Origin of the sequence: Oscillibacter sp. 1-3, assembly GCF_000403435.2 — a bacterium.
Classification (GTDB): Bacteria; Bacillota; Clostridia; order Oscillospirales; family Oscillospiraceae; genus Oscillibacter.
Genome location: NZ_KE159703.1, coordinates 1,072,698 through 1,130,368 on the forward strand (window position 1 = coordinate 1,072,698; position 57,671 = coordinate 1,130,368).

At 56.6% G+C, this 57,671-nt stretch carries 56 protein-coding genes and 1 pseudogene (1 of these 57 only partly in view); 46 read left to right on the top strand and 11 right to left on the bottom strand.

The window, feature by feature from the left end:
• The first annotated feature begins 354 nt into the window (after nucleotides 1-354).
• From C816_RS05160 to C816_RS05240, 18 genes and pseudogenes are all read left to right on the top strand, one after another.
• Entirely contained in the window at nucleotides 355-753 is a 399-nt protein-coding gene (locus C816_RS05160; protein ID WP_016321365.1) for an RNA polymerase sigma factor, read from the top strand.
• 114 nt (nucleotides 754-867) lie between these two features.
• A complete protein-coding gene (locus tag C816_RS05165) occupies nucleotides 868-1,320 on the top strand; it encodes a hypothetical protein (protein ID WP_016321366.1) in 453 nt (150 codons plus the stop codon).
• Entirely contained in the window at nucleotides 1,268-1,789 is a 522-nt protein-coding gene (locus C816_RS05170) for a sigma-70 family RNA polymerase sigma factor (protein ID WP_242832113.1), read from the top strand. The genes C816_RS05165 and C816_RS05170 overlap by 53 nt, the downstream gene beginning before the upstream one ends.
• 5 nt (nucleotides 1,790-1,794) lie before the next feature.
• On the top strand, nucleotides 1,795-2,064 hold the full coding sequence (locus tag C816_RS05175) for a DUF3847 domain-containing protein (RefSeq protein WP_016321368.1): 270 nt from the start codon (nucleotides 1,795-1,797) through the stop codon (nucleotides 2,062-2,064).
• Nucleotides 2,065-2,312: 248 nt separating this feature from the next.
• A complete protein-coding gene (gene mobQ / locus C816_RS05180; RefSeq protein WP_016321369.1) occupies nucleotides 2,313-3,686 on the top strand; it encodes a MobQ family relaxase in 1,374 nt (457 codons plus the stop codon).
• Nucleotides 3,683-4,048, top strand: a complete 366-nt coding sequence (locus C816_RS05185; RefSeq protein WP_016321370.1) for a cysteine-rich VLP domain-containing protein — start codon at nucleotides 3,683-3,685, stop codon at nucleotides 4,046-4,048. The genes mobQ and C816_RS05185 overlap by 4 nt, the downstream gene beginning before the upstream one ends.
• Before the next feature lie 159 nt (nucleotides 4,049-4,207).
• Nucleotides 4,208-4,906, top strand: coding sequence for a replication initiator protein A (locus C816_RS05190; protein WP_016321371.1), 699 nt, complete (start codon nucleotides 4,208-4,210; stop codon nucleotides 4,904-4,906).
• Nucleotides 4,903-5,730, top strand: coding sequence for an ATP-binding protein (locus C816_RS05195; protein WP_016321372.1), 828 nt, complete (start codon nucleotides 4,903-4,905; stop codon nucleotides 5,728-5,730). Before C816_RS05190 ends, C816_RS05195 begins: the two co-directional genes overlap by 4 nt.
• A gap of 12 nt (nucleotides 5,731-5,742) precedes the next feature.
• Nucleotides 5,743-5,952 (top strand): hypothetical protein, encoded by a 210-nt coding sequence (locus C816_RS05200; RefSeq protein ID WP_016321373.1) that lies wholly within the window; start codon nucleotides 5,743-5,745, stop codon nucleotides 5,950-5,952.
• A complete protein-coding gene (locus C816_RS05205) occupies nucleotides 5,942-7,597 on the top strand; it encodes a recombinase family protein (protein WP_016321374.1) in 1,656 nt (551 codons plus the stop codon). Before C816_RS05200 ends, C816_RS05205 begins: the two co-directional genes overlap by 11 nt.
• A gap of 94 nt (nucleotides 7,598-7,691) precedes the next feature.
• Nucleotides 7,692-7,775, top strand: a pseudogene (locus C816_RS22430) (Maff2 family mobile element protein); the annotation flags it as partial.
• 70 nt (nucleotides 7,776-7,845) lie between these two features.
• Nucleotides 7,846-8,709: a VirB6/TrbL-like conjugal transfer protein, CD1112 family gene (locus C816_RS05210; protein ID WP_016321375.1), complete on the top strand. Its 864-nt coding sequence runs from the start codon at nucleotides 7,846-7,848 to the stop codon at nucleotides 8,707-8,709.
• Nucleotides 8,710-8,745: 36 nt separating this feature from the next.
• On the top strand, nucleotides 8,746-9,192 hold the full coding sequence (locus C816_RS05215) for a hypothetical protein (RefSeq protein WP_040654644.1): 447 nt from the start codon (nucleotides 8,746-8,748) through the stop codon (nucleotides 9,190-9,192).
• A 167-nt stretch (nucleotides 9,193-9,359) separates the two neighbouring features.
• The gene (locus C816_RS24195) at nucleotides 9,360-9,797 is read left to right on the top strand and encodes a PrgI family protein (RefSeq protein WP_040654646.1); all 438 of its coding nucleotides are present in this window, start codon (nucleotides 9,360-9,362) and stop codon (nucleotides 9,795-9,797) included.
• Complete coding sequence (locus tag C816_RS05225) at nucleotides 9,712-12,111, top strand: VirB4-like conjugal transfer ATPase, CD1110 family (protein WP_016321377.1); 2,400 nt, start codon at nucleotides 9,712-9,714, stop codon at nucleotides 12,109-12,111. Before C816_RS24195 ends, C816_RS05225 begins: the two co-directional genes overlap by 86 nt.
• 41 nt (nucleotides 12,112-12,152) lie before the next feature.
• Nucleotides 12,153-14,135: a CHAP domain-containing protein gene (locus C816_RS05230; RefSeq protein WP_040654939.1), complete on the top strand. Its 1,983-nt coding sequence runs from the start codon at nucleotides 12,153-12,155 to the stop codon at nucleotides 14,133-14,135.
• A 22-nt stretch (nucleotides 14,136-14,157) separates the two neighbouring features.
• A complete protein-coding gene (locus tag C816_RS05235; RefSeq protein WP_016321379.1) occupies nucleotides 14,158-14,409 on the top strand; it encodes a DUF4315 family protein in 252 nt (83 codons plus the stop codon).
• A complete protein-coding gene (locus C816_RS05240; protein ID WP_016321380.1) occupies nucleotides 14,399-15,106 on the top strand; it encodes a DUF4366 domain-containing protein in 708 nt (235 codons plus the stop codon). The genes C816_RS05235 and C816_RS05240 overlap by 11 nt, the downstream gene beginning before the upstream one ends.
• A 39-nt stretch (nucleotides 15,107-15,145) precedes the next feature.
• On the opposite strand, the gene C816_RS22435 is transcribed toward C816_RS05240, so the two are convergent.
• A complete protein-coding gene (locus C816_RS22435; RefSeq protein WP_016321381.1) occupies nucleotides 15,146-16,150 on the bottom strand; it encodes an RES family NAD+ phosphorylase in 1,005 nt (334 codons plus the stop codon).
• Between the two features lie 65 nt (nucleotides 16,151-16,215).
• On the opposite strand from C816_RS22435, the gene C816_RS05245 reads away from it, so the two are divergent.
• From C816_RS05245 to C816_RS05260, 4 genes are all read left to right on the top strand, one after another.
• The gene (locus tag C816_RS05245; RefSeq protein ID WP_040654648.1) at nucleotides 16,216-18,297 is read left to right on the top strand and encodes a DNA topoisomerase 3; all 2,082 of its coding nucleotides are present in this window, start codon (nucleotides 16,216-16,218) and stop codon (nucleotides 18,295-18,297) included.
• A gap of 71 nt (nucleotides 18,298-18,368) precedes the next feature.
• Nucleotides 18,369-23,507, top strand: a complete 5,139-nt coding sequence (locus tag C816_RS24750; protein ID WP_016321383.1) for an LPD25 domain-containing protein — start codon at nucleotides 18,369-18,371, stop codon at nucleotides 23,505-23,507.
• 3 nt (nucleotides 23,508-23,510) lie between these two features.
• Complete coding sequence (locus C816_RS05255) at nucleotides 23,511-24,200, top strand: hypothetical protein (RefSeq protein ID WP_016321384.1); 690 nt, start codon at nucleotides 23,511-23,513, stop codon at nucleotides 24,198-24,200.
• Entirely contained in the window at nucleotides 24,200-24,403 is a 204-nt protein-coding gene (locus C816_RS05260) for a transposon-transfer assisting family protein (RefSeq protein ID WP_016321385.1), read from the top strand. The genes C816_RS05255 and C816_RS05260 overlap by 1 nt, the downstream gene beginning before the upstream one ends.
• A gap of 403 nt (nucleotides 24,404-24,806) precedes the next feature.
• Here the strand turns inward: C816_RS05260 and C816_RS05265 are convergent, their stop codons facing one another.
• From C816_RS05265 to C816_RS05285, 5 genes are all read right to left on the bottom strand, one after another.
• Complete coding sequence (locus tag C816_RS05265; RefSeq protein ID WP_016321386.1) at nucleotides 24,807-26,276, bottom strand: caspase family protein; 1,470 nt, start codon at nucleotides 26,274-26,276, stop codon at nucleotides 24,807-24,809.
• A 112-nt stretch (nucleotides 26,277-26,388) separates the two neighbouring features.
• Nucleotides 26,389-26,757 (bottom strand): cysteine-rich VLP domain-containing protein, encoded by a 369-nt coding sequence (locus C816_RS05270; RefSeq protein WP_016321387.1) that lies wholly within the window; start codon nucleotides 26,755-26,757, stop codon nucleotides 26,389-26,391.
• Complete coding sequence (locus C816_RS05275) at nucleotides 26,754-28,088, bottom strand: relaxase/mobilization nuclease domain-containing protein (RefSeq protein ID WP_016321388.1); 1,335 nt, start codon at nucleotides 28,086-28,088, stop codon at nucleotides 26,754-26,756. The genes C816_RS05270 and C816_RS05275 overlap by 4 nt, the downstream gene beginning before the upstream one ends.
• Nucleotides 28,049-28,378 carry a plasmid mobilization protein gene (gene mobC, locus C816_RS05280; protein ID WP_016321389.1) on the bottom strand — a complete coding sequence of 110 codons (330 nt, stop codon included), beginning with the start codon at nucleotides 28,376-28,378 and terminating at the stop codon, nucleotides 28,049-28,051. The genes C816_RS05275 and mobC overlap by 40 nt, the downstream gene beginning before the upstream one ends.
• Nucleotides 28,379-28,640: 262 nt before the next feature.
• Complete coding sequence (locus C816_RS05285) at nucleotides 28,641-28,985, bottom strand: helix-turn-helix domain-containing protein (RefSeq protein ID WP_016321390.1); 345 nt, start codon at nucleotides 28,983-28,985, stop codon at nucleotides 28,641-28,643.
• 167 nt (nucleotides 28,986-29,152) lie between these two features.
• Between C816_RS05285 and C816_RS05290 the strand changes: the two genes are divergently transcribed.
• From C816_RS05290 to C816_RS05335, 11 genes are all read left to right on the top strand, one after another.
• Nucleotides 29,153-29,860, top strand: coding sequence for a lantibiotic protection ABC transporter ATP-binding protein (locus tag C816_RS05290; protein WP_016321391.1), 708 nt, complete (start codon nucleotides 29,153-29,155; stop codon nucleotides 29,858-29,860).
• Nucleotides 29,860-30,591 (top strand): lantibiotic immunity ABC transporter MutE/EpiE family permease subunit, encoded by a 732-nt coding sequence (locus C816_RS05295; RefSeq protein WP_016321392.1) that lies wholly within the window; start codon nucleotides 29,860-29,862, stop codon nucleotides 30,589-30,591. The genes C816_RS05290 and C816_RS05295 overlap by 1 nt, the downstream gene beginning before the upstream one ends.
• A complete protein-coding gene (locus C816_RS05300; RefSeq protein WP_016321393.1) occupies nucleotides 30,584-31,336 on the top strand; it encodes a lantibiotic immunity ABC transporter MutG family permease subunit in 753 nt (250 codons plus the stop codon). Before C816_RS05295 ends, C816_RS05300 begins: the two co-directional genes overlap by 8 nt.
• 17 nt (nucleotides 31,337-31,353) lie before the next feature.
• A complete protein-coding gene (locus C816_RS05305; RefSeq protein ID WP_016321394.1) occupies nucleotides 31,354-31,713 on the top strand; it encodes a YccF domain-containing protein in 360 nt (119 codons plus the stop codon).
• A 47-nt stretch (nucleotides 31,714-31,760) separates the two neighbouring features.
• Complete coding sequence (locus C816_RS05310) at nucleotides 31,761-32,420, top strand: response regulator transcription factor (RefSeq protein WP_040654651.1); 660 nt, start codon at nucleotides 31,761-31,763, stop codon at nucleotides 32,418-32,420.
• Nucleotides 32,411-33,766, top strand: coding sequence for a sensor histidine kinase (locus tag C816_RS05315; protein WP_016321395.1), 1,356 nt, complete (start codon nucleotides 32,411-32,413; stop codon nucleotides 33,764-33,766). Before C816_RS05310 ends, C816_RS05315 begins: the two co-directional genes overlap by 10 nt.
• Before the next feature lie 4 nt (nucleotides 33,767-33,770).
• A complete protein-coding gene (locus tag C816_RS24460) occupies nucleotides 33,771-33,980 on the top strand; it encodes a hypothetical protein (protein WP_207636887.1) in 210 nt (69 codons plus the stop codon).
• Nucleotides 33,981-34,335: 355 nt separating this feature from the next.
• Nucleotides 34,336-34,764, top strand: coding sequence for a sigma-70 family RNA polymerase sigma factor (locus tag C816_RS05320; protein WP_016321396.1), 429 nt, complete (start codon nucleotides 34,336-34,338; stop codon nucleotides 34,762-34,764).
• Nucleotides 34,765-34,770: 6 nt separating this feature from the next.
• The gene (locus tag C816_RS05325; protein ID WP_016321397.1) at nucleotides 34,771-35,007 is read left to right on the top strand and encodes a helix-turn-helix domain-containing protein; all 237 of its coding nucleotides are present in this window, start codon (nucleotides 34,771-34,773) and stop codon (nucleotides 35,005-35,007) included.
• 403 nt (nucleotides 35,008-35,410) lie between these two features.
• The gene (locus C816_RS05330) at nucleotides 35,411-35,698 is read left to right on the top strand and encodes a DUF6870 family protein (RefSeq protein WP_242832115.1); all 288 of its coding nucleotides are present in this window, start codon (nucleotides 35,411-35,413) and stop codon (nucleotides 35,696-35,698) included.
• A gap of 98 nt (nucleotides 35,699-35,796) precedes the next feature.
• Nucleotides 35,797-37,482, top strand: a complete 1,686-nt coding sequence (locus tag C816_RS05335; RefSeq protein ID WP_016321398.1) for a recombinase family protein — start codon at nucleotides 35,797-35,799, stop codon at nucleotides 37,480-37,482.
• Between the two features lie 30 nt (nucleotides 37,483-37,512).
• Here C816_RS05335 and C816_RS05340 read toward each other — a convergent pair whose 3' ends face one another.
• The gene (locus C816_RS05340) at nucleotides 37,513-38,091 is read right to left on the bottom strand and encodes an alpha-helical endospore appendage domain-containing protein (protein WP_016321399.1); all 579 of its coding nucleotides are present in this window, start codon (nucleotides 38,089-38,091) and stop codon (nucleotides 37,513-37,515) included.
• A 196-nt stretch (nucleotides 38,092-38,287) separates the two neighbouring features.
• Here C816_RS05340 and C816_RS05345 point away from each other — a divergent pair, with 196 nt between their 5' ends.
• From C816_RS05345 to C816_RS05380, 8 genes are all read left to right on the top strand, one after another.
• Nucleotides 38,288-39,106 carry an alpha-helical endospore appendage domain-containing protein gene (locus C816_RS05345; protein WP_016321400.1) on the top strand — a complete coding sequence of 273 codons (819 nt, stop codon included), beginning with the start codon at nucleotides 38,288-38,290 and terminating at the stop codon, nucleotides 39,104-39,106.
• A 410-nt stretch (nucleotides 39,107-39,516) separates the two neighbouring features.
• Nucleotides 39,517-41,025, top strand: a complete 1,509-nt coding sequence (locus tag C816_RS05350; RefSeq protein WP_016321401.1) for an ABC transporter ATP-binding protein — start codon at nucleotides 39,517-39,519, stop codon at nucleotides 41,023-41,025.
• A gap of 12 nt (nucleotides 41,026-41,037) precedes the next feature.
• A complete protein-coding gene (locus C816_RS05355; RefSeq protein ID WP_016321402.1) occupies nucleotides 41,038-42,087 on the top strand; it encodes an ABC transporter permease in 1,050 nt (349 codons plus the stop codon).
• A gap of 1 nt (nucleotide 42,088) precedes the next feature.
• The gene (locus C816_RS05360; RefSeq protein WP_016321403.1) at nucleotides 42,089-43,021 is read left to right on the top strand and encodes an ABC transporter permease; all 933 of its coding nucleotides are present in this window, start codon (nucleotides 42,089-42,091) and stop codon (nucleotides 43,019-43,021) included.
• A gap of 73 nt (nucleotides 43,022-43,094) precedes the next feature.
• The gene (locus C816_RS05365; protein ID WP_016321404.1) at nucleotides 43,095-44,156 is read left to right on the top strand and encodes a BMP family protein; all 1,062 of its coding nucleotides are present in this window, start codon (nucleotides 43,095-43,097) and stop codon (nucleotides 44,154-44,156) included.
• 423 nt (nucleotides 44,157-44,579) lie between these two features.
• Nucleotides 44,580-45,581 carry a sugar ABC transporter substrate-binding protein gene (locus C816_RS05370; protein ID WP_016321405.1) on the top strand — a complete coding sequence of 334 codons (1,002 nt, stop codon included), beginning with the start codon at nucleotides 44,580-44,582 and terminating at the stop codon, nucleotides 45,579-45,581.
• 177 nt (nucleotides 45,582-45,758) lie between these two features.
• Nucleotides 45,759-47,261, top strand: a complete 1,503-nt coding sequence (locus tag C816_RS05375) for a sugar ABC transporter ATP-binding protein (protein ID WP_016321406.1) — start codon at nucleotides 45,759-45,761, stop codon at nucleotides 47,259-47,261.
• A gap of 1 nt (nucleotide 47,262) precedes the next feature.
• Nucleotides 47,263-48,273, top strand: a complete 1,011-nt coding sequence (locus C816_RS05380; RefSeq protein WP_016321407.1) for an ABC transporter permease — start codon at nucleotides 47,263-47,265, stop codon at nucleotides 48,271-48,273.
• Between the two features lie 104 nt (nucleotides 48,274-48,377).
• On the opposite strand, the gene C816_RS05385 is transcribed toward C816_RS05380, so the two are convergent.
• Nucleotides 48,378-49,241: a helix-turn-helix transcriptional regulator gene (locus C816_RS05385; RefSeq protein ID WP_016321408.1), complete on the bottom strand. Its 864-nt coding sequence runs from the start codon at nucleotides 49,239-49,241 to the stop codon at nucleotides 48,378-48,380.
• A gap of 357 nt (nucleotides 49,242-49,598) precedes the next feature.
• Here C816_RS05385 and C816_RS05390 point away from each other — a divergent pair, with 357 nt between their 5' ends.
• The 5 genes from C816_RS05390 (at nucleotide 49,599) to gnpA (ending at nucleotide 55,292) form a co-directional block, all read left to right on the top strand.
• Nucleotides 49,599-50,969 carry a carbohydrate ABC transporter substrate-binding protein gene (locus C816_RS05390; RefSeq protein ID WP_016321409.1) on the top strand — a complete coding sequence of 457 codons (1,371 nt, stop codon included), beginning with the start codon at nucleotides 49,599-49,601 and terminating at the stop codon, nucleotides 50,967-50,969.
• 111 nt (nucleotides 50,970-51,080) lie between these two features.
• Nucleotides 51,081-51,956: a carbohydrate ABC transporter permease gene (locus tag C816_RS05395; protein WP_016321410.1), complete on the top strand. Its 876-nt coding sequence runs from the start codon at nucleotides 51,081-51,083 to the stop codon at nucleotides 51,954-51,956.
• A gap of 12 nt (nucleotides 51,957-51,968) precedes the next feature.
• The gene (locus C816_RS05400) at nucleotides 51,969-52,859 is read left to right on the top strand and encodes a carbohydrate ABC transporter permease (RefSeq protein ID WP_016321411.1); all 891 of its coding nucleotides are present in this window, start codon (nucleotides 51,969-51,971) and stop codon (nucleotides 52,857-52,859) included.
• Between the two features lie 47 nt (nucleotides 52,860-52,906).
• Nucleotides 52,907-53,113, top strand: a complete 207-nt coding sequence (locus C816_RS05405) for a DUF6903 family protein (protein ID WP_016321412.1) — start codon at nucleotides 52,907-52,909, stop codon at nucleotides 53,111-53,113.
• 13 nt (nucleotides 53,114-53,126) lie between these two features.
• Complete coding sequence (gene gnpA / locus C816_RS05410; RefSeq protein ID WP_016321413.1) at nucleotides 53,127-55,292, top strand: 1,3-beta-galactosyl-N-acetylhexosamine phosphorylase; 2,166 nt, start codon at nucleotides 53,127-53,129, stop codon at nucleotides 55,290-55,292.
• Between the two features lie 248 nt (nucleotides 55,293-55,540).
• Here the strand turns inward: gnpA and C816_RS05415 are convergent, their stop codons facing one another.
• The 3 genes in view from C816_RS05415 to C816_RS05425 are tightly spaced (at most 51 nt apart) and all read right to left on the bottom strand, a layout consistent with a single transcriptional unit that may run on beyond the window.
• Nucleotides 55,541-56,392, bottom strand: a complete 852-nt coding sequence (locus tag C816_RS05415) for a hypothetical protein (RefSeq protein ID WP_016321414.1) — start codon at nucleotides 56,390-56,392, stop codon at nucleotides 55,541-55,543.
• A gap of 51 nt (nucleotides 56,393-56,443) precedes the next feature.
• Complete coding sequence (locus C816_RS05420) at nucleotides 56,444-57,160, bottom strand: DUF6709 family protein (RefSeq protein WP_016321415.1); 717 nt, start codon at nucleotides 57,158-57,160, stop codon at nucleotides 56,444-56,446.
• Between the two features lie 16 nt (nucleotides 57,161-57,176).
• On the bottom strand, nucleotides 57,177-57,671 hold the 3' portion of the coding sequence (locus tag C816_RS05425) for a hypothetical protein (RefSeq protein ID WP_016321416.1). Its footprint extends 483 nt past the window's final position; 495 of the gene's 978 nt are visible here — the last part of the coding sequence; its start codon lies beyond the right edge, outside the window; the stop codon is at nucleotides 57,177-57,179.

Here is a 57,671-nt window from a genome sequence, read left to right on the forward strand (position 1 = left end):
CGGCAAAAGAAAAAAAGCCGTCGTACAGCACAACTTGTCACGCTCTGAAATGACGGCTTTTGAGAAATCGAAAGCCGTCATTTTTGTATTCAAAGGCGGTATATAGGAGGATGCCGCTATGCAGATAAAGGTGGATAGGCACTTGTCAAAAAAAGCCTGCCTCCCGTAGCGGCATCCCCTACCCATGTTTGCGAAAATAGTCGTTTTCTGACGGCTCATACTGTTATGTCCCGCGCCCGAATGGTCTTGCACCATGCGGGCGCTTTTCTGTTTCTGGGCCAGCGATGCCAGCCTCGCTGCCGCTCTCCGCCCCCCTCCGTTCAGACCTCAAAAATCTGAACGGAGGAAAGGACGATGGAAATTACCATCAAAATCAACGGGCGGTTCATGTCCGTTGAGGTCAGCGCCGAGGTTGCTGACTATCTGGAACAGGCCAAGCGGAACAATCGGAAACTCTACCGGGAGCGTCAACGGTATTGGGATGGGCGCGAGTGTGACGAGTACATAATCGCTACCGAGGGCCGCTTGCCCTATTGCGCCACCCCGGAAGAATTGGTCTGCCAGCGGGAAACGCTGGATGAAATTCTGGCAGTGCTGGCACTTTGCACCGATACCCAGCGGGAGCGGTTCTTGCTCTATGCGCTGTACGATTTTAATTGTGCCGAGATTGGGGAAATGTGCGGATGCTCGAAACAGGCTGTGCAGTTGAGCATTGAGGCCGTCCGCAAAAAGTTTTTCAAAATCTTTCGGTAAACACCTTGTCGGTAGACCTCCTAAGTGGGCTATAAGGTGAGGGGCATTTGCTCCATCACCGGGAGGGACAAGCAGTTTCGGCTGCTTGTCCCTCCCGTCATTTAGGAGGTCAAAATGAAAGTCATCAATTTGCGGCTCTACTACCCCCACTATGAGCAGGACAAGCTGGTGGAGGTCAGCGAGGAAGTCTTTGACGTGCTGTGCCAGTCTGTCCGGGAGATGCGGAACTATGAGCGCCGCAAACGGTATCACCGGGCCTATTACTCGCTGGACGCTTTCGACTGGATGGAGAACTATGCGCTGGAACACAGCCCCTCCCCGGAGCAGCTTGTCATGCTGGCCGAGGAACGGGCCGAGCATGACCGGCTGGCCGCTGCTTTGCGGGAGGCTCTGGCCTACGCCACCCCCACCCAGGCCCGCCGTCTCTGTGCCTACTACCTGGGCGGGCTGACCCAGCAGCAGATCGCAGACCGGGAGCGCGTCCACAATAGCAACGTGTGTCTGTCTATCCGCCGTGGCCTGTGCAACCTCCGCCGCTACTACGCAGACCACCTCCAAGGAAAGTGAGGGCGGCATGGCAATCATCAATTTACGCAAGCACTACTACCCGCTCTACACAAAGGACACGTTTGTGGAAGTGCCGGACGAGGTTGCCGCCGTTATGGAGGAATGTCGGCTCTACGAGAACCGGCAGGAGGGCCGGAAAAGTTACTATCACGTTTATTCCATAGATTGCAGCCCCGGCATCGAGAACCACGCCATGTTTTTGGTACAGTCCCCGGAGGATTTGATTATTCGGGAAATCGACGAGGCCGCTGAAGAACTGCTGTTGGAGCATTTAGCGGAGGCTATCACTCACCTGTCCCCCACCCAGGCGCGGCGGCTCTATGCCCGGTATGCCTTGAAGAAAAAGTTTCGAGAGATTGCGGCGGACGAGGGCATCAGCGGAAGCTGTGCCTGTGACAGCGTGACCGGCGCACTCAAAAAATTACAGAAGATTTTTGCCAAAAATGGCTGGCTGGAAAAGGAGGATTGACAGCTATGGGCAAGCCCCAGGAGGAACAGGAGGTCGAAAAGAAAATCGGCCAGTTGCGGAACCGACAGAAGATTTTGCTGAACCGAAAACGGAGTGAGGAACACCGGGCGAGGACGCACCGGCTGATTGGCCGAGGCGCTATTTTGGAGGCCGTCTTTCCCGCTGTCGTTGATATGGAGGGTGAGGAAGTCAAGGCATTTTTGATTGCCCTGTCCCGTCTGCCGGGAGCGAGGGAACTTGCAGAAAAACCACCGGAAACTGGGGGTGAGAAGTAATCCCCAGTCCGAATGGCGCACTTATACACCGTCCCGGTGTCGTGCGCCCTGCCGGGGGCTGTTGCGTCCTTCGGACGCGATGGGGGTTGACACCCCCAAACCCCCGCACCCCCGCCAGAAAGTGACACCCGCTGCGCGTCTGTCACTTTCCGGCGGGGCCAATATCCAGCACTGAAAGGAGGTGCGTTTTTACGGCAATTTTTCATTGTCCTATCCAGATAATTCAACGGAGCCAGGGCAAGTCCGCCGTGGCCGCTGCCGCCTACCGGAGCGGTGAAAAGCTGGTGAACGAGTGGGACGGCATGACCCACGACTACACCCGCAAGGGCGGCGTTGTCCATACAGAAATCATGTTGCCCTCTCACGCCCCGCCGGAGTTTGCAGACCGCTCCACTCTCTGGAACAGCGTCGAGCAAATCGAGAAATCCAGCACCGCCCAGCTTGCCAGGGAAATTGAAGTGGCCTTGCCTATTGAACTGTCCAGGGCGGAGCAGCTTGCCCTTGTCCGCTCCTTCGTGAAAGACAATTTTGTTGATGCCGGGATGTGCGCTGACTTCGCCATCCATGACAAGGGAACCGGCAACCCTCACGCTCATATCATGCTCACCATCCGTCCGCTGAAAGAAGATGGGACGTGGGGCGCAAAGTGCCGCAAGGTTTACGATCTGGACGGCCAGGGCCAGCGCATCCCGGACGGCAAAGGCGGCTGGAAAAGCCATCGGGAGGACACCACTGACTGGAACCGGCGGGAGAACGCCGAGAAGTGGAGGGCGGCGTGGGCGGCTTACACCAACCGGGCTTTAGAGGCCGCAGGCAGGCCGGAGCGCATCGACCACCGCAGCTATAAGCGCCAGGGCGTTGATAAAATCCCAAGCGTTCACATGGGGCCTGCCGCCAGCCAGATGGAACATCGGGGCATCCAGACGGAGAAAGGCAATATCAACCGGGAAATCGCCGCTGACAACAAACTGCTGAAAGAAATCAAAGCCCGCATCACCCGCCTTTACAACTGGAGCAAAGAGCAGTCGGCCCAGCCCCATGGCCGGGAGAGTATCATGGATTTTCTTTTTCAGGCGAGGCAGGACACCGCTCCGACTTCCCGCTATGGCAAGGTTAAAGCACTCAAATCGGACGCAAAACTTTTCAATTTTCTGATGGAGAACGGCATCAAATCCATGCCGGAATTGTTTGACAAGGTTGCTGCTATGAACGGCGATTATTACGACTTGCGCGGCAAAATCGTAAAGGCGGAGCGGCGCATTTCCGTCCTGACCGAACGACTGGAAATGTGGGCACAGTATCAGAAATACAAGCCCGTCCGCCAAAAACTGGACAAGGTTGCCCCTGCCAAGCGGGAGCAATTCAAGCAACGGCACAGCGCCGACCTTGCCCTGTTCGATGCCGCCGTTCGCTATCTGGACACGCTGAAAGCCTCTGGCGAGGCCATCACCCCCAAGGCGTGGAGGGCCGAGTCACAAAAGCTGACCGCCGAGAAGGAGGCTGACTATCTGAAAATGCGGGCCATGCGGGAGGACATCAAGGCGGTTGAGACTTTGAAAAAGACCGCCGACCGGCTTGCCAAGGAGGGCCAGGCCCAGCGCAGGGAGGAACAGGAGCGATGAGCGACCGCATACCCCACATGACCTATCCGCAGTTTCGTACCGTTCAGCGGCTGGTACATAGCTGCTGCAACTACCAGGACGGCAACTGCCTCCTGCTGGATGATGGGGAGGAATGTGTCTGCCCGCAGAGCATTTCCTATTCCCTGATCTGCCGCTGGTTCCGGGCCGCTGTCCTGCCGCTGGACGGGGAATTGCACGCCGCCCTGCTACCGGCCCCGGCTGTTGGGCGGCGGCGCTGCCGGGAGTGCAAGCGAATTTTTACCCCGCCCCGGCACAACACTCTGTTCTGCCCTGATTGTGCCACGAAACGGGCCAAGCGGAGCAAAAGGGATTGGGCCAGAAAAAAGAGGGCTGGTGCGTAGAAAAAGTACCCTCTGAAAACCCGCTTATATCAAGGCTTTCAAAGCCGCCCTCGATAGGGGACCTGTATGTTTCCATTCTGAACCCCTAAAACGGCCCTCTAACGGCCCACAAATCGGGAGGTGAACACGATTGCTGACCACATGACAGCAGACACAAAAATGCCGCCTTACCTACCCTTCCCCCGCTTTCTGATGGAGGCGGATTTGGCACTGGCTACCAAGCTGGTCTATGCCGTCCTGCTGGATAGGGCGCAGCTCTCCCAGGCCAACGGCTGGGCCGATGCCAGTGGCCAGATTTACATTGTTTTTCCCATTGTCGAGATTGCCAACGCCATTGACCGCAGCCCCATGACCGTCAAGAACGCATTGAACGAACCGGAGACTGCTGGTTTGATTGAGCGCAGACGGCGGGGCCAGTCCCAGCCGAACCGCATTTTTGTAAAGATACCTGATGGACAGGATATTGTCCGCTTGATGGACAAAAAATTATCCCTCAGACGGACAGAAAATTGTCCTCCTGATGGACAGAAAACTATCCCTTTGATGGACAGAAAATTGTCCACTAATAACCTTACGAGTAACCTGAGTGAATTACCTGATGTGAGAGAGGGCGCGTGCGCCCGCGCGCGAGGCCGTTATGAGAACGTCTTTCTGACCGAGGCGGAGGTTGCCGAGTTGCAGGCCGACTTCCCCACCGTCTGGCAGGAGTACATCGAAAGGCTGTCTGAATATATGGCCTCCACCGGCAAGACTTACAAGAGCCACGCTGCCACCATCCGCCGCTGGGCCAAGGAGGACAGGCGCAAGGGTAAGGGCGGCATATCCGACTATTCGTGCAAGGAGGGCGAAAGCCTATGAGTGACTTTGACAGCATCATCAAGCGTATGACCGTGACCCGGCTGGAACCGGGGGACTACACTGGCGAGGACGGCCTTTTGTACTGTGGGAAGTGCCGTACCCCGAAACAGTTTCGCATGGAGGCCCCGCCGCTGGAGGGCCGCTTGCTCCCCCATCCCTGCCGCTGTGAGCAGGAGAGGCTTGACCGGGAGGCAGCGGAACAGGAAGCGAGGCGTCACCGTCAGGCCGTAGCGGATTTGAAACGCCGAGGCTTTACCGACCCCGCTATGAGGGAGTGGACATTTGCCAACGACAACGGCAAATGCCCGCAGATGAAACACGCCCGTTTCTATGTTGAGCATTGGGACACCATGCAGGAGGAAAACATCGGCTATCTGCTTTGGGGCGGTGTCGGTACTGGCAAAAGCTACTTCGCCGGTTGCATCGCCAACGCCCTGATGGAGCAGGAAGTGGCCGTCCGCATGACGAACTTTGCCCTGATACTCAACGACCTGACCGCCAGCTTTGAGGGACGCAATGAGTACATAAGCCGCCTGTGCCGCGCCCCGCTGCTTATCCTTGACGACTTCGGCATGGAGCGCGGGACGGAGTACGGTTTAGAGCAGGTCTACAACGTGATTGACAGCCGCTACCGCAGCCGCAGGCCGCTGATCGTCACCACCAACCTGTCCCTCCAGGACTTGCAACACCCCCAGGACACCGCCCATGCCCGTATCTATGACCGTCTGTTGGAAATGTGCGCCCCTATCCGTTTTTCGGGAGAGAACTTCCGCAGGGCAACGGCGCAGGACAAGCTGGCACGTTTGAAAAATTTGATGGACTGAAAGGAGCCGCCTATGGCAAAAGCAAAGGAGCCTGTTATTACCGTCAGCACCGTGTTCGCCGGGAGGCAGACCGACAGGCAAGCCTTTATTGACTTAATCATACAGAAAAATGAGATTGTGAAATCACAACTTTCCCTTGACGCCGGACGTGCGGCAGGGTATAATGAAATTACTCCAAAACGCGGCATACACAGCGGGATGGAGGTCAAAAATGAGGACTGACACTGTGTATGCTGAACCCTATCCCCAGGAGGTGAGAGCAGCTATCTATTGCCGCTTGTCCAAGGACGATGATTTGAGCGGCCCCAGCGCAAGCATCCAGAACCAGCGGGAATTGTTGTGCCGCTACTGTGAGGAACAGGGCTGGCGTGTGGCAGGGATTTTCCAGGATGACGGGTACACCGGCCTGAACATGGAGCGCCCCGACTTTCAGAAGATGCTGGCGGCGGTTGAGCGGAAAATGTTCGATGTGGTCTTGACGAAAGACCTCTCCCGGCTGGGCCGGAACTATTTGCAGGTGGGCCAACTGCTGGAAGATTTTTTTCCACGGCAGAAGGTACGGTATATCGCTCTGAACGACGCTGTTGACAGCGAGGTTGAGAATGAGATAACCCCGTTTCGCTCGCTGCTGAACGAGATGTATAGCCGGGATGTGAGCAAGAAAGTCCATTCGTCCTACCTGACAAAAGCTAAGTCCGGCAAGTTTACCGGCTGTCTGGCCCCCTTCGGCTACCGCAAAGACCCGGAGGACAAAAACCATCTTCTCATTGACGAGGATACCGCATGGATCGTCCGCAGGATTTTTGAGTGGGCGAAGAATGGCAGCGGCCCCAACCGCATCCGCCGCAGGCTGGAAGATGAAGAAATCCCCTGCCCCGCATGGTGGAACCGGCAAAAGGGATTGCGCGACCATGTAACCAAGTTTGAACGGGAGAACCCGGAGCGAGGCCGGTTTATCTGGGACTTCACTGCTATCCAGGGTATTCTGGCAAACCCGGTCTACATCGGCGCGATTGCCTCTCAAAAGGTCAATTACCGTTTCAAAATCGGCTGGATGGGCGACAAGAAGCGGGAGGACTGGATTATCGTTGAGGGGATGCACGAGGCCATCATTGACCGGGATACTTACGACATTGTGCAGGAGAAAGTCAAGAGCCGGAAGCGCCCGGACGCATGGGGGAATTTCAGTCTGTTCGCCGGTCTGGTAAAGTGCGGACAGTGCGGCAGCACCCTGAACATCCGCCGGGCCAATCAGAAAGGCAACGAACGGATTTACACCTGTTCCCGCTACAACAAGTATGGCGTGGCCCACTGTACCCAGCACCGCATCAAGTATAATACACTCTACAACATCGTGCTGGAACAGATTAGAGCCTGTGCGAGAAAGGCCCTTGCCGATGAACAAGAGGCAGCGGCCCAGCTCCGGGAGAACTGCCAGGCGGACGAGCAGGCCGAGCGCGAGGCCATCCAGCGGAGCATTGACGAGGACAGCGAACGCATCACCGCTCTGGAACGTATCATCAGCCGGGTCTATGAGGACATGATTGCCCAGCGCATCAGCGAGGACAATTTCAACCGCATCCTGGAGAACAGCCAGACGGAGCAGGCCACGCTGAAAAACCGTGTCATGCTGAACCGGGAACGGCTGGCCCAGCAGACCCAGGAGCAGGAGGACAGCACACGCTGGCTGGAAATCATCAAGGACTATGCGGACATTCAAGAGCTGGACGCTGTGACGCTGAACAGGCTTGTTCAGAAAATCGTCATTCACGAGGACATAGACGGCGAGACTGTTCGCCAGACTGTGGAAATCCATTTCAATTTCAACGATAAGGCGGATAAACGCAGGATTATCCGCGAGAAATAACTGAATACCGCAACATTAGGCCCGGATAGTAGAGGAACCGGGGTGATGCTGACCGAGGATGCCGCCGCCCGCCGTGGGCTGTTTCACCAATTTTGGAATGAAACAGCTTGTCGCCGGTGGAGGCGTGGCCCTGATCGGCATTACCCTGGTTCCCCTGCTGTCCGGCCTGCTGGGCTGATGCTTCCCGCTAAATCCCCTTGCGGCCTCCCGCCCCCGGCGGGGGCCGCGGGAAAGGAGGTGCTTGACCCATGATACTTGACTGGCTGGAAGAATGGTTCAAGGGTGTGCTGATCGACGGCATCACCAGCAACCTCACCGGCCTTTTTGACACGGTGAACGGAAAAGTGGGCGAGATCGCCGCCGACGTGGGAGCCACACCGCAGGACTGGAACAGCGGCGTGTTCAATATGCTCCGCAATCTGTCGGAAACGGTGATCGTCCCCATCGCCGGGGCTATCCTCGCCCTTATCATGTGCTACGAGCTGATACAGTTGATCGCGGAACGGAACAGTATGCACGACATGGACAGTTGGATGCTGTTCCGCTGGGTGTTCAAATCCGCTGCCGCTATCATTCTCGTGTCCAATACCTGGAACATCGTCATGGGCGTGTTCGACCTGACCCAAAGCGTCGTCAATCAGAGCGCCGGGGTGATTATCGGCAATACCAGCATTGACATTACCAGCGTTGTCACCGACCTGGACACCCGGCTTTCGGCTATGGACATCGGCGGTCTGCTGGGGCTGTGGTTCCAGTCCCTTTTCGTGGGGCTGACGATGAATATTCTCTCCATCTGCATCATGCTCGTGGTCTACGGGAGAATGATTGAAATATATCTCGTGACCTCGCTGGGGCCTATCCCCCTCGCCACCATCGGCAACAGCGAATGGCGGGGCATGGGGCAGGGCTACTTGAAATCCCTGTTCGCCCTGGGCTTCCAAGCGTTCCTGATTATGGTGGTGACGGGCATCTACGCCGTCCTGGTGCAGAGCATCGCCCTCTCCGACGACGTTTCCGGGGCGATATGGGGCTGTATGGGCTATACGGTGCTGCTGTGCTTCTGCCTGTTCAAGACCGGGAGCATTGCAAAAGCTGTTTTCGCTTCGCATTAAGTATGTTATAATACATTAAAGGAGACGGATAGAAATATGAGTATCAAATCGTTTATTTCAGCAGCTAAAATGTTGTACGCAGAGGGCTTTTATGAAGAAGCTCTTTGCCTAACTTGCAATGCGATAGATGCGTGTTCGGCACTCACATATCCAAATAAGGGGGTAACAAACAGATATAAACTATTTTTGAAAACGCATTTTCGCACAATTTCCGAAATGGGATTTCCAGGTATTTCGGCAAGTGGAATTAGAATTAAAGTAAATGCCAAAATTCCAGAATTGAAAACTGACAATGATGGCTTTGTTGACATGGAGCAAATCATTTATCATGTTGTGCGGTGTGGTTTGGTACATAGTTGCAGCATAAATACTTCAATAATTTTTACAGAGCAGACCATGATTGGTGATTGGAACGCAGATAAATTTTATCTTCCCAAGGCCCTTGTTTGGGGACTAATTGCAGCAGTAGAACAAGATATATAAAATTTGGAGCTGTAAAAAAACTCCCTATTCTCCAAAAGCACTTTTTCTAAAAGTTAAAGAAATTCCGCAGAAGGTCTCATTCAGAAAACCTTCTGCGGAATTTCACTACCCTGGATTTTCAAGTTTTCGAGTTTTTTTACAGCCCCATTCCATTTGGAGGTGATTTTATGGCCTATGTGTCCGTCCCCAAGGACTTGACCCATGTAAAAAGCAAAATGCTGTTCGGCCTGACGAAACGGCAGATCGTATGCTTCGGCGCGGCGCTCCTGATGGGCTTGCCGCTCTTTTTTATGCTCCGGGGCAGCGTTCCCACCAGCGCCGCCGCCCTGGTGATGATCTTCGCCATGCTCCCTGGCCTGCTGTTCGGGCTGTACGAGAAGCACGGCCAGCCGTTGGAGGTGGTGATCGGGCAGATCGTCCGCAACCGCTTCACTATGCCGAAAGTCCGGCCCTATCAGACCAATAACCTTTACGCCGTGTTGGAGCGGCAGCGTCAAATGGAAATGGAGGTAAAAGCGGTTGTCCAGAAAGCAAAACGGCGGCAGGCCGGTAAAGCTGTCCCGCTCCGAAAAGCGGGAAATTCAGGCCATCATCCGCAGGTATAAGGGCGACGGCAAGCCCCATACCGCCCAAGAGAGCATCCCCTACGAGGTCATGTATCAGGACGGCGTTTGCAGGCTGAACCAGCGTTCTTTCTCCAAGTGCATTGAGTTTTCCGATACCAATTACCAGCTTGCCCAGCCGGACGACCGCACGGCCACCTTTGAATACCTCTGCGACCTCTATAACTATGTGGACGCCTCCATCCATGTCCAGTTTTCCTTTGTCAACCGCAGGACAGACCCGGCGCAGTACGCCCGCAGCTTCGAGATCGCCCCGCAGGGGGACGACTTCGACGACATCCGGGCCGAGTACACCGGCATCTTACAGCGGCAGTTGACGAGGGGCAACAACGGCATTGTCAAGACCAAGTATCTGACGTTCACCGTCGAGGCGGACAGCCTGAAAGCGGTGCGGGCGAGGCTGGAACGCATTGAAACCGACCTGCTGGGCTACTTCAAAATGATGGGAGCTGCCGCCCGTGTGCTGGACGGGGCCGAACGGCTGGAAGTGCTGCATGGCGTTTTCCACCCGGACGGCGAATTGTTCCGCTTCGACTGGAAATGGCTTCCCACGGCGGGGCTGTCCACCAAGGACTTCATCGCCCCGTCCTCCCTCCGCTTCGGCAACAGCCGGGTATTCGGCATCAGCGGCAAGTACGGCGCGGTGAGCTTTCTGCAAATCCTGGCCCCGGAGCTGTCCGACGAAATGCTGGCGGATTTCCTCAATACGGAAAACGGCATCGTCGTCAACCTCCATGTGCAGGCCATTGAGCAGACCGAGGCCATCAAGCGGGTAAAGCGGAAGATTACCGACCTGGACGCCATGAAGATACAGGAGCAGAAAAAGGCGGTGCGCTCCGGCTACGACATGGACATCCTGCCCTCCGACCTTGCCACCTACGGCACAGACGCCAAGCAGCTTTTGTCCAAATTGCAGACCCGGAACGAGCGCCTTTTCATGGTGACGTTCCTTGTTCTGAACATGGCCGACACCCAGCGGAAGTTGAGCAACGAGGTATTCCGGGCCGCTGGCGTGGCGCAGAAATATAACTGTGCCCTGGTGCGGCTGGACGACCAGCAGGAGCAGGGCTTGATGTCCTCTCTCCCCCTGGGGCAGAACCATATCAACATCCAGCGGGGCCTTACCACGTCCAGCTCCGCTATCTTCGTCCCCTTTGTGACGCAGGAGCTTTTTCAGGGCGGCGGGGCCATGTACTACGGCGTCAACGCCAAGACCCACAACATGATAATGCTGGACAGGAAACGGGCGCGGTGTCCCAACGGGCTAAAGCTGGGTACGCCCGGCAGCGGCAAGTCCATGTCCTGCAAGTCCGAGATCGTCAGCGTGTTCCTCACCACCCCGGACGATATTTTTGTTTGCGACCCGGAGGCCGAGTATTTTCCCCTGGTACAGCGGCTTCATGGGCAGGTCATCAAGCTGTCCCCCACCAGCAAAGACTATGTGAACCCGTTGGACATCAACCTGAATTACAGCGAGGACGAAAACCCGCTGGCGCTGAAAAGCGACTTCGTGCTGTCGTTCTGCGAGCTGGTGATGGGCGGCAAGAACGGTTTGGAGCCTATCGAAAAGACAGTGATCGACCGGGCCGTGCAGGTGATCTACCGGCCCTACCTGGCAGACCCCTCCCCGGAGAAGATGCCTGTCCTCTCCGACCTCCACACCGCCCTGACCGCCCAGCATATCCCGGAGGCCGACCGTGTGGCGCAGGCCCTTGACCTCTATGTGTCCGGCAGCCTGAATGTCTTTAACCACAGGACGAATGTGGACATTGAGAACCGGCTTGTGTGCTTCGACATCAAGGATTTGGGCAAGCAGTTGAAGAAATTGGGGATGCTCATTGTCCAAGATCAGATTTGGGGCCGCGTTACCGCCAACCGCAGCATGGGAAAGGCGACTTGGTATTTTGCCGACGAGTTCCATTTGCTTCTGAAAGAAGAACAGACGGCGGCATATTCCGCTGAAATCTGGAAGCGTTTCAGGAAATGGGGCGGCATCCCCACCGGGGCCACGCAGAACGTGAAAGACCTGCTTTCCTCCCCGGAAATCGAAAATATCCTGGAAAACAGCGACTTCATTACCCTGCTCAATCAGGCCAGCGGCGACCGCAGGATTTTGGCCGAACGGCTGAACCTGTCCCCCGACCACCAGAAGTACATCGACAACTCCGAGCCGGGGGCCGGGCTTCTGATTTTTGAGAATGTCATTCTGCCCTTTACCAACCCTATCCCCAGCAATACCGAGCTGTATAAAATTATGACGACCCGGCTTTCCGAGGTAGTGGAGGGCGGCGCATGAGCAGAAAGCACCTGAAACCCCGTGACAAGGTGACACAGCGCATGACCCGTGACGGCGTGGTGCTGGAAAATCAGACTACCGGCGAGGAAATCAATATCTCTGACCGGGAGGCGGAACAGGACTTCACTCCCGCCGGGGCCACTGGCAGGGCCGAAAAGGTGCTGGAACGGGCCGACCAAGTACGGGAGCGCCGGGCCGGGAAGCGGACGGCGAAACAGGCCGGGCAGGTGGAGGCCGACACCGGCCCCCGCCCCTCCGCCCGCCTGCAATTCTCCGAGGAAGAACGCTCCACGCCGGAGCTGAAGAAGTACATCCGCAAGTCCGACCAGCGGGCTGACCGTCTGGATGCGGCAAGGGCCGCTATTCCAAAAGAAACCGTCAAAATCAAGGAAAAAGTCTTTGACGAGGCCAGCGGCAGGGCGAAAACCCGTGTGCGCCGGGAAACGAGGGACAAGCCGCCGACCGCCATGAAGCCCAACCCGGCCAGCCGCCCCGTTCAGGAGGTCTTATTGTTCACCCACGGCAAAATCCATGAGGTGGAGCATGAGAATGTGGGCGTGGAGGGCGGTCACAAGGGGGAGGAATTGGCCGAGCGGCAGGCGGGCCGGGCCGTCCGCGGCGCAATCCGCCGCCACCGCATGAAGCCCTACCGGGAGCTGTCCAAGGCCGAGCGTTTGGCGGAAAAGGCCAACATCGAATATTTTTATCAAAAGGCCCTCCATGACGATCCCCAGCTTGCACAAGCGGCCAGCAACCCCATTTCCCGGTTCTGGCAGAAGCGGCAGATCAAGCAGCAGTATGTCAAGGCGGCGAGGGCGGCGGGCCAGACGGCGGCGCATGGGGCCGGAGCCGCGCAGGGAACAGCGAAAGCGGCCAAGTCCCCCGGCAAAGCCGCAAAAGAGGCTGTCAAGGAGAGCGAACGGCTGGCTTCCTTTGCCGTCCGGCACTGGAAAGGCTGTCTTGTGGCCCTGGCCCTGCTGATTATGACGGCGTTCCTGATGGGCGGTTTACAGTCCTGTTCCTCCATCATTGGCGGCTTCGGTTCCGGCTTCACGGCCACCTCCTACCTCTCCGACGACGCAGACCTGATCGCCGTGGAAAACGCCTATGTGGGCATGGAGAACGACTTACAGCGGCAGATCGACAACATCCCCAGCACCTACCCCGGCTACGACGAATACCGCTACGATCTGGACGAGATCATGCACAACCCCCACGAATTGGCCTCTTTCCTGACCTCCATATTGCCGCGCTATACGCTGGCGGAGGTTCAGACGGAGTTACAGCGGGTATTCGGCAAGCAGTACACCCTTACCACCACAACGACAGTTGAAGTCCGCTACCGCACGGAAACCCGGACGGACAGCGAGGGCAACAGCTACACCGTCCAAGTCCCCTATAACTATTACATCCTAAATGTGAAGCTGACCGCCCGCTCTATCGTGTCCATCGCCCCGGAGCTGTTGACGCCGGAGCAGTTGGAAATGTTCAACATCTATCTGCAAACCAGCGGCAACAATCCGCTGGTGTTCGGCGGCGGTTCCCCTGACATCAGCGCGTCCGAGGACATCAGCGGCGTTCACTTCGTCAACGGGACAAGGCCGGGCAATACCGCTGTGGTGGACATTGCGAAATCGCAGGTGGGGAATGTGAACGGCCAGCCCTATTGGAGCTGGTACGGCTTTGACAGCCGGGTAGCCTGGTGCGCCTGCTTTGTGTCCTGGTGCTACAATCAGGCGGGGCTTTCGGAGCCGAGATTTTCCGGCTGCACGACCGGGGGCATGGCCTGGTTCCAGTCACGAGGCCAGTGGGCCAACCGGGGGTACAGTGACATCGCCCCTGGCGACGCAATTTTCTTCGATTGGGACAACAGCGGCAACGCCGACCATGTGGGCATCGTGATCGGCACGGACGGTACGAACGTCTACACTGTGGAGGGCAACAGCGGAAACGCCTGCAAGATCAAGAGTTATCCCCTGAACAGCAGCGTTATCCGGGGCTATGGCCTGATGAATTGGGACTAAAAATTGGAAAGGAGTTTTGACTATGGCGAACAAACTTGACCGCATCGAAAAGGACATCCAGAAAGTGAAGTCCAAGATTGCGGAGTACAACAAACAGCTTCGGGAGCTGGAGGGGCAGAAAACCGAGCAGGAGAATTTGCAGATCATCCAGCTTGTCCGGGGCATGAACATGACGGGGGAGGAATTTGCGGCGTTCCTGCGGGGCGGGGCCTTGCAGACCGCCCCCACCCTGACGCCCTATCACGAAAAGGAGGACACCGGCCATGAGGAATAAGATCATTTCCCGTTTTCTCTCTGTCATTTTGGCTGTGGGCCTGTCTGCCGCCATGTTCACCACAACGGCCTTTGCCGGGGGCGGCGACGAGGAAGGGGAGGTCATACCCACCCAGCCGACCGGGGAAGTGGTGTCCACGCCTGCCCCCACGCCCCTGACCCCGGAGGGCAATCTATCCCTGGTGGACGACATCGACGGCGAGGTGTCCGAGGATAAACAGTTTATCACCGTCGTTTCCAAGACCGGCAATTATTTTTACATCATCATCGACCGGGCCGGGGACGGCGAGAACACGGTGCATTTTCTCAATCAGGTGGACGAGGCTGACTTGCTGGCGCTGATGGAGGTGGAGGAAGAACCGCCCGCCGTCTGTTCCTGCACAGTGAAATGTGAGACCGGGGCCGTCAATACCGCCTGCCCTGTCTGCGCCAACAATATGACCGCCTGCGCCGGGAAAGCACCGGAACCGCAGGAGCCGGAAGAACCCGAACCCCCGGCCAAGGAGAACAAGGGCGGCATGGGCGGTCTGCTGGTGCTGCTGATCGTGGCCCTAGCTGGCGGCGGCGGGACGCTGTACTACTTCAAGCTCCGCAAGCCCAAGGCCGATGTGTCCGGCAGTTCCGACCTGTCCGAATACGACTTCGACGACGAGGACGAGCCGGAGGATGAAGAAATGGAGGACGAGGAAGTGGAGTAAGAATAAGCGGCCCCGGAATAAAATCCGAGGCCGCTATATCTATTCTTCGCTTTGAGGAATAGACATCGGAAGAATGCAGGTAGAATTTCCGAGCAGATCATTGACCTGATGCAATGCGGAGTTGCAAATCCGATATTTCCTGCTGGGTGACACATCGAAAAGAACATAATTCGTTCCATCAGGGTTTAGTGAGCTACGAAAAGATAATCCGTCAAACATAGCTTGTCCATCTGGCTTTTTCATGTGTTTGATATACTCGCTGATATACTGTGTTGCTAAATAGTACGATTTTCCGCCATAATTTGGTGCAGCAAAACATTTAGATATTTCATCATAATCAATACAAGAAAGCCAGTTTTTTCCCTCACTATCCATTTCTATTGGTTTTACAAAACTATAAATGTTTATATCCTCAACAACTTCGATTTGTGCCACGCTAATATATTGTGTTGGAACAGGGCGAACCTCCAAAATTGCAGTTCTTATATCTTCTGCTGTATATAGATAACTAATGCCATCAGGATTAATTCTACCGGGGGCTGGTCGTCCTGGGGGTGGAGCATCAGACCCATCTTTGTCATATCCCCAAAATGATGGCTTGGAGTAGTGTTCTACGATTGGCTGATATGCTTTCTCCAATTCGCAAAATTCATTTGGGTGCTGGCTAAAATAGGCAGATAATTTTAGCCACTCTGTCATCCCCTCCATTCCCGCATTTTCGTCAAAGGTCGGTACGAATTTTTTTATAAGTAAAACGCATTCGTCCATTAGTGGTTTCAAAAAGTTACTTTCTCGTTCCTTATCAATCAAACGGCATCGAAACAATTTTGTCCCTCGCTTTATTGTCAAGGTAGAGATGTCAGATAAGGATTGAATAGTTTCTATTAGTTTACTATCCGTGAAAAATCTATTGGAGAGACGCAATTCTTTATCCAATTCGTAGAGCAGTTTGCCGGTTTCCTCTTGTTTCCAAAATTGTAAAAATAAAATTGCGTACGCAAATTCTTCATTATTGAAATCAAAAGTATTTTGTTGGTCGTTCATGTGCATAACCCTTTCACCGAATTAGCACTCATTATAACAAAAAAGGCTATATTTTTCAAGGAGGTATCCATTTGAAATTAGTTATTGCGGAAAAACCCAGCGTGGCCCGGAGCATCGCCGCCGTGATTGGCGCGACCGACCGGCAGGAGGGCTACTTGCAGGGCAACGGCTACCTGGTGTCCTGGTGCATCGGGCATCTGATGTCCTTTGCCGACGCCGGGATGTACGACAAGCGTTTCAGGAAGTGGCGCTATGAGGATTTGCCCATCATCCCGGAAAACTGGCGGCTGACCGTCCCCCCGGACAAGCGGGAGCGGTTCGACACCCTGCGGACGCTGCTTCGCTCCGAGGAAGTGAGCGAGGTTATCAACGCCTGCGACGCCGGGCGGGAGGGCGAATTGATCTTCCGCACGGTCTACCACCTGGCGGGCTGTACCAAGCCCATGAAGCGGCTGTGGATTTCCAGCATGGAGGACAGCGCCATCCGGGAGGGCTTCGCCCACCTGAAACCGGGCTGGGACTATGACCCCCTGCATCAATCGGCGCTGTGCCGGGCCAAGGCGGACTGGCTGATTGGCATTAACGCCACCCGGCTTTTCTCTGTGCTGTACCACAAGCCCCTGACCGTGGGCCGCGTCCAGACCCCCACCCTGAAAATGCTGGCGGACAGGGACGCCAAGATCACCGGCTTCCAGAAAGAGAAATATCACATCGTCCATATCGCCGGGGGCGGCATGGAGGCGGCAAGCGACCGTTTCCCTGACACTGCCGAGGCGGAGAGCGTCAAGACGGCCTGCATGGGAGCGCGGGCCGTCTGCGCTTCCATCCAGCGGGAGAAGAAAACAGAACAGCCCCCTAAGCTCTACGACCTCACCACCTTGCAGCGGAAGGCCAACCGGCTTTTCGGCTTCACGGCCAAACAGACCCTTGACTACGCCCAAACGCTGTATGAAAAGCGCCTGCTGACCTATCCCCGGACGGACAGCCGCTTCCTCTCCGACGACATGGAGCAGACGGCGGCGGGCATCGTGGCCGGTATCATCCCCATTCTCCCGTTCATGGAGGGAGCGGCGTTCTCCCCGGAGATCCGCCGCGTCCTGAACAGCGCCAAGGTGAGCGACCACCACGCCATCATCCCCACGGCGGAGTTCGTAAAACAGGGCTTTTCCGGGCTGGCAGACAGCGAAAGGAAACTGCTGTCCCTGGTGTGCTGTAAGCTGCTGTGCGCCGTTGCCCCGGCCCATGAGTATGAGGCCGTCACCGCCGTTTTCACCTGCGCCGGGCAGGAGTTCACCGCCAAGGGCAAGACCATCCTGGCCGCTGGCTGGAAAGACATCGACCGCCGCTTCCGGGCCTCCCTGAAAACCGACGCCGACGAGGACGGCGAGGCCGCGCCGGAGCTGCCCGCCATCACCGAGGGGCAGGTTTTCGAGGATGTGGCCGCTTCCGTCACCGAGCATTTCACGTCGCCCCCCAAGCCCTACACCGAAGATACCCTGCTGTCGGCTATGGAGCGGGCCGGGGCCGAGGATATGCCTGATGACGCCGAGCGCAAGGGCCTGGGTACGCCCGCCACCCGCGCTTCCATTCTGGAAAAGCTGGTGCAGATGGGCTTTGTCCAGCGCAAGGGAAAGCAGCTTCTTCCCACCAAGGACGGCATCAACCTGGCGGCGGTTCTGCCGGAAACACTGACCTCCCCGGCCCTCACCGCCGAATGGGAAAGCCGCCTGTCCGAGATCGCCAAGGGGGAGGCCGACCCAGACGAGTTCATGGCTGGTATCGAGGCGCAGGCCCGCGGCCTGGTGACGGCCTACGCCCGCGTCAGCGAGGACAAGCAGAAATTGTTTCAGACCGAGCGTGTGGCCGTTGGGACGTGTCCCCGGTGCGGCGAAACCGTCTACGAGGGGAAGAAAAACTACTACTGCGGCAACCGGGCCTGTCAGTTCGTCATGTGGAAGAACGACCGCTTTTTTGAGGAAAGGAAAAAGGCGTTCACTCCGAAGATCGCCGCCGCCCTGCTCAAACATGGAAAGGTGAAGATCAAGGGCCTGTTCTCCCCCAAGACCGGCAAGACCTACGACGGCACGGTGCTTCTGGCCGATACCGGCGGCAAGTATGTCAATTTCCGCATGGAGCGGAAGAAATAATCGGATAAATACATCATTTCCCCCGTCCGGCAGGGCGGGGGAACATCTTTTGAACAGAAAGGAGCGACCGAGTGAGCGAAGTATTTTCCATACAGTTGAGCAATCACACCACCCAGCCGGACGGCAAAACCGGCGTCTGGCTGGACTTGCCCGCCACAGCGGAGCAGGTGCGGGCGGCGATGGGGCAGATCGGCGTCACGCAGGATAATCCGTGGGACTATTTCATCAGCGGCTTTTCCTCCACGGAGGGCCGACACCTGGCTATCCCCTACGACCTGGCGCTGGCCTCCGGCGTGAACGAGCTGAATTTCCTTGCCGCCCGGCTGGAAAAGCTGGACGCCTACGAGATCGGCGCACTGAACGCCGCCTTGCAGCAGAAGAACACCGAAATGCGGACGATTGGCCGCATCATCGACTACGCCGACAATCTGGATTACTATGTCAATCTCCCCGACATCCATACCGTGGCCGCGCTGGGGGACTACTACCTGAACCGTTCCGGGATGGTGGATATGCCCGAAGCCTGGAAGCCCGCCATTGACACGGCGGCGCTGGGAAAGCACATCGCCGGACTGGAACAGGGGGCCTTTACCGAGTACGGCTATATCGTCAAAAGCGGCGACCAGTGGCAGCGTGTCTATGAGGGCCAGCCCATCCCGGAAGAATACCGAGTATTGTCCTTCCCGCCCCCGCAGGTGGAACGGGACGAGGCCAGCCGCCCCCAGCCCCAGCCGGAGCAGACCGCCCCGGCCTCCCAGCCCGTCATTCCCATTGTGCTGACCGGCAAAAACAACGCCGAGCGCATGAAAGAGATCACCGACAAACTGGAAGCCGGTATTCAGGCCCTTTTTGAGAGCGAACAGTATAAAAACTACCTCACCGCCATGTCCAAGTTCCACAATTACAGCTTCAACAACACCCTCCTGATTGCCATGCAGAAGCCGGATGCCTCCCTGGTGGCGGGCTACAACAAATGGAAGGACGAGTTCGAGCGCCATGTGAAGCGGGGGGAGCGGGCCATCAAGATTTTGGCCCCGGCCCCCTACAAGGTGCGGCGGCAGGTGGAAAAGCTGGACGCCAGCGGCAGGCCCATCCCCGGCCCGGACGGGAAGCCGCTGACCGAGGAACAGGAAGTGACCGTTCCGGCCTTTAAGGTGGTGTCCGTGTTCGACGTGTCCCAGACCGAGGGCCGGGAGATACCCGACATCGCCGTGGACGAGCTGACCGGCAGTGTGGAGCGGTATCAGGACTTCTTCACCGCCTTGGAGCGGACTTCTCCCGTCCCCATCGCCTTTGAGAACATTGAGAGCGGGGCGCACGGCTACTACCACCTGGAGGAAAAGCGTATCGCCATTGACGAGGGCATGAGTGAGCTGCAAAACCTGAAAACGGCTATCCATGAGATCGCCCACGCCACTCTCCACGCCATTGACAAGGACGCCACGCCGGAGGAATTGGCCGACCGCCCCGACCGCCGTACCCGCGAGGTGCAGGCCGAGAGCGTGGCCTATGCCGTCTGCCAGCACTACGGGCTGGACACATCGGACTACTCTTTCGGTTATGTGGCCGGTTGGAGTTCCGGCAAGGAGCTGTCCGAGCTGAAAGCATCCCTTGAAACCATCCGAGCCACGGCCAACGACCTGATTACCAAGATCGACGGCCACCTTGCCCAGCTTCAGCAGGAGCGGGAAGCCCGGCAGGTAGAGGCCCCGCCCATCTGGAACGGGCTGGACGGGCTTATCAATGACAAGCCTTTCATGCCGGGGGCCACGCCGGAGCAGCAGGCCAACGCCCTGATCGACTTTGCCGAGCGTGACGGCCAGCGGTTGGGCAACGGGGAACGCCGCCTGATCGTGGACTACGCCAATGTTATCCGGGACTATCACAAGGTTGCCGATCTTATCAATGAGTTGTGTGAAGATGGCTACGAATTACAGCATGGCGGCGTGGATATTGCGGTGAAAATGCGGGTGGAGCGTGAGATCGCGGACGCGCCCCCAATTTTCCTTGATCCGGACGCCGAGCCGCTGGTGACAGTCATTTGGAGCGAGAGCGCCGACCTGCGGGATGGGGAACAGATGCCCATTTCCCAAGCGGATGTCGTTTTCAAGGCAATGGACGACGCCATGAAGAATGAACCGGGCTATGACAAGACCAAGTTCCGCATCGACTTCACCATGAACGGCAAAGCGGATAACTACGAGGGACGGCAAGATTTTGGCGATGGGGACGGTTCCCTGATCGAGCATATCCAAGGCTACCACGAGTATTACGCACAGTCTGAAAGCTGGAAAAGGAGCGTCATTGAACGGACGGGCATAGAGGGCTGGGAGCAGGAAGTGGCTGAACGGGACATGATTTTGGGCGAGTTCGTCCCCTACCTGAAACTGCACTGTAACCTCTCCGCTATGGAACGGGAAGCCCAACGGCCCTTACAGTCCGGGGAAGCCCTCCCCCCGGAGCAGACCGCCTACTTCAACGCCGTTCTGGACTATGTGCGCCAGTGCCGTCCGCTTCTCAATCAGGGCCAGTATCAGTTGCCGGAGCCGCCCCATCTGGCCGACTTCGATGTGGACTTGCAGGAGTACAAGGCCCATGTGATGGATGAAATACAGCGGGAAGCCGCCGCAGCCGGTATGACGGTGGAGGAATACGCCGCCAACGGCTACGAGCCAGCCCCCCAGCCGGAAGCGTCGCAGACCCCCGACACGCCGGAGCAGGCGGAGCCTCCCGCCCCGGTTCTGACGGAGTTGGAGAAAAAGGCCGTGGAGATCGCCAAGGGATATGAAAAGCTGCTCTTGCAGGACAGGATAGATGTGATCGCCCGGACGTTCGGCTGTACCACGGGCAAGATCGAAACCTCCCCCTGTCGGGGTAAGTGGCGGGGGACAAGCGATATTTCCATCCGCTTTGACAACGGCGCTTCCCTGGCTATCGGCAATTACCGTACCCCGAAAGCCAAGACGGTCAAGGTGCAAAGCGAGTGTGTCAACGCCGTTCTGGTGCGGTATAACCCGGAGATCGTTCAGGCCACGAAAGAGGCCGCTGTCGCCGCCCTGCTGCGGAAAGAGGTAAAGGACAACGCCATCGCCGCCCAAAGGGGCTTGAAGCCCTACACGTTCCTCAATGTGGAGCTGCACGACGGTGCGGACAACAAAAGCGGCTACATGGGCTGGTACTATGTGACCCTGGCCGTTGACGGGAAAATCTGTACCCACCTGGAAACGGGACTGGCCCACGACATCGCCAGCGGCAAGGTGAGCGATACCCCCACAAGGGAGAATTATTTTACCGCCGGGGCCTTGAAAGAAGATCAGGTTGACTATGTGATGAACAATGTGGGCTTTTCCTCCACCTCCGACCTATATTCCCTGCCCCTCCATGACGACGTGCGGGAGCGGGCGGAACGGACGCTGGCGGAACGGGAGGCCCAAACCGCCCCGCCCACCGTGGAGCCGACGCCGGAGGGCATTTCCGCCGAGCTGTACGACCTGATGTGCGCCTATGACCCGGAGTTTATGAAAAACTATGAGAACCGGGAAGATCAGATCGGCGGGACGATACGAGAAATGCAGGCGGTCGGCCCCACGTCCTTTGAGCTGGTGATCGTGGGCATCCGGGACGACGAGCAGGCCCCCGCCGCCCTCCGGGAACGCGCCGCCGCCCTGATGGACACTATCGACCGCTACAAAGAGCTGAACAACACCTTTTCCATCTATCAGATACGGGGCGGGCCGGAAACACGGGATTTCCGCTTTGAGCCGTACTACCGCCTGCTGGCGACCGGGCGGACGGTTGACCCGGCGAATTATGACCTGGTATATACCGCCCCGCTTCGGGACATCGACACGCTGGAAAGCATCTACCGCCAATTCAACACCGACCACCCCGCCGGCTTCACGGGACACAGCCTTTCCGTTTCTGATGTGGTGGTGCTTCGCCACGGCGACCGGCAGGAGGCCCATTTCTGTGATGATGTGGGGTTCCGGGAAGTGCCGGAGTTTTTGCGGGAAAATCCTCTGCGTACCGCCGAGCTGTCCACCGAGCAGAACGAGAACATGATCGACGGTGTTCTGAACAATACCCCGTCCCCCGGTGAGGTTGCGGCCAAGGAGGAAGCCGGGGAACCGGTTGCCGATCAGCCGCCGCAGGCCGACGCCCCGGAGCAGGCCCCCGTTCATTATTACACCATCAACGAGGGAGCGGCCCGCCGTGCCAAGACAGCCAATAGCTTTGACGACTACCGGCCCGGCAGCGCCACGGCGGAGTATCGCCGCATGGTGGACAAGGCGGTGGAGATCGCCCAGCGGCAGAAAAAACGGGTTGACCCGGAATTTCACGATAAGATAGACCAGCTTCTTGACACCTATGCCCGCCTGCTGGCACAGAACATGAATAAAGGCTACGAGATCGCCGCCCGCGTCCCCTCTGTGATGATCGCCGGGCCTGCGAATTTCCCGGTGAAGAAAAAGCAGAAACAGAACGCCGCCGATGATAAGAATATACGGGAGTGGCAGGAGATACAGGGCTTGCTTGATAAAATCCGCAGTACGGGCATGGGCGGCATCAGCGCCGACGACCCCAACGCCATTGAGAAGCTGCAAGCCAAGCTGGAAAAGCTGGAAGCCACGCAGGAAATGATGAAAGCGGTGAACGCCTACTACCGCAAGCACAAGACGTTGGAGGGCTGTCCCCACCTGTCCCAAAAGAGCATTGAGGCGTTCCAGTCCGGCATGGCCGGGGGCGGCGGGGAACCTCCCTTTTTGCCCTGGCAGTTGTCCAACAATAATGCCAACATCCGGCAGGTGCGCAGCCGCATTGAGCAGTTGACCCGCCAGCGGGAAAATGTCTTTGTGGGCTGGGAGTTCGACGGCGGCACGGTGGAGATCAACCGGGAGGCCAACCGCCTGCAAATCTTCTTTGAGGGCAAGCCCGACGAGGCCACCCGGAACATCCTGAAAGAAAACAGCTTCCGTTGGTCGCCCAAGGCCGGGGCGTGGCAGCGCCAGTTGAACGACAATACCTTTTGGGTGGTTGACCGCATTTCGTTCCTGCGGCCCCTCTCCGGGGAAAAGCCCAGCGAATTGCAGATCAAAGCCCGGCAAGCACAACAGGAAAAGCCCTCCATCCGGGCGCAGTTGAAAGCGGCCAAGGAGGGCCAAAAGCAGAAGCCCCCCACCAAGGATAAATCGCAGGATTTGGAGGTGTGACGATTGCGAAAATATGAGGATGTGGACATCATCGCCTCCCTGGGGGCTGTGATGGAGCTGAACACCGAGCATTACAAGAGCGATTTCCGCTATGACATGGAAATGTTCATGGAGGCGACACGGCATCCCACCGAGGAAAATACCCATTTGCTGTGGCTGTCCCGCCGCTGTGGAACCGAGTGCTTCCGGGAGCGTGACGCCTATCTGAAAGAAAGCCAGGCAAGTCATACCTGGGCGTTCCACGCCACCACGGGGGACAGCATTTTGGCCTACGCCGTGGAGATCACCGGCTTGCAGGACGGCCAAGTGATGGGCAATCTCTATGAATTGGACTTCCGGCAGCACGCCGCCAAGCTGGGGCAGCAGGCGCTCCCCATTCAGGAAGTCAGCCTGAAATTTGAGGATGGAACCGAAACCCGCTGTTCCTATGAGCAGTACGATCACGGTATCTATGGGATGGTGGCGGAGCATGGCAAGGTGGTGAGCAGGCACTATGAGCCGGAGAGTGAGGACGCCTTGCGGGGTCTGCTTTCCGCCGCCCGCCAAGGCAGGCAGAAGAACCGTGCGGCCACGTTCAAGATCAAGATTGGCCGCAAGCCCTCTATCCGCAAACAGCTTGCCGAGGCCAAGAACGCCGCCGCCCCGAAAAAGGCCCCGGCCAAAACGAAAAATCAGGGATTGGAGGTAGGATGATGGTACATTTCACGGTTGAGGAAGAAAACCTGGTCTGTGTCTACTACAAGGCCGACCGGCGCAGGACGATGGGCCGCATGACCGCCGCCCTCCCCGATATGGACGGGGATATGCAGGCGTTGGCCCGGCAGACGATCAGGAAGCTGGAGGCCATGACGGACGCCGATTTTGAGGATATGCGCTTTCTCTTTACGGACGAGTAACAGGGAACCGGCGCGGCAGGTTAGACGCTGACAGGCAGCAGAATGGGTAACAAGACCTGCGGAAAAGGTGCAGACGCGGAGCGGATGCACCTTTTCCGCAGGTGCCGCAAGCGGCCCGCCGGAGGTGGGGCGCTTGCGTAAACGGTAGACGCTGGGGGTATCAGAAAAGCAGGACGTGGAGCCGGTAGAATGGCCCCGCGTCCTGCCTTATTTTTTGCCGGTTTTCTACGCATTTAGAACGCCGTTTCAGCGGGTATTTGATAAATCATTCAGCCACCCCAACGACCGGCCTTTGAAAGCCTTGAAAACAGCGGGCTTTTACCGCTCTAAATGCGTAGGCTATTTGGAGCGAATATGCCAATCTAAAACCATGTTAGCATTACATTTTAATCTTGCTTTAATTTCATAATTCTGAAATTTTCTGTTGCATACTAATAATTTTATGAATAGAGTTTTTATCAATTAGCACTCCATAGGAAATATGTATCGTATTTCCCCCAAACGGATCGAAGTTCACACATGGCCCAAATATGTTTCGATTCCGTTCTCCAAACATTTTCCTTATATTTTCTGGCAATATTTTATCCATTGGGCACGATATTTCAAGAGTATAGAATCCACTTTTTATAGGGCTTCCTTTATCGCTAAACCACTCACTTATCGTACTGTTACTCCCTGCTACTTGTTTGCTTTGAGCTTTATATTTTTTCCCCTGTAACGTAAATATTAGTGGTGTTCCCTCTGGAATATTAGAAAATGCTTGGAATCTTATCTTCCCATTATTCATTTCGGCAGTCAAAGATGCTTCAATCTTCAATTCTTGACCCTTAATGGGAGATTTTGGTTTCAACTCTTCTGGCAATGGTAATAAATCCCCCATCTCAACGTAGTGGTCTTTATAATACCATCTGCCATATTCTTGTCTAAAACCCCATGCAGACAGGTAATTACTATTTATCTGATCGATGGTGGCATCAGAAAAATTATATCCCTGTTTTTGATAATCCACTCTCGAATATGCCCGTAAAATTTTAATGATTGGTATGTGATATTTATTATAAGCGTCTACATATGGCAGGCATTCAATATCATAAATATCATCAGAAGAATCCTCGTATGATTTTTGACGTAAACGTATAAACTTGTATATTTCATCATCAGTAATCTGCACATTAACCGGCTGGGGGACAACAGAAAAATAGAAATCTCCTATGAGTGAAGAATACTCCCAAGAAAGTTGTTCTTTACCATATTGGCTGATTGATATTTCCGACACTTTATTTCGAACTGCCTTAAACATTTCCTCTATTTTCAAATTAGGAATTAACATTGCATCCTTTAGTACTTGAGTATACAATCCGTTACTACATAATCCATCAAAGGCTCCACAGTCAGAACTTGTAGAATATGCAATAATAGTCCCTTTTGGCGGGTTAATAAATGGAGCAAAACCAGTGGCCAGTCCCCGTTCCTGTGCGAATGGATTATCTCGACACGCATCTAAAATACAAATTATAGTTTTCCCTTTGTATGCTGAAATGCCATCTAAAAAAGAATTTAAGCAATAACACGATACAATGGTCTTGCTCTTATCTCCTGATGTAAAATCAACAGGAACAATGTAATTTTTCCCGTCAATTTGCATACCATGTCCTGCATAGAATAATAATCCAACAGCGTTTTCATCCAATGCTTGTAGGAAAGTATTAACTGCCTGTTGGATGGCTATTAAATTTGCATCTATTACTTTTGTAACATCAAAGCTAAGTTTAGACAAAACCCTTTCAATGTCATTTGCATCGTTCTCAGGATTAGTTAATGCGTTTCCATTTTGATACTTAGAATTACCTATTACCAATGCAATTCTATCCATTGCTTTTACCTCTATATCTACTGTTTATCGATTGTCGCCATAAAGCAAACTAAATTTTGTCTAATTATATCATAGTATGGTTGGCGAATCAACCCAATATCGCCGGGGTTCTTCAAGTTAATGTATGGGGCCGATGGTATCTTTTCCTCTGCCGCTCGGCCTCCTGGCGGTGGCGCATTTTCTTGGCGCAGATGGGGCAGTATTTCGCCCGGTTGGACTTCGGCGTGAAGCTGGCCCCGCACTCACAGCACCGTTTCAAATAATCGTGGCCCTTTGTGATCTCGGCGCACAGAACAGCGTCCAGCGGGAGGACAGCCACCCGGAACCAGCGGCACAGCAGGGAGTAGGAAATACTCTGAACGCAGATACATTCCTCCCCATCGTCCAGCAGGAGGCAGTTGCCGCCCACATTGTTGCAGCACTCCCGCGTTAGCCTCCGGGCCTTGCGGTACTGCGGATAGTTCATCTTCGGTATGCTCACAGTTCTTGCTTCCTTTCCTGTTGCCGGGGCGTCACCCGCAAAATCCCGTCCACATTCTGCTTGATGATGCCGTACTCTTTCAGTTCCTTTTTCACTTCGCCGTACCTGGCGTACAGCTGTTCCTTTTCCTCCGACAGCCGGGCATACTCCGCTTTCAGCGCGGCCAGATCGGGCAGCTTTGTCACGCCGCCCTCCCGCAAGGCACGGCCCGCCGCCTCGTACAGTATCAGGGCACTTTCATGCTCCTGCCGGAACCAGGACTTGTCCGCCGTCCGGCGATACTCCACCGCCACGGGCCGGGTCTGCTTGTAGGTGGTGACGTTCTTTATCAGCACGGCCATTTCTCCCAAACGCCGCTCCGCCGTTTTCAGTGCGGCGGCAGCTTCCTCGCTGGCGGCGCTGATCTCCGCCACCCGGCTTTCCAGATCAGGATAGGCGTCGATGCCATGCTCCGTCAGGAAGTTCATGGTCTTTGCCGCCTGCTGTAAATTGTGTATCTTTGCCCAACGGGTATAGCCCGCCGACTGCTGGGCCTTGATGCTGTTCTCGATGTCGATACGCAGGGAGATACCCTTGCGGACTTTCAGCCTGCGGGCGGCAATGGCCCGGCCCTGGATGCGCTCGGTGATGGCTTCCTCGGTGTAGGCTTCGCCCAGCGTCTTGCACCTGGTAAATCGCTCCTGGCCGGGGGCGCGGAACGACACGAATTTCCCCCGCTTAATCTCATAGCCCTGCTTCTCCATGAGCCGCAGAAAATCGTCAAAATCCTTTGCCTGGGGGATAGCGGCGTCGATGGCGACTTTCAGCTTCGCTTTCCAGCTCCGGCCCCGCCGCTGGGCGTCCCACTCGGCATAGGACTGGCCCCTGTCCTGACCCGGCTTCACCACGGACAGCCCTTGTTCCCGGCACAGCCGGTCGCTGGTACGCCGGATGAAAGAATAGCTTTGCTTGTTGGAAACATACTTCCGGCAGTTCACCATATCCACGGCACAGAAAATGATGTGATTATGGACATGGCCCTTGTCGATGTGGGTCGTCAGCACATAGGGATATTTCCCCTGCAAAACCTCGTCGGCCAGCCACCGCCCGATCTCGTGGGCCTGCTCCGGCGTGGCCTCGCCGGGGGCAAAGGACTGTATCAGGTGGTGGGCCAGATTGTTCCCTTTCTGCATCGCCTGGGCCAGCAGCATTTCAAATTCGATGTCCGCCGTTTCATAGGAACAGCCAAAGGAGGACACCAGCATTTTCCCGTCCGTCTTGTCCGGGTTCTCGATGTAGTCAAGGGCCTGTTTCAGCGTTGACTTGATAGGATGTATCTTTGTAACTGCCATATCTCCGCCAGCACCCCCTTGATGTCCTCTATGTCCTGCGCGTACACTGTGCCGGTGCTGTTCACCCTGCGGGCGATCTGATTAACATTGACGCCGATCTTCTGTATCTCCGCCGTCTGCGCCCGGATGTCGCTGGTGTCCACGTTGACGATGTAGCCGTCAATCAGCATCTTCCGGGCGTAGGCCGAAAAATTGGCCGTATGGAGCAGGGCCATTTTCTGCTGTATCAACGCCTGTTCCTCCGCCGTCACCGGGACACGCAGCACGATCTTCCGCTTTCTGTTCGCCATGCGTCACCTCCGTTCTGCATAAGGGTTTGGGATTATCCCAACAAGCGAAAACGGACACGGCCCGGCGGGGGCGGGGCGGGCCGTTTTCCGGGAGTGTGGCTACACTCCCTATGCTTGCTACGTTACCCCTCCCCCCGTTCCGCTTCCCCCGTCCTCCGTACTAACAAGACACCTGGAGAAAGCAAAAATGCCCACCAAAGGCAGGCATTTTCGGGAAAAGAGCGCAAAAAATAGAGGTCGCTTCGCTCTCGCAAAACGGCCCCTATTCGTCTAATTTGATTGCTCCGTCAATGGTGGCCTCAACGATGGGCAGATACTTTTCCGGGCATAGCTGCAACTTGTGGCTGACACGCTGACGCTGGGCGCTGACCTCCCCGAAAAGTTCAGGATTGAAATAGCGTTCCATCGGCAGACGGCAAATCCGTACCAACTGCAAAATTACCGGGATACTTGGAATGGTAGGCTTCAATTCGATTTCCGAAAGATACCGCGGGTCAACATTTATCTGCTCCGCCAATGCCTTAATCGTAAGCCCCAATGCCTCCCGTGCGGCCCGTACATCCACGCCAAAAGTTTCAAAGCCGGGACAGTCCTTGATTTTCGCCATATCACATCACCCTACTACAGTATATAGTTCATATAGTGTCCTTTGGAATGATGCAATATGCGTCTATTCGCGGTTTATAATTCATATATCTTTTTGGGAAAATCTTTATGAAATCTTCAAAATTACAGGATATGCTATCGTTACAATCAAAAAAAGGGGTGGGTTATATGGATATGATCTTAAAAACAACTGCCCTCTGCAAAAGCTTCAAAGGGCAGATGGCCGTGAACAATGTGTCACTGAATATTCAGCGCAACTCAATTTATGGGTTGCTTGGGCCGAATGGTGCGGGGAAATCTACCATCTTGAAAATGATTACGGGTATTCTCCGTCCCACCTCTGGCGCGATTGAATTTGACGGCCATCCGTGGAGCCGGGCAGATTTGGAAAACATTGGTGCTTTGATCGAGATGCCTCCGCTCTATGAAAATCTCTCGGCCTATGAAAACCTGAAAGCCCGTACTCTGGCCCTGGGGCTTCCAGAAAGCCGCATCAAGCAGGTGCTTGGTATTGTGCAACTTGAGAATACTGGAAAAAAACGGGCGGGCCATTTTTCGCTGGGAATGAAACAGCGGCTTGGAATTGCCTTGGCTCTGTTGTCACAGCCCAAATTGCTTATCTTGGACGAACCGACAAATGGGTTAGACCCGATTGGTATTCAAGATTTGCGTGAGCTTATCAGAAGTTTTCCGCAAAAAGGGATCACCGTCATATTGTCCAGTCATATACTCTCCGAAGTTGAGCAAATTGCTGACCACATTGGCATTATATCTGCCGGACATTTAGGCTATGAAAACGAAATCCATAAGAACCACGATCTGGAAAGTATTTTTATGGATGTTGTTGGCGCACATAGGGAAAGGGGTGAGAAATAATGTTCGGGATTGTACGTTCGGAACTCCTTAAAATGCGGCACAGCTTCTCAATGAAATTGATTTTTGGTGCGCCATTGGCAACTGTACTTGTCGGCTTTTTATTGAGCAGTCATGCAGTACAATATTCGGCTTACAACTGGTGGTACACTATGCTTCTTCCTGTTGTAATCGCACTGTGGGCCGCGGGTACTGTTATCCGTGAGAAAAATACAGGGCTGCAAAACATTGTTTGTTTGCCGTTCCCTTCTGCGAAAATATGGATTGGCAAAGGACTTGCCCTGACTGCTATACTTTTTATCAGCAATCTGCTCATGTGGTTATTTACTACGGGAATTGCCAGTTTTACGACTATGAACATTTCGCCGCTGGACAGCATAATCGGCTGTATGCTGCTGTTCCTTACTTGCTTGTGGCAACTTCCTTTTGTTATGCTGATTGCAAGCAAAACAGGGTATCTTCCCTCTGTGCTAATAACTTTTGTGGCGAATATTGTTTCATCTACTATTGGCGCAGAAAAAGCGTGGTTCTTTCTTAATCCATACGCTATTCCGGCCCGTGTAGTCTGTCCGTTTTTCAAGATACATCCTAACGGACTTCCCATTGAGGACGGTTCTCCGTTATTGGCTGTTGAGCATATTTTTCCCGCTCTTGCTATTAGCTTGGCATTAGCTGCTGCCGCTTTTTGGATTTGCTCTAAATTGCTTGGAAGTGGGGGAAAGTCCAATGGCTAACTATATCTGCTATTTGAAAAGTGATTTATACAAATTGTATCATTCCTGCTTTTTCCTTCTGCACGTTATTTTTGCCGTATGCGGGGCGGCTATGATGTTACTATATGCGGGCGTTTCCCAAAGCGATGACATCAATAAACTGGCTGCTTATTTTCAGATCATGGCCGTTGCTTTTCCCTTTGCAATCGGGATTGTCTGCTATGTTGCAGCAGAACAGGAAGCAAAAGCAGGACATTTTCAAAATATATTGACACTTCCATACAGACAGAAAGCCGCTCTTTCCAAATTGACTATTTTGCTTGTGACTGGACTTTTGGCAACTGTATTGAGTAGTGTACTATTTGGTGCGCTATTTCCATTGGTTGGTGGCACAACAGAAATTCCTTCCAGATTTTATATAGTAATTCCACTTGTCCTTTGGGGCAGTAACATTTTGCTGTATGGTATTCATTTCGTATTAGCAATTCGATTTGGTAAAAATTTGGGAATAGGGATTGGAGTATTCGGGAGCCTTTTGGTTGCGCTTCTCCAAACAGGATTAGGCACGGGCATCTGGTTTATCATCCCCTATGGTTGGGGTATTCGTTTTTCTTCTTACGTTCTGGAAACGACTTTTGGCCTAATGCCGCCAAACAGAATAGGTATGGATTTTGGCATCATCTTTTGCATATTGTCAACTTGTGCTATAATAGGAATTGCGGTCCTTTGGTTTTCCAGATATAGCGGAAATCGGTCAGCCGATTGAGAGTGGAGGTAGAACTGATGAATTGGTTGGGCAATATTATTTGGTTCTTGTGCTGCGGACTGTGGCAGGGAATTTCTTGGCTGGTTGCCGGTGTTTTATGGAGCATTACCATTGTCGGTATTCCGATTGGCCGTCAATGCTTTAAGTTTGCGTCACTTGCTTTCTTCCCTTTTGGAAAAGATGTGAATTATGGCGGCGGTGCTATGTCTGCGATTGCCAATATCTTGTGGCTGCTTATCAGCGGTATCCCTTTGGCATTGGTGGCGCTGCTGAATGGGTTGCTTTTGTGTTGTACGATTATCGGTATTCCTTTCGGAATACAGTGCTTCAAAATGGCAAAACTGGCACTGATGCCTTTTGGCGCAACAGTAATGTAGATGTCCTTGGAGTGCAAATATATAAATCAGAACAAAGAGGTGAGATAATGGCGCATATATTGGTAGTGGACGATGATATTGCTATGCTCCAGCTTGTCAGGCGTGTTTTAGAAAAAGATCAGCACTTAGTTACACTACAATCAAATGCCAAGGCAGTCACAGAAATGGATTTTTCAAAGTTTGGCTTGATTTTGCTGGATGTTATGATGCCGGAAATTGATGGTTTTGACCTTTGCAATCAAATCCGTGACCGTGTAGATTGCCCGATCATTTTCCTTACTGCAAAAACGCAGGAAAGTGAAATTGTTCAGGGATTAGGACTTGGAGCAGATGACTATATCACGAAACCGTTCGGGACAAACGAACTTAGAGCGCGGGTAAATGCTCACTTGCGGCGTGATGTAAGAGAAAAGAAAAACAGCTTTTCAATATCCGGCGTCATTTTCCGCCTCAATGCGAAAGAAGCTGAAATCAACTCAAAAAAGGTTCCGTTGACAAAAAGTGAGTACGAAATATGCGAATATCTGGCGCGGCATCATGGACAAACATTTACGCGGGAGCAAATCTATGAGGCGGTCTTTGGATTTGACGGAGAAAGTGATAGTTCTGTTATCTCTACTCACATTAAGAATATACGTGGGAAGTTAGCTGAATTTCACTTGTCAACGATTGAAACAATTTGGGGGGTTGGCTATAAATGGGTGTAAGAAAACTGCGTACTGTTTTTATGAAGTATGCGATATTTCTTGCGCTTGGTGTCTTTCTGGTTGCTTTTGTCAACATAGCCTTCTATCTATTTGGCGTTGAAATTGGATTTATATACCCAATAAATAGAATGAGCGCAGAAATAGAAAATGCGAGGGGAAGTTTACAATCCACAGATCGGATTACAGAAAATGAAATACCACCTCTTTGTGAATATGCCCTTTTCACAAAAGACGGAAAGTATATTGGCGGTTCGCTCGATCTGGAAGAAACAGCTTCCGTTTGGAAAATGTGTATTGTGAACAATCAGACAAGCAGCAAGCCTTATCTGTATGCTGTGATAGACAGGACTGACGAAATACTGATTTTAAGGTATAGAATGACCGCCCAATTCAGCAATCCACTGCTGCATAGAATATTTTCTTCGGCAGATTGGGTTTTAATTGCTGTCATTATATTGGAAATTCTGCTTTTCTTGATTGTTTTATCATATCTATTCGGGAAATACCTTGGGAATAAAATGGATAAATTGCTGACTGCTGTAAAGAAAATTGAGCAGCAGGATTTGAATTTTGAGGTTGAAAAAAGCCGTTTATATGAAATCGACTTAACTCTTGACGCACTCAATCACATGAAATTGGCACTAAAAAAATCGCTTACAGAACAATGGCAGGCCGACAAACTGCGGCAAGAACAGATTTCTGCATTAGCCCATGATCTCAAGACACCACTAACCATCATCCGAGGCAATACGGAATTGTTGTACGATACTGACTTAACAATAGAACAACAGGAATGTGCTGACTACATCACAGACAGCTATACGCAGATGCAAGTTTATGTTAAAACCCTGATAGACCTGTCTACGGCTTCAACAGGGTATCAGCTTAATAAAGAAATCTTTAATCTTCCTGATTATCTAAAGCAAGTGAAAGTATCAATAGATGCTTTGTGCAGGACAAAAGAAATTCATTTGCGAATGAGTATGTCCGACATCCCGATGCAACTAACCGCAGATAAGGTTTTGTTAGGACGTGCCATTCAAAATGTGGTAAATAATGCGTTGGACTATTCCCCGCAAGATGGAACACTTCATATAGATGTCTGCGGAAGAGACAATTTCGTTGAAATTTCAGTCACGGACGAGGGGGAAGGATTTTCTAACGAAGCGTTGCGGCACGCGCAAGAACAATTCTTTATGGACGACCAAAGCCGTAATTCAAAGATGCACTTTGGTATGGGCCTATATATTGCAAAATCCATTATGGAACAACATAGTGGTGAGCTTGTCTTAGAAAACTCCAAAAGTACAGGCGGTGCAAAAGTAATTTTGAAAATTCCATTTTGATAGGATGGGTGGCTTTTATAGCCACCCATTTTTTGCAAATCTTTATGAAATCTTCAAAAACTTCTCTTATTATATCTATAAAGCAAATGATCTGCCCAGCGGCAGAAAAGAAAAAAACCGCTGCTGGGCAGACCGATTTTCCATGCCTACATTTGCCTTATGCGGCGGTTTTAAGAGATTAAAGCCGCCGTTCTTTTATCCCCCAAAAGAATGACGCGGTAACGCTGACAGATACGGCGGCTGACAGGAGGCAGCCGCTATGAAGCGCATAACCATTCGACAAAATCTGATGAGGCTTGACACGTCAAAAAAAGCCCGTCCTCCGCCTGGGGACATTCCGGCCACGCGCATGAACTATACACAGCTATAAAGTGCAATCTTATTCCCAAATCCCGCCCGGTAGGTCTGCGACCTGCCGGGCAGTTTTTGTCGTTTCCTACGGTCTGCGCCGATCTGGAAAAATTATTTTCGCAAAGGGGGCTTTTAGCGGGTAGCAGACGGCGTTGCCGGTGTCATGTTAGCGGAAAGGGAGAGAACCACCACCATCCCCAAGGAAAGGGGGTGAGAAGATGGAAGCTATCCCCCGCAACTATGACGAGTGCCGGTTTGACGCCTTTTGCAAGTCGGTACTGCGGAACGAGGCCCATAACTACCGGCGCGGCTTAAAGCGCCAGCGTGACCGGCAGGTGTCAATCAGCGCCTTGTCGCAGGCAGATATGGACAAGCTCTCTACGGTAGATCACTACCCCAGCGACAGTTACACTTTTTCGTCGCACGGGTATGACCTGCATATCGACAACGAGCTTGTGGCCGATGCCTTTGCCAGCCTGTCCGCACAGACGCAAAGCATTTTGATTTTGCGTTTCGTGCTGGATTTGGGCGACGCCGAGATCGGCAGCCTTGTGGGTATGTCCCGCAGCGCCGTCCAACGGCACAGGAAGAAAACACTGGACGAACTGCGGAACAAATTGACGGCGTTGATGCCAAAGGGAGGTTGAGCGCGGATGATGAACCCCAGCTACAAGGGCCGGGCGCTTCTCCCCATGCCGGTGATCGAAGCCGCCCGCGCCGGGGATGCCGAGGCCGTGGAACGTGTCTTGCGGTACTACGAGGGCTACATAAACAAGCTCTGTACCCGGACGCTGTATGACGAGTACGGCAATCCCTATGTCTGCCTGGACGAGTGGATGAAGCACCACCTGGAAAACAAGCTCATTCAGGCCATCGTCGGTTTAGGCTGACGGCAACCGGCCCGGCAGGGCAGGCGGAACACCTTACCCTTTCCATGTTCCCCCACCTCCGGCCCGGCGCTGCACCTTGACAAAGAAAGCCCGCAAGATAACGGCGGCGCAGCATAGGGCAACGGACACATTCTGTATGCGCTGTGTCGGTGGGTGCGCCATGACCCCGCATCCTGCGGGAGAGCGAGAACCGCCTACACCGAAAAGCTGGCAACTTATAATCAGCGGCGCATACGCTAACGATACTCCCTTACAGCCACAGTCCGAGCGTTCAAAGCGTCGCAGGCAATGGGTAGGGCCGCGTGAGAACCACGCGGGGGTGAAAGTCCCGTGGTGCTGGTCGCCGCCAGCCGTCCGATTTATGCCCCTTTTCTCATAACGTACAAGCCGGAGCGCATATGGATTGTATGACGCTATGCCGGAAAGGGGAATAAAGATGATTAGCCAATCACAGCTTCAAGAAATGAGAAGCGTGGATATAACGCAGGTTGACCGCAGCACTTTAGTTGATATTCGCAACATTCACATTGACACTGCGCTGCCAGCCGTACAGAAAGTGCAAAGCTACCTGGAACAAATCGGCAATCCGTACTGCTTTCTCTGCGGTGATACGCCGGTCAAAATCCGCTTTGTATCAGAACACAAGACCTTAAAACAATCCCTATGCGATTACTTTTTAAGCCTGAAATAAACTACCGACTTTCCCGTTGCCATTTTTGACAAAGACCTTGTGATTATGGGGCGAAAATGGTATAATAGGCCTGTAATTATAAGGGGAAAGGAGGTATCATGCCCCGCACACGCAAAACCAGAACGGCACGCGCCAGCGTGGAGCCGTTTTGGAAAATAGGGCTTTATATCCGATTGTCCAGAGAGGACGACAACGAGGACGACAGCGAGAGCATCATCAATCAGGAAAAAATTCTGCGTGACTTTGTAGACCGTTACTTTGAGCCGGGGAACTATGTGATTGTAGACGTATTTGCCGATGACGGGCTGACAGGTACAGACACAGCACGGCCAAACTTCAAGCGGCTTGAGGGCTGTATCGTTCGCAAGGAAGTAAATTGCATGATTATCAAGTCACTTGCACGCGGTTTCCGCAATCTTGCAGATCAGCAAAAGTTTCTTGAAGAATTTATCCCAATCAACGGCGCAAGGTTTATCTGCACAGGTACACCATTCATCGACACCTATGCAAATCCACATTCTGCAAGCGGTCTTGAAGTGCCGATCAGGGGAATGTTCAACGAACAGTTTGCCGCTACCACTTCCGAAGAAATCCGAAAGACTTTCAAAATGAAGCGGGAGCGCGGCGAGTTCATCGGGGCATTTGCCACATACGGCTACAAGAAAGACCCCAACGACAAAAACAGCCTCTTGATAGATGAAGAAGCGGCGGAAGTCGTGAGAAGCATTTATCATTGGTTTGTCCATGAGGGGTACAGCAAAATGGGGATTGCCAAAAGGTTGAACAGCATGGGAGAGCCGAACCCCGAAGCCTATAAAAAGAAAAAGGGGTTCAAGTACAATAATCCCAATTCCAGCAAAAACGATGGCTTATGGTCTGCCAGTACGGTTGCAAGGATATTGCAGAATGAAATTTACACCGGCGTGATGGTGCAGGGACGGCATCGCATCATCAGCTACAAAGTACACAAGCAAATCGCTGTCCCCGAAGATGAATGGTTTGTTGTCCCCAACACCCACGAAGCAATCATTGACCGGGAAACCTTTGAAAAGGCACAAGCCCTGCATCAGCGCGACACAAGGACAGCACCGGGCCAGCAGGAAGTCTATCTATTGTCCGGCTTTGTCCGCTGTGCTGACTGCAAAAAGGCTATGCGGCGAAAGACCGCCCGCAATCTCGCCTACTATGCCTGTCGTACCTTTACCGACAAAAAGACTTGCAGTAAACATTCTATCCGGCAGGATAAGTTAGAGGAAGCGGTTTTAGCCGCCCTGCAAGTGCAGATCGCGCTTGTAGACAAACTATCAGAAGAAATTGAACGGATAAACAACGCACCTGTTATCAATCGGGAAAACAAGCGATTGACCCTTGCTTTGAAACAGGCAGAAAAACAGCTCAAGCAATACAATGACGCTTCCGACAGCTTGTACCTTGATTGGAAAAGCGGCGATATTACCAAAGATGAATACCGCCGCTTAAAGGGCAAGATTGCGGAACAGATTGCCCAGCTTGAACAAAACATTTCTTATCTGAAAGAGGAAATGCAAGTGATGGCTGACGGTATCGACACCGACGACCCCTATCTTACTGCTTTTCTAAAGCACAGGAACATTCAAACCCTTAATCGCGGCATCGTGGTGGAATTGGTTGATACGGTTTGGGTGCATGAGAACGGGGAAATAACGGTGGACTTCAATTTTGCCGACGAGTATCAACGCATACTTGATTACATCGAGAACAATCACAACATACTTACGGTGATAGAGCGAAAGCCCGCGATGTAGCAGGCTTAATGCCCCATCACCAAGCAAAAGTTACTGTTGTGCATAAATAAGCGGCCCTGTTGCGCCCGTGGCGCCGGCAGCGCCGTCAGCGCCGGCAGGGCCGGCAGCGCCGGTGGGACCGGTGACGCCTGCGGCGCCGGCAGGGCCGGTTGCGCCCGTGGCGCCTGCAGCGCCGTCAGCGCCGGCAGGGCCGGTAGCGCCTGTGGCGCCCACAGCGCCCGCAGCACCGGTAGCGCCGGTGGGACCAGCAGGACCGGCAGGGCCGCCGGCAGGGCCGGTGGGCCCGGTGGGCCCGGTGGGTCCGGTGGCCCCCTGCATGGGGGAGGCGTCCAGCGCGCCCTGCATCTTCGCCTTCAGGAAGAGCTGGTTCTGGACGGCGGTCTCCAGCAGGCCGCGGACGCTCTCGTTGGCGGCCAGCACGTCGCTGACTGTGGCGGCAGGACCGCTGAGGCCCGGCAGGGTTCCGAGAATATATTGCAGCTTCTCGCCCTCGGCGTTGAGGATGTGGCTCAGGCCGAGTTCCTCCATGGCGATGGAGGAGAGAATCTGGTTGACCGCGTCGTCCCGCTGAATGGGTGGGTCGACCACGGGAAAGCTGGGCAGAGACATAAGTGAATCTCCTTTCAAACTTGAGGCGTCTGCCGGGGCAGGGGAGTTGGCGAGACGCCCGGGGTATTCTATGCGCCTCCGCGGCGGCATGTTCCGGTGGAACCGGACCGTTTCGGAGGGCATAGAATGGAGCGGCGGCCCATGCCGCACACCGCCGCCCCGGCCTTGGGCCCCGGCGGCCTATGGAGATTTTGATATGTCTATGCCTTCCTTTCCGCCCAATGGCGCGGATATGACACGGGAGGAAGCCCTGACCATGATTATCGCGTCCATTGCCATGGAGGAGCTTGCCCTGAGCCACATCCTCAACGCCGAAGGCGAGAAGCTGCAGTACATTCTGGGGACCCTGCCGGGGACAAAGCCCTGCGCCGGCCCTCAGGAGGTGCTGGCAGTCAATAAAAGCGTCGCCGCTCTGCTGGAGGCGGTGGCCCAGAATCAGATTCTGCTGAAAAGCAAGCTGGAAAAGGTGCTGGAGGCCTGCCTGCCCCCGGCGCCGCCCTGCCCGCCGCCCTGGGGGCCCTGTCCCTGTCCCGGGTCTTGCCCCAGGCCCTGTCCCGGGCCGTGTCCGGGCGGGCCGGAGCCCCGGGAGAAAAGCGCCCTCCAGCTGGCGGGCCAGCGGGAGGGGATGCTGTGGAACCGGGGATGCCGCCTGCCCTGGCGGCGGCGTGTCCTGCGGGGAGACGACATCCACTGGAGCGAGGAGGCCCCTACCCAGATCCGGCTGAATCCGGGAAAGGCCTATGCCGTCCAGTACACACTGAACGTCTGCGCCATGCACCCGGCGGAGGAGACGGGGACCATTCTGCTGCGGCAGACGCCCTGCGGCGCGTTTACGGAGACGCTGCCCCTGCGTTTTTCCATGGAGCGGTTTTCCGGCAAACCCCAGACCCTGCGCTACGCCGCCGTGCTGTACCCCTGCATGGAGAACGGAGGCGAGGCGGAGCTCTCTCTGGTGCTGGACGCCAAAAGCCCCCTCTGCGTGGAGCGGGCGGCCATGGACGTGGCGGAGCTGTAAATCCGGGAGATCAACAAAGGGCGCGCCGGCCAGACCGGCGCGCCCTTTCCGGCCTTGTGCGTGAGCTGTGCGGAAAAATTAATTTTGTACAATAAAAATTAAAAAAAGCCGCTTTTCGAGTTTTTGAGAGGCATAAAAATACATGTTGAAATCTCTCCCTGTTTTCTATATAATGGTGTCGGATTCCTACACAAAGGGGCGGTTTGCCTGAGAGCCGGTTCAGTATCTCAACGTGTGCGGAATGGCGGGCGGTTTTTTTGACCTGCAGGGCAAAAAGCCGCGGTAATTCTGAAGGATGCAGAGATTTTTAACGCAGTCAAAGCGAAGAACCCGCCGCCAAGCCGTGCGCGGGGTGATACTGGACAGGCTTAAAAACGGCGGGCCCCCGTGCAGAGAGGGGAGACAGCGCATTGGAAGAGTTCTTGAGAATGGAGCATGTCAGCAAGCGGTTCGGCGATTTCTACGCCAACAAGGACATCAATCTCACTGTCTACAAGGGTGAGGTGCTCACGTTGCTGGGGGAGAACGGCGCGGGAAAATCCACGCTGATGAACGTCCTAATCGGCCTCTACCAGCCCACGGAGGGCAGTATCTGCTTAAACGGAAAAAAGGTCCGTATCGACTCGCCGGCCCAGGCGGTGCGCCTGGGTATCGGCATGGTGCACCAGCACTTCATGCTGGTGGAGGCCATGACGGTGTTTGAGAACATCATCCTGGGGGACCGGAATACCAAGGGGATCTTCATTGACCGGGAGGCCCGGAAAAAGGAGATTCTGGAGCTCTCCGCCCGGTACGGCCTGGACGTGGAACTGGACCGTCCCATCACGGAGATCGCCGTAGGCGCCCAGCAGCGGGTGGAGATCCTGAAGGCCCTGTACCGGGGCGCGGAGCTTTTGGTGCTGGACGAGCCCTCCGCGGCATTGACGGACATCGAGGTGGAGGGCCTCTTTAAGATCATGCGGAAGCTGACGGAGGAGGGCAAGAGCGTCATCTTCATCAGCCACAAAATGCGGGAGGTGCTGCACATCTCCGACCGCATCACTATCCTCCGCTCCGGCGAGGTGGTCACCACCCTCAAGCGGGAGGAGACGGACGGACAGGCCCTGGCCAACCTGATGATCGGCCGGGAACTGGCTCCCTCCCAGTACATAAAGGTGGAGCAGGCTGGGGAGGCGGTCATCCAGCTCAGGGGCGTGGACTTTCAGAAGGACTCCAAGCACAACGGCCTCAGCGGCGTGAGCCTCACCGTGGGCCGGGGGGAGATCGTGGGCATCGCCGGCGTGGACGGCAACGGCCAGAGCCAGCTGGCCCAGGTGGTCACCGGCGTGCTGACGCCGGACGCCGGCACGGTGGACATGAAGGGGTCCCGGGTGGCCCAGTTCACCCCCAACGGCTTCATTCTGGAAAACGTGTCCCACATCCCAGAGGACCGCAACAAAATGGGTCTCATCGGGGAGATGTCCGTGAAGGACAACATTGTGCTCAAGACGACGGAAACCCAGGCCTTTTCCAGCGCCAAGGGCCTGGTATTGAAGAAAAAGGCCATCCGGGACTACGCCCTGGAGATGCAGAAGAAGTACGACATCCGCTGCACCTCCGTGGAGCAGGAGGCCCGGAACCTCTCCGGCGGCAACCAGCAGAAGGTCATCCTGGCCCGGGAGCTGGAGGGGGACCCCGACCTGCTGGTGGCGGTCCACCCCACCCGGGGCCTGGACATCGGCGCCACCCGCTTTATCCACGACACCATGATCGAGGCCCGGGACCGGGGCTGCGGCGTGCTGCTGGTGTCCGCGGACTTTGACGAGATTCTGGAAGTCTCCGACCGCATTGTCGTCATGTTCGAGGGGCAGGTCATGGGCGTCTACTCCGGTAAGAATCCTCCCATTGAGGAGATCAGCCTGGCTATGGCCGGCAAGTGAGGAGGGGGAACGATGAAAAATAAATTCGTCAATATCCTGGTGCCGCTGATCTCCGTGCTGCTGGCCTTTGTCGTCGGCTGCATCGTCATGGCGGTGCTGGGGGCCAATCCCTTTGTGGCACTGCAGGCTCTGTGGACCGGCGCCTTCGGCAGCATGCGGAACGTGGGTACCACCCTGGCCCGGGCCACGCCATTGATCTTCACCGGGCTCTGCGCCTGCTTCGCCTACCGCTGCGGCGTTTTCAACCTGGGCGGCGAGGGACAGTTCATCATCGGCGCGGTGGTGTGCTGCTTCATCGCCACCCGCAGCGGCCTGGAGGGGCCTCTTGCCATCGTGCTGTGCCTGATCGCCGGCGCCCTGGCCGGCGGCCTCTGGGCGGCCATTCCCGGCGTTTTGAAGATCTACCGGGGCCAGAACGAGATGATTATCTCCATCATGCTCAACTATGTGGCGACGCTCTTCATGGGTGTGGTGTACACCAACTGGCTCCGGGACGGCACCGTGCCCCAGACGGCCCCGGTGCCTGACGCCACCAAGCTCAGCCGCCTCTTCGGCCTGCGGGTGACCACTGCCTTCATCCTGGCGCTGGTCACGGGCCTTCTGATCTACTACTTCCTGTTCTACACCTCCAAGGGCTTCCAGCTCCGGGCAGTGGGACTGAACATGACGGCGGCCCAGTTCAACGGCTTCGCCGTCAAGCGCTATATCCTGATGAGCTTTATCGTCTCCGGCGCCATCGCGGGCCTGGGCGGCAGCGCGGACCTGATGGGCACCCAGTACCGCCTCATCAACGGCTACGCCAGCGGATACGGCTTTGACGGCGTGGCCATGGCCCTCATCGGCCAGCTCCACCCCCTGGCGACCATCCTGGTGGCTATCTTCTTCGCGGTGCTGCGGGTGGGCTCCACCACCATGCAGGCCGCCACCGGCGTCCCCACCAGCGTGTCCGACATCATCCAGGCTCTGGTGATCGTGTTCACCGTGGCGGGCCTCGCCATGGTGAAGCTGCCCCAGTTCAAGGCGGCGATTGCCCGGATGACTGAGAAAAAGGAGGCCGTATAATATGGATTCTGCTTTTATCACCAACCTGATTCTCGCCAGCGTCCGCATGGCCACGCCCTTGATCTTCCTGTCCCTGGCGGAGCTGTACTCCCAGCGGGCGGGCCTGGTCCACATCGGCCTGGAGGGCCTTGCGGCCATCGGGTCCCTTGCGGGCTTTTTGGTGAGCCTCATCACCGGAAATCCCCTGCTGGGCGTGCTGGCCGGCGCGGCGGTGGGTATCCTGGTGAACATGATCTACGCCTACGCCACCATCAACCTCTGCGCCGAGCAGATCGTCTACGGCATGGCCATCAATATCTTTGCTCCGGCCCTGGCGGCCTTCATCTACCGGGTCTACTTCGGCGCGGGCTCCGAGCTGGTGCAGGTGGGGCTGATGACCACACTCTCCGGCCTGCTGGGCATTGCCTCTGACAACTTCCTGGTGCGGCTGCTGCTGGACCAGACCCCCATGGTATACCTGGCCTACAGCCTGGTGATTTTCACCGCCGTGTACTTTAACAAGACCAAATCCGGCCTGAATTACAAGGCCGTGGGCGAGTACCCCAAAGCCGCCGCCACCCTGGGCATCAGCGTGGTGGGGGTGAAGTACGCCGCCAGCGTCATCTGCGGCGCTCTGGCCGGCATCGGCGGGGCCTATCTCACCACCTGCTACTCCACCACCTACACCGACGGCAATGTAGCCGGCCGGGGCTTCATCGCTCTGGCGGCGGTGATCTTCGGCCGCTGGAGCGCTGGCGGCGTGCTGCTGGCCTGCCTGTTTTTCGGCTTTTGCGACGCGCTGCAGATCCGCCTCCAGGTGGGCAGCTACGGCATCCCCTACCAGTTCTTCCAGATGATCCCCTACATCGCCACCGTGGTGGTGCTGACGGTCATCGGCATGAAGAAGGCGGGCCCCAAGGGCGTGGGCAAGCCCTATCTCCGGGAGGAGCGCTGAACCAAGTGAGAACGGGTATTCACCTGTTTTCATATAGAAGCACAAACGCGACAAAACAAGGAGGAATTTTGGAATGAAGAAGATCTTTGCACTGATCCTGACCCTGGCTATGGTGCTGAGCCTGGCCGCCTGCGGCGGAGGGAACAGCGGCTCCGGCACATCTGGTGACGGCGGCAGCACGCCTCCCGCCGACGGCAGCGGCGACGGCAAGACCTACAAGGTCGCCATGATCTGCGACTCCAGCGTCTCTGACGGCGGCTGGGGCATGGCCTGCTACAACGCCATGATCGATGCCGCTGCCAAATACGGCTGGGAGACCGCCTATTCCGACAGCATTGCCCAGTCCGCATATTACGAGAGCATCGTCTCCTTCTGCGATCTGGACTATGACCTGATCTACGCCCCCGGCAACCAGTACACCGACGCCATTCTCCAGGCCGCGGAGGAGTATCCCGACATCGCCTTTGCCCTGCTCAATGGCGGCGCGGACACCCCCGCCAAGGCCGCCAACGCCAACGTCACCTCCCTTCTGCCCGACGCCCAGCAGGTTGGCTGGATTGCCGGCATCCTGGCGGGCCTCATGACCGAGACCGGCAAGGTGGCCTTCATCGGCGGCATGGAGATCGACACCACCAAGGGCAAGTACGCCGGCTTTGTGGAGTCCGCCGAGTACATCGGCCAGCAGGAGGGCAAGACTGTGGAGGCCCTGGACGTGGTCTACTCCGGCGACTTCAGCGCCTCCGACAAGGGCATTGAGTTTGCAAAGGCTATGATGGACCAGGGCGCGGACGTGTTCTTCGGCGACGCCTCTGCCGTGGACTCCGGCGCCCGTCAGGCCATCGACGAGGCCAACGCTGCGGCCGGCTCCGTGAAGGTCTATGACATTGCCCAGCCCGGCGACTTCCTGGGCCAGAACGAGTGCATCATCGGCAGCCAGGTCACCGACAACTCCGGCCTGGTGGGATTGTGCATGGAGGCCGTGGAGAACGGCACCTTCGGCGGCGAGACCATCTTCGGCACCATGCAGAACGGCGTGCTCTCCGCCGGCGCTGTCAGCGACCTGGTGCCCGCTGACAAGCAGGAGAAGTACCAGAGCTATCTGGACCAGGTGATGGATGGCACCTTTATGCAGTGATGCCCGTCCAGCGGGTCCCCGACCCGCTGGTTGAAAATCTGCAAATTGCGGATTTTCGAGTGCTTCAACGATATCAGGGAAATGGAAGGGCCTGCCGGTGTTCGGCAGGCCCTTCCGCCTTTTAATTGTTGGAAATGGCCCGCAGAAGCAGATCTGGGAAAATATTCCTGAATATTTCCTGTTTTTGAATTTTTTACAAAAACAACAAATTATTTGTGAAAATTATACAGATTATCGGGGATATGGTTGACGTTAACAGATGTCATATGATAGAATAAAAACCGCTTTTTGGGCCTGGCTTTCCGCCTTGTGTCACAGTGTGGCAAGCGGGGGCGCCCCCGCTTTGTTCCGCCGGTTTCACCGGCGGAAAACAGGCTCTGAAAGGCATTTTTTAGAATCAGAATAAGAAGGAGAAAAGAAGCTATGAAAAAGGTATTCGCGCTGATCCTGACCCTTGCTATGGTCCTGTCCCTGGCCGCCTGCGGCGGCGGCGACGCTCCCGCCAGCAACAGCGGCGGCGACCAGCCCAGCCAGGGCGACGCCGCCCCCGCCGGCGGCGACATTGAGGTTGCCGTCGTCCTCAAGACCCTGGCCTCCGAGTACTGGGGCTATGTGAAGGCCGGCTGCGACGCCGCCGCCGCTGACCTGGGCGTGAAGGTCACCGTGGTGGGCCCCGGCGCCGAGAGCGACATCGAGGGCCAGGTCTCCATGATCGAGCAGCAGATCGGAGCCGGCTGCAACGCCATTGTCTGCGCTCCCAACGATGCCGGCGCTGCCACCGCCGCGCTCCAGGCCGCCATCGACCAGGGCATCCCCGTACTGGCTGTTGACACCAACGTAGGCATCGGCGGTCAGACTTCTTTCGTGGGTACATCCAACGTAGACGCTGCCAAGGAAGGCGGCCTGTGGGCCGCCCAGCAGGCCGGCTCCGGTGCTAAGGCTGTTATCATCTACGGCCAGGAGGGCGACAACACCTCCAATATGCGCCGCGAGGGCTATGAGGCCGCCTGCAGCGAGGCCGGCGTGGAGGTCCTTGCCGCTCTGTCCGGCCAGAACACCACCGACGGCGCCACCAAGACCATGGAGGACCTGCTGAACGCCTATCCCGGCCAGATCAACATCGTCCTTTGCCACAATGACGACACCGCTATCGGCGCTATGAACGCCTGCAAGTCCGCCGGCGTCAGCGACGTCATCATCGTGGGCTTCGACGGCAACGAGTCCGCCGTGAAGCTGATTATGGACGGCGAGCTGGTGAAGGCCACTGTGGCCCAGCAGCCCTACGAGATGGGCTATCAGGTGGTTGAGGCCGCCGTGAAGGCCATCAACGGCGAGAGCGTGGATGAGGTCATCAACGCCCCTGTGCAGGTCGTCACCGCCGAGAACGGCCAGGCTTACCTGGACAATCTGGCCTCTATGAGCTGATTGGCCGACAGAATTCCATAAACATCCGGAAGGGCGGGGTGGTCGATCCGCCCCGCCCTCCGGCAGACTTTGGGGCCTGTTCCGAGCCTTTGGCGGGCCGGAGGGCATCCGGTGGAGGCGCGAAAGGACCGGAACAGGGCCTGAGAGAAATCTGGAATACAGAATCGAGGTAATTGCATGGGCGAGTACGTCGTCGAACTGAAAAATATTACCAAGCGTTTCCCAGGCGTCATCGCTTTGAAGAATATGTCCATCGGCATCAGGCCCGGGGAGATCCACGGTCTGATCGGCGAGAACGGAGCCGGCAAGTCCACATTGATTAAGGTGCTCACCGGCGTACATAGCCCCGAGGAGGGCGAGATCTTCGTCGATGGCGAGAAGCGGACCTTCAAAAATCCCGTCCAGTCCCGGGAGGCCGGCATTGCCTGCGTCTACCAGGAGCTGAACATCGTTAAGCAGCTGCCCGTGACGGACAACGTATTTATGGGCCGCGCCGTCAAGAAGGGCATCCTTCTGGACTATCCCCAGATGCACCGGGAGGCCGAGGAGGCGCTGAAATCCCTGGGCCACCCCGAGATCGACGTCCGCATGGAGTGCGGCAAGCTGGGCGTGGGCCAGCAGCAGATGGTGGAGATCGCCAAGGCCGTCTCTCTGGACGCCAAGCTCATCATCATGGATGAGCCCACCTCCTCCCTGGGCAAGGAGGAGATCGCCCAGCTGATGGAGACCGTCCGGGGCCTCAAGGCCAAGGGCGTGGCCATTCTCTTTGTCTCCCACAAGCTGGAGGAGCTCTTCGAGCTCTGCGACCGTGTCACCGTCATGCGGGACGGCGAGCATATCATCACCAAGGACACCAGCGAGCTCACCGAGGACTCCCTCATTACCGCCATGGTGGGCCGGACGCTGGATAATCTCTATCCCAAGGAGTTCGGCGTCAAGGGCGACGTGTGGCTGGAGGTCCGGAACCTCAATGAGGCCGGCGTGCTCCACGACGTCTCCTTTCAGGCCCATGCCGGGCAGATCACCGGCTTTGCCGGCCTGGTGGGCGCCGGGCGGACGGAGACCATGCGGGCCATCTTCGGCGCCGACAAGCTGGATGGCGGCGAGATCTATGTCAAGGGCGAGAAGGTGACCATCAAGACGCCCAAGGACGCTATTAACCGCAAGATCGCCTTCCTGACCGAGGACCGGAAGGGGCAGGGCCTGGTGCTCTCCCTGGACGTCCGCACCAATTTGATCCTGGCCAATATGAAGGGGTTCAGCAGCGGCCCCTTCCTGAACAAGGCGCAGATCGAAAAGTCGGGGCAGGAGAACGTGGAGGCGCTGAAAATCAAGACCCCGTCCCTGGACGAGGTCACGGCCCAGCTCTCCGGCGGCAACCAGCAGAAGGTGGTCATCGGAAAGTGGATGAATATTGACGCCGATATCTTTATCTTCGACGAGCCCACCCGCGGCATCGACGTGGGCGCCAAGATCGAGGTATACCGCGTGATGAACGACATGGTAAAGGCCGGAAAATGCGTCATCATGGTCTCTTCGGAGCTGCCGGAGATCCTGGCCATGAGCGACCGCGTGGTGGTTATGCGCGGCGGCCGGGTCATGGCCAACGTGGAGCGCGGCTCGGAGCACTTCAACTCCGAAGATATTATGAAAGCGGCCTGGGGAGGAGAGTTAAACTGATATGAAAAGCAAGAGTACTGTGAAAGAGCTGCTGGAAAAGCTCGGCACCGTTGTGGCGCTTTTGATCCTCATTGTGATCTTCTGCATCGTCATGCCGGATAAGTTCCCCCGCATCGGCAATATCATGAACATCTTGAAGCAGGCGTCCATTAACTGCCTGATCGCCTCGGGTATGCTGTGCGCTCTGATTACCGCCGGCATCGACCTGTCCGTGGGCTCCAACTGCGTGCTGTGCACCTGCACCATCGGCGTGCTGGTCCAGAACTTCGGTGTGACCAACGCCTTCATCCTGGCTGTCTGCGGCCTGGCGGTGAGCACCTTCGCCGGCTTTATCAACGGCACCCTGCTGACCCGCCTGGACCTGCCCCACCCCTTTGTGTCCACCATGGGCATGAAGAACGTGCTGCTGGGCATCGCCCTGGTCATCACCGGCTCCAAGTCCATCGGCTTCACCAACACCGGTGTGGACGCCCTGATGTGGATCGGCGGCGGCTCCGTGTTCAGATTCGGCACCTTCCCCGGCATTCCCGTCAGCTTTATCCTGGTCATCCTGGTGTTTATCCTCTTCGACATCTTCCTGAAGAAGTCCGCCCTGGGCCGCCAGATCTACTGCTGCGGCGGCAACCCCGAGGCGGCCCGGCTGTCCGGCATCCCCTCCAAGAACGTGCTGACCTTTGTCTATGCCCTGTCCGGCTTTATGGCGGGCATGGCCGGTGTGGTCTCCGTGGGACGTCTGGCCTCCGCCAATGCCAACGCCGGCACCACCTATGACAACGACGCCATCGCGGCCTGCATCGTGGGCGGCGCCTCCTTTACCGGCGGCAAGGGCACTATCTGGGGCACCCTGATCGGCGCTATGATTATGGCGGTCATCCGCAACGGTCTGAACCTGATGGGCGCGTCCAACGATTTGCAGTACATCGTCATCGGCGCCGTCATCATTCTGGCGGTCACCATCGACGTGGTCCGCAACAAGATGGAGGCCAATGCCCGGAAGATGGCTGCCCAGTGATGCGAATTCCTTAATACAGAAAAGTACGAAACAGCAGAGGCGTACCCGCGGTTATGCGGGTACGCCTCTGCTTCGCTGCGTACCGGTCCGCCGGGACCGGCGGGTCATCCCCCGTCCTTTTTGTGGTGCCGCCTGCGGTATTCGAGAGGGCTGATGCCCTCCAGCCGCCGGAAGCTTTGGGAGAAATAGCTGAGGGAGGAGAACCCCAGGATCTGTGCGATCTGGGAGATGCTGTGGTCCGTCTCCCGCAGAAGAAAGCGGCTCTCCTGAATCCGGCGGGTAATGAGATAGCTGATGGGGGAGGTGCGGAACTCCCGCTGGAAGGTGTGGGCCAGGTGGTACTTGTTGATGTGGGCCATCTCCGCCAGCTGGTCCAGGGTCAGGTTCTCCTTGAAGTGGTTGTCGATGTAGCGCCGGACCAGGTCGCACTCCCGGCTGGAGCGGGGACCAGCCGCCTCGCCGGAGAGGGCAATATCCCGCTGGCGGCCCAGGCGGATTACCACCACCTCCAGCAGGTTTTGGCACACCGCCTCGTGGCCCGGCAGAGCGCCCGCGGCCTCCTGGAGCATCAGCCGCAGGCAGAGGACCAGCTCCTCCCATCCGGTGTGGAGGTGCAGCATGGTGTATCCCTCCGCGCCGGCCAGGGCGCCCAGACCCTCCACGCCCAGCACGGTGTACTCCAGGGGGCTCTCCAGCTGACTGACCTCGGTGTGGGGGACATTGGCGTTGACGATCACCACGTCCCGGATGGTCACAGGGATGTCCCCCTGCTGGGTGCGGAAGCGGCCGTGACCCCCGGTGATGAAGAAGACCTCGGCGCAGCCGTGGGTGTGGAGGCTGGAGTTCCAATCCTGGCTGTACTGGGTGTGCGAGGCGTAGAGCAGCCGTCCCGGTCCGCCCGGGCGTGCCGGGGCGCCGGAGGAGTCCCCTTTGGCGCCCTCCCGAAAGGTGTATTGCTGTGTGCCCAAGGATTCCGCCTCCCTATTCTCCGCAATTTTTTGAAAACTCAGGGAGCAATGATCTGATAGACAGTATAGCACATTTGAGAGCATTGTGCAACTTTCGAAAAAAACGATTTCTGAATTGCCTGGGATTTTGTCCCGATTTGAGGAATATTTGTCCGGACAGATCGTGAAATTATAGATTATACATAAAATGCGCAAAGGAGATTCAGAAAAATTGTGCGAAAATGCGAATAGGACAATATCTATAAAAAGAAGCGCAAGAAACGGATTGTTTTTCCAGCGAAAAACCAGCTATACTTGATGTAACAAAGGCCGGAACGCCGGCCGCCCGCGTTTTCCAAATTTGAAGGAGGTAGAACCATGAAGAAGTTTTTCAGTCTCTTGCTGGCGCTTGCCCTCGTTCTCTCCCTGGCCGCCTGCGGAGGCGGCAGTACGCCCGCCGCCGACAGCGGCACCACGCCCCCGGCGGATGCCGGCGATCCGGCTCCCGCCGACGTGACCATCACCGTGGCCGCCCTGGCCTCCGGCTATGAGGAGGCCTATCCCGGCATGTGGCAGGAGGTCTGCGACGCCTTCACCGCCGAGACCGGCGTGAAGGTCAACCTGATCTGTGACAAAAACCTGGAGGATGTGATTGGGCCCTCCATGCAGGGCGGCGACTTCCCCGACGTAATCCATCTGGCCACCGGCCGTGAGAAGGGCCTCACGGAGCAGTTCATCAAGGACCGCAACATCGCCGACATCACCGACGTGCTCAGCATGACCGTCCCCGGCGAGAGCGTGAAGGTCTCCGATAAGATCGTCGGCGGCTTCACCGATACCTCCGTCACCAATCCCTACGGCGACGGCGTTACCTATCTGGCCCCCATGTTCTACTCTCCCTGCGGCCTGTTCTACAACGCGGGTCTCTTCGAGGAGAAGGGCTGGAGCGTCCCCGCCACCTGGGACGAGATGTGGGAGCTGGCTGAGAAGGCCGAGACCGAGGGCTGCTACCTCTTCACCTATCCCACCACCGGTTATTTTGACGCCTTCCTGTACGCACTGATGTACTCTGTGGGCGGCGCCGACTTCTTCAACAAGGCCACCACCTATGCCGAGGGCATCTGGGACACCCCCGAGGCCCAGCAGTGCTTCGACATCATCGCCAAGCTGGCCGGCTATACCAACCCCGTCACCCCCGCTCAGGCCAACGATCAGGACTTCACCCAGAACCAGCAGCTGGTGCTGGACAACAAGGCCCTGTTTATGCCCAACGGCACCTGGATCGTGGGCGAGATGGCCGAGGCTCCCCGGGAGGAGGGCTTCAAGTGGGGCATGACCGCCCTGCCCGCCGCCAAGGCCGGCGGCAACGGCGCCAGCTACTGCTGGCTGGAGCAGGCATGGATTCCCGCCGCGGCTCCCAATCTGGACGCCGCCAAGCAGTTTGTGGCCTTCCTGTACAGTGACGCGGCCTGCGCCATCTTTGCCAAGGGCGGCGCTGTGCAGCCCGTTCCCGGCCTGACCGACAATCTCGAGGGCGACAACAAGCTGTTTTACGCCATCTATGACAACGGCGCGGACGCCGCTATGGGCAACTTCGCGGCCTACGAGGCCGTGGCGGGTCTGGGCACTGTCCGCGAGGTCTTCCTGGACCCCGTCAACGGTCTTGTCAACGGCACCGTCACCGTGGACCAGTGGGTCAGCGACATCAAGGCCGCCAGCGACCAGATGCGGGCGAACCTGATGGGCTGATTGCTCCGCAGAAAACCGCATAGTCCGTAACATGGCGGCGGCGAGCAGGAACCTGCCCGCCGCCGCTTCAAAATTCGCCGGTCCGCCACACGGTCCGAAAGGAGTGATTTTATGCGCCGCAGCAAACACCGCAGCCGATTTCTTGCCCTGTGCGTCGCTCCCGCGTCCATTCTCTTTTTCATCTTCATGATCCTGCCCACCCTGAACGTCTTTCGTATGTCCCTCTTTGAGCGGGGGGCCTACTCTCCCATGGAGACCTTTGTGGGTATGGCCAACTTCAAGGCGCTGTTCAATGACGCCAAGTTCATCACCTCCATGCAGAATACCATTCTTCTGATCGTGACGGTGACCATCATCACCTTCTTCTTCGCCATCGTCTTTGCCGCCATCCTGACCCGGGAGAAGATCAAGGGACAGAACTTCTTCCGCATCGTCTTCTACATCCCCAACATCCTCTCCGTGGTGGTCATCGCCGGTATCTTCTCCGCCATCTACAAGCCGGAGAACGGCATGCTCAACAGCATCCTCTCCGCCGTCTCCGGAGAGACCGTCATGGTTCTCTGGAAGGACCAGCCGATGGTGATCATCAGCGTCATCATCGCCATGGTCTGGCAGGCCATCGGCTACTACATGGTGATGTACATGGCCTCTATGTCCGCTGTGCCCGAGAGCCTCTATGAGAGCGCGGGACTGGACGGCGCCGGGCGGCTGACCCAGTTCTTCCAGCTGACCCTGCCTCTGATCTGGACCAACATCCGAACCACGCTGACCTTCTTCATCATCTCCACCATCAATATGGCCTTCCTTTTCGTCAAGGCCATGGTGGCCAAGGGCATGGCCGACGTGGGCCTCAGCTTCATGTATGCCCAGAAGGACGCCGGGCTCTACGGCTACTCCATGGCCGCCGGCGTTGTGATCTTCCTGTTCTCCTTCCTGCTCTCCGCCCTGGTGAACCGGGTGACGGCGCGGGAAGTGCTGGAAATGTAAGGGGGTGGGACCATGACACAGGAGAAAAAAGGCATCTCCGGCGAAAAGCTGTACAAGATTTTCATCTATGTGGTGCTGCTGGCTCTGGCCGTTACCATCATTGTCCCCGTGGCCTGGGTGTTCCTGGCCTCCGTCAAGCAGAACAGTGAGTTCTACGGCAACCCCTGGACGCTGCCGGCGGGATTCTACTGGCAGAACTTCACCGACGCCTGGAACGCCGCCAGCATGGGCAGCTATATGCTCAACTCCGTGCTGGTGACGGCGCTGTCCCTGGCGCTGCTGCTAGTGATCGCCCTGCCCGCGGCCTATTGTCTGGCCCGGTTCCATTTCCGGGGCCGGAACTTCCTGAATACCTGCTTCATGGCGGGCCTTTTCATCAATGTGAACTATATCGTGGTGCCCATCTTTTTGATGCTGCGGGATGGCGACACGTGGCTGAAAAACGTGATGGGGAACGGATTTCTGCTGAACAATCTGGTAGTGCTGGCGGTGGTCTACGCCGCCACGGCCCTGCCCTTTACCATCTACCTCCTCTCCGGCTACTTCGCAACGCTCCCCCACGACTTTGAGGAGGCCGCCTACATCGACGGCGCGGGCTACGGCCAGGCTATGATCCGCATCATCTTCCCCATGGCCCAGCCCTCCATCATCACCATCATCCTCTTCAACTTCCTCTCCTTCTGGAATGAGTACATCATCTCCATGACGCTGATGAGCAGCGCCCAGGGGCAGAAGACCCTGCCGGTAGGCCTTTTGAATCTGATGCAGGCCCAGCAGTCCTCAGCCCAGTACGGTATTTTGTACGCGGGCCTTGTTCTGGTGATGCTGCCTACGCTGATTCTCTATATGTGCGTGCAGAAGAAGTTGACCCAGGGTATGACCGTGGGCGGATTGAAGGGCTGACGCCTTCGGCGGCGGCCATAGATCGGGTTTGACGAGAGGAGAATATTATGAATTATTGGAAAGAGCATGCCAGCCTCCGGGCGGTTTTGATCGCCCTGTTTTTCCTGGCGGGTCTGGCACTGGTGATCCATGGCTGGACCATGACGGGCCGGCTCTCCGGCCTGGGGCTGATGATCGTGGGAGTGATCCTGCTGCTGTCCGCCCTGATGATCTACAACAAGCCCTTTGAGGGCGGCAAGGGCCCCGGGCTCTGAGAGGGGGCGGAATATGACTGACTTACAAAAGGGCCGGGTGACCATTCCAACAGATGTGGACGTGGTCCCAGAGACGCTGGAGCTGCTCCGGCGCTGGGGGGCCGACGCCATCCGTGACTGTGACGGCACGGATTATCCGGAGGAGTTAAAGTCCGTGGACGCCAAGGTCTACTCCACCTACTACACCACCCGGAAAGACAACGAATGGGCCCGGGCCAACCCGGACGAGGTCCAGCAGTGCTACATCATGACTGGCTTTCATACCGCCAGAGGCGGGCCCCTGTCCATCCCCCTGATGAAGGGGATCAGCGCCGAGTTGATGAAGGTCAACGACCAGGACGACATCAAGCGCTGGTGGGAGGTGGTGGATCGCACCACCGGCCGGCCCCTTGCCCCTGAAGCGTGGCGCTGGGAAGCGGAGACGGGCTGTGTGGTGATTGACCAGCCGGAGCTGTTCTACGACTACACGGTCAGCTTTCTGGCCTACCTGATTTGGGACCCGGTGCATATGTACAACGCCGTTACCAACGGCTGGACCGATTTTGAGCACCAGATCACCTTCGATGTCCGCCAGCCCAAGACCCGGAAGTTCACCATGGAGCGGCTGCGGAAGTTCATTGCCGACCACCCCTACGTGGATGTGATCCGATACACCACTTTTTTTCACCAGTTCACGCTGATCTTTGACGAGCTGAGGCGGGAGAAGTATGTGGATTGGTACGGCTACTCCGCCTCCGTCTCCCCCTATATCCTGGAGCAGTTTGAGAGGGAGGTTGGGTACAGGTTCCGGCCGGAATTTGTAATCGACCAGGGTTATTATAACAATCAGTATCGGGTTCCCTCCAAGGAATTTAAGGATTTCATGGCCTTCCAGCGCCGGGAGGTGGCCGCCCTGGCAAAGGAGATGGTGGACATCACCCATGAGCTGGGCAAGGAGGCCATGATGTTCCTGGGGGACCACTGGATCGGCACCGAGCCCTACATGGAGGAGTTCAAGTCCATCGGTCTGGATGCGGTGGTGGGCAGCGTGGGCAACGGGTCCACCCTGCGTCTGATTGCCGACATCCCCGGCGTGAAATACACTGAGGGCCGCTTTCTGCCCTACTTTTTCCCCGATACCTTCCACGAGGGGGGCGACCCTGTCCGGGAGGCCCGGGAGAACTGGATTACCGCCCGCCGGGCCATTTTGCGCAAGCCCATCGACCGTATCGGCTACGGCGGCTATCTCAAGCTGGCCTGCCAGTTCCCGGAGTTCATCGGCTACGTGGAGAGCGTTTGTAACGAGTTCCGGGAGCTGTATGAGAACATCAAGGGGGCCGGGCCCTACTGCGCAAAGACGGTGGCCGTCCTGAACAGCTGGGGCGGCGCCCGGTCCTGGGGCTGCCACATGGTCCACCACGCCCTGTATCAGAAGCAGAACTACTCCTACGCCGGGGTGATCGAGGCCCTGTCCGGCGCGCCCTTTGACGTGCGGTTCATCAGCTTTGACGATCTGAAAGAGGACCCCTATCTGTTGGATCATGTGGCGGTGCTCATCAATGTGGGCGACGGTGACACCGCCCACACCGGCGGGGCAATTTGGGAGGACCCGGAGATTTCCTCCCTGATTAAGCACTTTGTCTGGAGCGGCGGCGGCTTCATCGGCGTGGGCGAGCCCTCGGGCCACCAGTATCAGGGCCGCTACCTCCAGCTGTCCGGCGTGCTGGGGGTGGAGAAAGAGACAGGCTTCACCCTGAACTACGACAAGTACAACTGGGAGGAGCACCCGAACCACTTCATTCTGGCGGACTGCACGGGCTCCGTGGATTTCGGCGAGGGCAAAAAGAGCATCTACGCCCTGGAGGGGGCGGAGGTCCTGGTCCAGCGGGACCGGGAGGTCCAGCTGGCGGTGAACGGGTTTGGCAAAGGCCGGGCGGTGTACATCTCCGGTCTGCCGTACTCCTTTGAAAACAGCCGCCTGCTGTACCGGGCCATTTTGTGGTCTGCCCGCGGGGAGGAGGAGCTGCACCGCTGGTTTGCCACCAACTGCAATGTGGAGGTCCACGCCTATGTCCGGAGCGGAAGGTTCTGCGCGGTGAACAATACTTATACATCTCAGACCACCACGGTGTACCGGGGAGACGGGACGGCTTTTTCGCTGGACCTGGCTCCGGGGGAGATCCGGTGGTTCGAGATCTGAGAGCGTTTTCGGAAAAACTGCACGGCGAAAAAGCAGGCCGCCCCACAGGGCGGCCTGCTTTTCGTCTCGGAAGATGTGCTCCTGAATTCAGGCGGCGATTGGTCCTGCGTTATGATCCCCAGCAGCCCGCGCTTACCGTTTTCGCGAGAGACTGCTCCCCTGCGCGAGGGGTAAGCCATGGTTCATTTCTTCTGTATTTTATTGATGGATTTACCCGCTTCTGGAGAGGGAATCGCAGGCGGACCATCCTATGGTAACCGGAACAGCAGGAAGGCCACAACGGCCTCCACGATCACAATGACCAGGCTGATCTTGGGCATCTGCTTTTTGCTGAGCATCACGCCGAAACACCCCAGGGCCGCCGCGAAAAGAGCCAGGGGCAGAAGGAGGGTATTGCCGACAGAGGCGGCAATGATGCCGCAGAAGCCGCAGAGGCCGGCGGCAACGGCGTAGTTGCCGCACTCGTCCTCCAGGCGGGTCTCCTCCAGATCCTCCGAGGTGAGGCCGCAGGCGGCGAGGGCCAGCTTTTCCGTGAGATCCATAGCCTTGGCGCAGGCCCCCTCCTGGAGGAAGTCGAAGGGGTAGAATTTATTCCGCTGGAACTGCAGCGGCTCCAGCACCATGACGATTTTGTCCAGTCCCAGCTCCGGCTTCAAGGTAAAGGAAACCGTCAGCTTTTTGCCCCGCTTTCCGGCGAGACTGACCCGCTGGATCAGATCCCGGGTCAGAGGGACGGGGTCGCCCAGCTCGTAGCCGCGGGTCTTCTTGTCATAGGAGAAGGGGAGGACCCAGAGGCAGTCCGCGTCCGCCACAAAGACCTTGTAATAATAGGTGTAGGTGGTGACCCGCATCCGGCTGCTGCCGGAGGTGTGGCTCTCCACCTGGAGGGAGAAGACAACATTCTGGTCACTGGCCTGGGGCAGGCGCTGGCGCACCCGCTCCACCAGATCCCGCCGGGAGGCGTCGTCCTCCAGAGCCCGGGCCCTGCCCCGGGAGCGCCGCATCCAGATGACGGGACCCATGTTATAGCGCCATCCCGCCACGGTAACAGCAATTGCCAAAACGACTATGTACCACAAAATACCCAAAAATTTGTCCATAACAATGTTCCTCTCTTCCGCGCATGCGGGCGCAAAATATGGTGATTCCGATCAGCGGATCTCGGGGTCGTAGCTGGGCCGGGCGGCCGGGGCCTCCTGTGCCGCTCTGGCCGCCCGGGCCTCGCGTGCCCGGCGGGAGTTGGCGGTGGACTTGCGCCAGTAGCGCACCAGCAGCACTGCGCCCAGCAGGAACAGCGCCCCGCCCACGCCGCAGAAGACCCGGATTGTCCCGAAAGCCCGGGGTTCTGCCATCAGCAGCGGACCCATGGTGTCAATGTCCGTGTCCGAGAATCCGTAATCCTCCCGCAGCGTCTGGCGGAACATCTCTGCCAGCTCCTCTTCCATTTTTACAACGCGGGTGTCCAGCTCCAGCTCCGCCGTGGGCGCCGCCCCGCCGGAGAGATAGCCGTAGGTCTGGTCCACCAGCTTGTTGGCCGGAGAGAAATTGGAGGAGTGGACCGTCAGTCCCAGATAGCCCCGCCCGCCGGGCAGGACGTAGTACTGGGAGGAGGTCTTTTTCGCTGTTCTGGAGTTGTTGGAGCGGTTCTCGGTCCAGGTCTGCATACTGGCGAAGCTGTCCAGCAGGTAGGGCACCCGGCCCGACACATGGTCTCCGGCAGACACGTCCCCTGACAGCACGTCGTCAAAGCTTCTGGCGGGTTTGAAGGAGATCACCGTGTCCCGCAGGGAAAAGCCCAGGAGCACTGTGCCGATGAGGAGCAGAACCAGCCCGGTCCCGCTGATTTTATTAAACAGACGTCCTAACATGGTATCCCTCCCGTTCTCACGTCTCCGGCTGAGCGGGCTTGAAGGTCTCCGTCACGCACTGGGCCCCGTCCCGGGTGAAGCCGCTGATGGTGGCGCTGAGGCTCAGGTGCCCGTTGGAGCCGGCGGTGGTCTGCTTGTCAATCAGGCCCATCTGCACCAGAGTGAAGGAGCTGGCGGTCTCCATGTCCACGCCCAGGCGGCTGATGAGCAGGTCGCCCTGAACCTCGCCGTGGGCGAAGATGCCCTCCAGGGTCTCGTAGGGGGCCTCAAAGGCCTGAATGACCGCCTCCATGTCCTCCAGGGCGTACTGACTGGCCCCGGAGACGCTCTCCGTCCGGATGATGGCCACAATCTCATCCCCCTGGGCCGCCAGGACCCACACGGTGCCGTCGGGGAAGGTGCAGGTGGTCATGGAGGCGTTCAGGTAGGATTTCAGCCCGCCGCACAGGGCGGTGAAGAACTGCCGGTTGGTGTTGCTGTCCATCACCATCGCTCCGTCCCGGTTGCCCAC

Coding starts and splice junctions, on each gene's coding strand:
- C816_RS05160 (WP_016321365.1), top strand. CDS start 355: ATGGAAATTACCATCAAAATCAACGGGCGGTTCATGTCCGTTGAGGTC.
- C816_RS05165 (WP_016321366.1), top strand. CDS start 868: ATGAAAGTCATCAATTTGCGGCTCTACTACCCCCACTATGAGCAGGAC.
- C816_RS05175 (WP_016321368.1), top strand. CDS start 1,795: ATGGGCAAGCCCCAGGAGGAACAGGAGGTCGAAAAGAAAATCGGCCAG.
- C816_RS05185 (WP_016321370.1), top strand. CDS start 3,683: ATGAGCGACCGCATACCCCACATGACCTATCCGCAGTTTCGTACCGTT.
- C816_RS05190 (WP_016321371.1), top strand. CDS start 4,208: ATGCCGCCTTACCTACCCTTCCCCCGCTTTCTGATGGAGGCGGATTTG.
- C816_RS05195 (WP_016321372.1), top strand. CDS start 4,903: ATGAGTGACTTTGACAGCATCATCAAGCGTATGACCGTGACCCGGCTG.
- C816_RS05200 (WP_016321373.1), top strand. CDS start 5,743: ATGGCAAAAGCAAAGGAGCCTGTTATTACCGTCAGCACCGTGTTCGCC.
- C816_RS05205 (WP_016321374.1), top strand. CDS start 5,942: ATGAGGACTGACACTGTGTATGCTGAACCCTATCCCCAGGAGGTGAGA.
- C816_RS05210 (WP_016321375.1), top strand. CDS start 7,846: ATGATACTTGACTGGCTGGAAGAATGGTTCAAGGGTGTGCTGATCGAC.
- C816_RS05215 (WP_040654644.1), top strand. CDS start 8,746: ATGAGTATCAAATCGTTTATTTCAGCAGCTAAAATGTTGTACGCAGAG.
- C816_RS24195 (WP_040654646.1), top strand. CDS start 9,360: ATGGCCTATGTGTCCGTCCCCAAGGACTTGACCCATGTAAAAAGCAAA.
- C816_RS05230 (WP_040654939.1), top strand. CDS start 12,153: ATGACCCGTGACGGCGTGGTGCTGGAAAATCAGACTACCGGCGAGGAA.
- C816_RS05235 (WP_016321379.1), top strand. CDS start 14,158: ATGGCGAACAAACTTGACCGCATCGAAAAGGACATCCAGAAAGTGAAG.
- C816_RS05240 (WP_016321380.1), top strand. CDS start 14,399: ATGAGGAATAAGATCATTTCCCGTTTTCTCTCTGTCATTTTGGCTGTG.
- C816_RS22435 (WP_016321381.1), bottom strand. CDS start 16,150: ATGAACGACCAACAAAATACTTTTGATTTCAATAATGAAGAATTTGCG.
- C816_RS05260 (WP_016321385.1), top strand. CDS start 24,200: ATGGTACATTTCACGGTTGAGGAAGAAAACCTGGTCTGTGTCTACTAC.
- C816_RS05265 (WP_016321386.1), bottom strand. CDS start 26,276: ATGGATAGAATTGCATTGGTAATAGGTAATTCTAAGTATCAAAATGGA.
- C816_RS05275 (WP_016321388.1), bottom strand. CDS start 28,088: ATGGCAGTTACAAAGATACATCCTATCAAGTCAACGCTGAAACAGGCC.
- mobC (WP_016321389.1), bottom strand. CDS start 28,378: ATGGCGAACAGAAAGCGGAAGATCGTGCTGCGTGTCCCGGTGACGGCG.
- C816_RS05285 (WP_016321390.1), bottom strand. CDS start 28,985: ATGGCGAAAATCAAGGACTGTCCCGGCTTTGAAACTTTTGGCGTGGAT.
- C816_RS05290 (WP_016321391.1), top strand. CDS start 29,153: ATGGATATGATCTTAAAAACAACTGCCCTCTGCAAAAGCTTCAAAGGG.
- C816_RS05295 (WP_016321392.1), top strand. CDS start 29,860: ATGTTCGGGATTGTACGTTCGGAACTCCTTAAAATGCGGCACAGCTTC.
- C816_RS05300 (WP_016321393.1), top strand. CDS start 30,584: ATGGCTAACTATATCTGCTATTTGAAAAGTGATTTATACAAATTGTAT.
- C816_RS05305 (WP_016321394.1), top strand. CDS start 31,354: ATGAATTGGTTGGGCAATATTATTTGGTTCTTGTGCTGCGGACTGTGG.
- C816_RS05310 (WP_040654651.1), top strand. CDS start 31,761: ATGGCGCATATATTGGTAGTGGACGATGATATTGCTATGCTCCAGCTT.
- C816_RS05315 (WP_016321395.1), top strand. CDS start 32,411: ATGGGTGTAAGAAAACTGCGTACTGTTTTTATGAAGTATGCGATATTT.
- C816_RS24460 (WP_207636887.1), top strand. CDS start 33,771: ATGGGTGGCTTTTATAGCCACCCATTTTTTGCAAATCTTTATGAAATC.
- C816_RS05320 (WP_016321396.1), top strand. CDS start 34,336: ATGGAAGCTATCCCCCGCAACTATGACGAGTGCCGGTTTGACGCCTTT.
- C816_RS05325 (WP_016321397.1), top strand. CDS start 34,771: ATGATGAACCCCAGCTACAAGGGCCGGGCGCTTCTCCCCATGCCGGTG.
- C816_RS05335 (WP_016321398.1), top strand. CDS start 35,797: ATGCCCCGCACACGCAAAACCAGAACGGCACGCGCCAGCGTGGAGCCG.
- C816_RS05340 (WP_016321399.1), bottom strand. CDS start 38,091: ATGTCTCTGCCCAGCTTTCCCGTGGTCGACCCACCCATTCAGCGGGAC.
- C816_RS05345 (WP_016321400.1), top strand. CDS start 38,288: ATGTCTATGCCTTCCTTTCCGCCCAATGGCGCGGATATGACACGGGAG.
- C816_RS05355 (WP_016321402.1), top strand. CDS start 41,038: ATGAAAAATAAATTCGTCAATATCCTGGTGCCGCTGATCTCCGTGCTG.
- C816_RS05360 (WP_016321403.1), top strand. CDS start 42,089: ATGGATTCTGCTTTTATCACCAACCTGATTCTCGCCAGCGTCCGCATG.
- C816_RS05365 (WP_016321404.1), top strand. CDS start 43,095: ATGAAGAAGATCTTTGCACTGATCCTGACCCTGGCTATGGTGCTGAGC.
- C816_RS05370 (WP_016321405.1), top strand. CDS start 44,580: ATGAAAAAGGTATTCGCGCTGATCCTGACCCTTGCTATGGTCCTGTCC.
- C816_RS05375 (WP_016321406.1), top strand. CDS start 45,759: ATGGGCGAGTACGTCGTCGAACTGAAAAATATTACCAAGCGTTTCCCA.
- C816_RS05380 (WP_016321407.1), top strand. CDS start 47,263: ATGAAAAGCAAGAGTACTGTGAAAGAGCTGCTGGAAAAGCTCGGCACC.
- C816_RS05390 (WP_016321409.1), top strand. CDS start 49,599: ATGAAGAAGTTTTTCAGTCTCTTGCTGGCGCTTGCCCTCGTTCTCTCC.
- C816_RS05395 (WP_016321410.1), top strand. CDS start 51,081: ATGCGCCGCAGCAAACACCGCAGCCGATTTCTTGCCCTGTGCGTCGCT.
- C816_RS05400 (WP_016321411.1), top strand. CDS start 51,969: ATGACACAGGAGAAAAAAGGCATCTCCGGCGAAAAGCTGTACAAGATT.
- C816_RS05405 (WP_016321412.1), top strand. CDS start 52,907: ATGAATTATTGGAAAGAGCATGCCAGCCTCCGGGCGGTTTTGATCGCC.
- gnpA (WP_016321413.1), top strand. CDS start 53,127: ATGACTGACTTACAAAAGGGCCGGGTGACCATTCCAACAGATGTGGAC.
- C816_RS05415 (WP_016321414.1), bottom strand. CDS start 56,392: ATGGACAAATTTTTGGGTATTTTGTGGTACATAGTCGTTTTGGCAATT.
- C816_RS05420 (WP_016321415.1), bottom strand. CDS start 57,160: ATGTTAGGACGTCTGTTTAATAAAATCAGCGGGACCGGGCTGGTTCTG.